General features: G+C 58.1%; 61 protein-coding genes (1 of these 61 cut by a window edge). 23 read left to right on the forward strand and 38 right to left on the reverse strand.

The window, feature by feature from the left end; translation table 11 throughout:
- A protein-coding gene (locus DCS96_RS11525) for an MFS transporter (protein WP_116474400.1) crosses the window boundary here: on the forward strand, positions 1-173 show its end. It extends 1,237 nt beyond the left edge of the window; only the last 173 of its 1,410 coding nucleotides appear in the window; the start codon falls outside the window, past its left edge; the stop codon is at positions 171-173.
- Positions 174-188: 15 nt separating this feature from the next.
- On the opposite strand, the gene DCS96_RS11530 is transcribed toward DCS96_RS11525, so the two are convergent.
- The 13 genes from DCS96_RS11530 to zapE all read right to left on the reverse strand — a co-directional run bounded on the left by DCS96_RS11530 (position 189) and on the right by zapE (position 9,116).
- Entirely contained in the window at positions 189-803 is a 615-nt protein-coding gene (locus DCS96_RS11530) for a TetR/AcrR family transcriptional regulator (RefSeq protein ID WP_116474401.1), read from the reverse strand.
- A 159-nt stretch (positions 804-962) separates the two neighbouring features.
- Positions 963-1,421 (reverse strand): methylglyoxal synthase, encoded by a 459-nt coding sequence (locus DCS96_RS11535; protein WP_116474402.1) that lies wholly within the window; start codon positions 1,419-1,421, stop codon positions 963-965.
- Between the two features lie 115 nt (positions 1,422-1,536).
- On the reverse strand, positions 1,537-2,013 hold the full coding sequence (gene bfr, locus DCS96_RS11540; RefSeq protein ID WP_116474403.1) for a bacterioferritin: 477 nt from the start codon (positions 2,011-2,013) through the stop codon (positions 1,537-1,539).
- A 67-nt stretch (positions 2,014-2,080) separates the two neighbouring features.
- On the reverse strand, positions 2,081-2,272 hold the full coding sequence (locus tag DCS96_RS11545; protein ID WP_116474404.1) for a bacterioferritin-associated ferredoxin: 192 nt from the start codon (positions 2,270-2,272) through the stop codon (positions 2,081-2,083).
- 68 nt (positions 2,273-2,340) lie between these two features.
- Positions 2,341-2,781 carry a TIGR01244 family sulfur transferase gene (locus tag DCS96_RS11550; RefSeq protein ID WP_116474405.1) on the reverse strand — a complete coding sequence of 147 codons (441 nt, stop codon included), beginning with the start codon at positions 2,779-2,781 and terminating at the stop codon, positions 2,341-2,343.
- Positions 2,782-2,953: 172 nt separating this feature from the next.
- Positions 2,954-3,388 (reverse strand): ClpXP protease specificity-enhancing factor, encoded by a 435-nt coding sequence (locus DCS96_RS11555; protein ID WP_116474406.1) that lies wholly within the window; start codon positions 3,386-3,388, stop codon positions 2,954-2,956.
- A 3-nt stretch (positions 3,389-3,391) separates the two neighbouring features.
- A complete protein-coding gene (gene sspA, locus DCS96_RS11560; protein WP_116474407.1) occupies positions 3,392-4,021 on the reverse strand; it encodes a stringent starvation protein SspA in 630 nt (209 codons plus the stop codon).
- Positions 4,022-4,109: 88 nt separating this feature from the next.
- On the reverse strand, positions 4,110-4,844 hold the full coding sequence (locus DCS96_RS11565; protein ID WP_116474408.1) for a cytochrome c1: 735 nt from the start codon (positions 4,842-4,844) through the stop codon (positions 4,110-4,112).
- Positions 4,841-6,058, reverse strand: a complete 1,218-nt coding sequence (locus DCS96_RS11570) for a cytochrome b (RefSeq protein ID WP_116474409.1) — start codon at positions 6,056-6,058, stop codon at positions 4,841-4,843. The genes DCS96_RS11565 and DCS96_RS11570 overlap by 4 nt, the downstream gene beginning before the upstream one ends.
- 2 nt (positions 6,059-6,060) lie before the next feature.
- On the reverse strand, positions 6,061-6,651 hold the full coding sequence (petA, locus tag DCS96_RS11575) for a ubiquinol-cytochrome c reductase iron-sulfur subunit (RefSeq protein ID WP_116474410.1): 591 nt from the start codon (positions 6,649-6,651) through the stop codon (positions 6,061-6,063).
- Between the two features lie 281 nt (positions 6,652-6,932).
- Positions 6,933-7,325, reverse strand: a complete 393-nt coding sequence (rpsI, locus tag DCS96_RS11580) for a 30S ribosomal protein S9 (RefSeq protein WP_116474411.1) — start codon at positions 7,323-7,325, stop codon at positions 6,933-6,935.
- A 16-nt stretch (positions 7,326-7,341) separates the two neighbouring features.
- Positions 7,342-7,770, reverse strand: coding sequence for a 50S ribosomal protein L13 (rplM, locus tag DCS96_RS11585; protein WP_116474412.1), 429 nt, complete (start codon positions 7,768-7,770; stop codon positions 7,342-7,344).
- A gap of 251 nt (positions 7,771-8,021) precedes the next feature.
- Positions 8,022-9,116: a cell division protein ZapE gene (zapE, locus tag DCS96_RS11590; protein ID WP_116474413.1), complete on the reverse strand. Its 1,095-nt coding sequence runs from the start codon at positions 9,114-9,116 to the stop codon at positions 8,022-8,024.
- A 212-nt stretch (positions 9,117-9,328) separates the two neighbouring features.
- Between zapE and DCS96_RS11595 the strand changes: the two genes are divergently transcribed.
- Both DCS96_RS11595 and degS read left to right on the forward strand, forming a co-directional pair.
- A complete protein-coding gene (locus DCS96_RS11595; RefSeq protein WP_116474414.1) occupies positions 9,329-10,690 on the forward strand; it encodes a Do family serine endopeptidase in 1,362 nt (453 codons plus the stop codon).
- Between the two features lie 99 nt (positions 10,691-10,789).
- Positions 10,790-11,893 carry an outer membrane-stress sensor serine endopeptidase DegS gene (gene degS / locus DCS96_RS11600; RefSeq protein WP_116474415.1) on the forward strand — a complete coding sequence of 368 codons (1,104 nt, stop codon included), beginning with the start codon at positions 10,790-10,792 and terminating at the stop codon, positions 11,891-11,893.
- 70 nt (positions 11,894-11,963) lie between these two features.
- Here degS and murA read toward each other — a convergent pair whose 3' ends face one another.
- The 7 genes from murA to mlaF are packed head-to-tail and all read right to left on the reverse strand — an operon-like array spanning position 11,964 to position 16,467.
- Entirely contained in the window at positions 11,964-13,220 is a 1,257-nt protein-coding gene (gene murA / locus DCS96_RS11605; protein ID WP_116474416.1) for a UDP-N-acetylglucosamine 1-carboxyvinyltransferase, read from the reverse strand.
- Positions 13,221-13,231: 11 nt separating this feature from the next.
- Positions 13,232-13,492: a BolA family protein gene (locus tag DCS96_RS11610; RefSeq protein ID WP_116474417.1), complete on the reverse strand. Its 261-nt coding sequence runs from the start codon at positions 13,490-13,492 to the stop codon at positions 13,232-13,234.
- Positions 13,479-13,763, reverse strand: a complete 285-nt coding sequence (locus DCS96_RS11615; protein ID WP_116474418.1) for an STAS domain-containing protein — start codon at positions 13,761-13,763, stop codon at positions 13,479-13,481. The genes DCS96_RS11610 and DCS96_RS11615 overlap by 14 nt, the downstream gene beginning before the upstream one ends.
- On the reverse strand, positions 13,760-14,392 hold the full coding sequence (mlaC, locus tag DCS96_RS11620) for a phospholipid-binding protein MlaC (protein WP_116474419.1): 633 nt from the start codon (positions 14,390-14,392) through the stop codon (positions 13,760-13,762). The genes DCS96_RS11615 and mlaC overlap by 4 nt, the downstream gene beginning before the upstream one ends.
- Positions 14,393-14,417: 25 nt before the next feature.
- Positions 14,418-14,891 carry an outer membrane lipid asymmetry maintenance protein MlaD gene (mlaD, locus tag DCS96_RS11625; RefSeq protein WP_116474420.1) on the reverse strand — a complete coding sequence of 158 codons (474 nt, stop codon included), beginning with the start codon at positions 14,889-14,891 and terminating at the stop codon, positions 14,418-14,420.
- A gap of 6 nt (positions 14,892-14,897) precedes the next feature.
- Entirely contained in the window at positions 14,898-15,677 is a 780-nt protein-coding gene (gene mlaE, locus DCS96_RS11630) for a lipid asymmetry maintenance ABC transporter permease subunit MlaE (protein ID WP_116474421.1), read from the reverse strand.
- A complete protein-coding gene (gene mlaF / locus DCS96_RS11635; protein ID WP_116474422.1) occupies positions 15,667-16,467 on the reverse strand; it encodes a phospholipid ABC transporter ATP-binding protein MlaF in 801 nt (266 codons plus the stop codon). Before mlaF ends, mlaE begins: the two co-directional genes overlap by 11 nt.
- Before the next feature lie 204 nt (positions 16,468-16,671).
- Between mlaF and DCS96_RS11640 the strand changes: the two genes are divergently transcribed.
- From DCS96_RS11640 to mgtE, 11 genes are read left to right on the forward strand one after another with little or no spacing between them, the layout of a single operon-like run.
- Positions 16,672-17,646, forward strand: coding sequence for a KpsF/GutQ family sugar-phosphate isomerase (locus DCS96_RS11640; protein ID WP_116474423.1), 975 nt, complete (start codon positions 16,672-16,674; stop codon positions 17,644-17,646).
- Positions 17,646-18,197, forward strand: coding sequence for a 3-deoxy-manno-octulosonate-8-phosphatase KdsC (kdsC, locus tag DCS96_RS11645; RefSeq protein ID WP_116474424.1), 552 nt, complete (start codon positions 17,646-17,648; stop codon positions 18,195-18,197). The genes DCS96_RS11640 and kdsC overlap by 1 nt, the downstream gene beginning before the upstream one ends.
- Positions 18,194-18,739 carry an LPS export ABC transporter periplasmic protein LptC gene (lptC, locus tag DCS96_RS11650; RefSeq protein ID WP_116474425.1) on the forward strand — a complete coding sequence of 182 codons (546 nt, stop codon included), beginning with the start codon at positions 18,194-18,196 and terminating at the stop codon, positions 18,737-18,739. The genes kdsC and lptC overlap by 4 nt, the downstream gene beginning before the upstream one ends.
- A complete protein-coding gene (lptA, locus tag DCS96_RS11655) occupies positions 18,711-19,238 on the forward strand; it encodes a lipopolysaccharide transport periplasmic protein LptA (protein WP_116474426.1) in 528 nt (175 codons plus the stop codon). The genes lptC and lptA overlap by 29 nt, the downstream gene beginning before the upstream one ends.
- 3 nt (positions 19,239-19,241) lie before the next feature.
- On the forward strand, positions 19,242-19,967 hold the full coding sequence (gene lptB, locus DCS96_RS11660; protein WP_116474427.1) for an LPS export ABC transporter ATP-binding protein: 726 nt from the start codon (positions 19,242-19,244) through the stop codon (positions 19,965-19,967).
- Positions 19,968-20,020: 53 nt separating this feature from the next.
- A complete protein-coding gene (locus DCS96_RS11665; protein ID WP_116474428.1) occupies positions 20,021-21,454 on the forward strand; it encodes an RNA polymerase factor sigma-54 in 1,434 nt (477 codons plus the stop codon).
- 23 nt (positions 21,455-21,477) lie between these two features.
- Positions 21,478-21,765, forward strand: a complete 288-nt coding sequence (gene hpf / locus DCS96_RS11670) for a ribosome hibernation promoting factor (RefSeq protein WP_116474429.1) — start codon at positions 21,478-21,480, stop codon at positions 21,763-21,765.
- Between the two features lie 2 nt (positions 21,766-21,767).
- Complete coding sequence (gene ptsN / locus DCS96_RS11675; RefSeq protein WP_116474430.1) at positions 21,768-22,214, forward strand: PTS IIA-like nitrogen regulatory protein PtsN; 447 nt, start codon at positions 21,768-21,770, stop codon at positions 22,212-22,214.
- A gap of 10 nt (positions 22,215-22,224) precedes the next feature.
- Positions 22,225-23,091: an RNase adapter RapZ gene (gene rapZ / locus DCS96_RS11680; protein WP_116474431.1), complete on the forward strand. Its 867-nt coding sequence runs from the start codon at positions 22,225-22,227 to the stop codon at positions 23,089-23,091.
- Positions 23,078-23,353: an HPr family phosphocarrier protein gene (locus DCS96_RS11685; protein ID WP_116474432.1), complete on the forward strand. Its 276-nt coding sequence runs from the start codon at positions 23,078-23,080 to the stop codon at positions 23,351-23,353. Before rapZ ends, DCS96_RS11685 begins: the two co-directional genes overlap by 14 nt.
- Positions 23,354-23,401: 48 nt before the next feature.
- Positions 23,402-24,763 (forward strand): magnesium transporter, encoded by a 1,362-nt coding sequence (mgtE, locus tag DCS96_RS11690; protein ID WP_116474433.1) that lies wholly within the window; start codon positions 23,402-23,404, stop codon positions 24,761-24,763.
- 143 nt (positions 24,764-24,906) lie between these two features.
- Here the strand turns inward: mgtE and pmbA are convergent, their stop codons facing one another.
- Positions 24,907-26,247, reverse strand: coding sequence for a metalloprotease PmbA (gene pmbA / locus DCS96_RS11695; protein WP_116474434.1), 1,341 nt, complete (start codon positions 26,245-26,247; stop codon positions 24,907-24,909).
- 104 nt (positions 26,248-26,351) lie between these two features.
- Here pmbA and yjgA point away from each other — a divergent pair, with 104 nt between their 5' ends.
- Positions 26,352-26,879: a ribosome biogenesis factor YjgA gene (yjgA, locus tag DCS96_RS11700; protein ID WP_116474435.1), complete on the forward strand. Its 528-nt coding sequence runs from the start codon at positions 26,352-26,354 to the stop codon at positions 26,877-26,879.
- A gap of 79 nt (positions 26,880-26,958) precedes the next feature.
- Here yjgA and DCS96_RS11705 read toward each other — a convergent pair whose 3' ends face one another.
- The 9 genes from DCS96_RS11705 to DCS96_RS11745 all read right to left on the reverse strand — a co-directional run bounded on the left by DCS96_RS11705 (position 26,959) and on the right by DCS96_RS11745 (position 37,895).
- Positions 26,959-27,153, reverse strand: coding sequence for a hypothetical protein (locus DCS96_RS11705; RefSeq protein ID WP_116474436.1), 195 nt, complete (start codon positions 27,151-27,153; stop codon positions 26,959-26,961).
- A 109-nt stretch (positions 27,154-27,262) separates the two neighbouring features.
- A complete protein-coding gene (gene tldD / locus DCS96_RS11710; RefSeq protein ID WP_116474437.1) occupies positions 27,263-28,708 on the reverse strand; it encodes a metalloprotease TldD in 1,446 nt (481 codons plus the stop codon).
- Positions 28,705-29,532, reverse strand: coding sequence for a carbon-nitrogen hydrolase family protein (locus DCS96_RS11715; RefSeq protein WP_116474438.1), 828 nt, complete (start codon positions 29,530-29,532; stop codon positions 28,705-28,707). Before DCS96_RS11715 ends, tldD begins: the two co-directional genes overlap by 4 nt.
- 10 nt (positions 29,533-29,542) lie before the next feature.
- Positions 29,543-33,295, reverse strand: a complete 3,753-nt coding sequence (locus tag DCS96_RS11720) for a YhdP family protein (RefSeq protein ID WP_116474439.1) — start codon at positions 33,293-33,295, stop codon at positions 29,543-29,545.
- Positions 33,295-34,764, reverse strand: a complete 1,470-nt coding sequence (gene rng, locus DCS96_RS11725; RefSeq protein ID WP_116474440.1) for a ribonuclease G — start codon at positions 34,762-34,764, stop codon at positions 33,295-33,297. Before rng ends, DCS96_RS11720 begins: the two co-directional genes overlap by 1 nt.
- Positions 34,765-34,869: 105 nt before the next feature.
- The gene (locus tag DCS96_RS11730) at positions 34,870-35,448 is read right to left on the reverse strand and encodes a Maf family protein (protein WP_116474441.1); all 579 of its coding nucleotides are present in this window, start codon (positions 35,446-35,448) and stop codon (positions 34,870-34,872) included.
- A 3-nt stretch (positions 35,449-35,451) separates the two neighbouring features.
- Positions 35,452-35,940, reverse strand: coding sequence for a rod shape-determining protein MreD (mreD, locus tag DCS96_RS11735; RefSeq protein ID WP_116474442.1), 489 nt, complete (start codon positions 35,938-35,940; stop codon positions 35,452-35,454).
- Positions 35,937-36,815, reverse strand: coding sequence for a rod shape-determining protein MreC (gene mreC, locus DCS96_RS11740; protein ID WP_116474443.1), 879 nt, complete (start codon positions 36,813-36,815; stop codon positions 35,937-35,939). Before mreC ends, mreD begins: the two co-directional genes overlap by 4 nt.
- Positions 36,816-36,851: 36 nt before the next feature.
- On the reverse strand, positions 36,852-37,895 hold the full coding sequence (locus DCS96_RS11745) for a rod shape-determining protein (protein ID WP_116474623.1): 1,044 nt from the start codon (positions 37,893-37,895) through the stop codon (positions 36,852-36,854).
- Between the two features lie 172 nt (positions 37,896-38,067).
- On the opposite strand from DCS96_RS11745, the gene DCS96_RS11750 reads away from it, so the two are divergent.
- Complete coding sequence (locus DCS96_RS11750; protein ID WP_408646001.1) at positions 38,068-39,006, forward strand: 1-aminocyclopropane-1-carboxylate deaminase/D-cysteine desulfhydrase; 939 nt, start codon at positions 38,068-38,070, stop codon at positions 39,004-39,006.
- On the opposite strand, the gene DCS96_RS11755 is transcribed toward DCS96_RS11750, so the two are convergent.
- From DCS96_RS11755 to DCS96_RS11765, 3 genes are all read right to left on the reverse strand, one after another.
- On the reverse strand, positions 38,970-40,883 hold the full coding sequence (locus tag DCS96_RS11755) for an EAL domain-containing protein (RefSeq protein WP_116474444.1): 1,914 nt from the start codon (positions 40,881-40,883) through the stop codon (positions 38,970-38,972). The genes DCS96_RS11750 and DCS96_RS11755 overlap by 37 nt on opposite strands.
- A 215-nt stretch (positions 40,884-41,098) precedes the next feature.
- The gene (locus DCS96_RS11760) at positions 41,099-41,665 is read right to left on the reverse strand and encodes a single-stranded DNA-binding protein (RefSeq protein ID WP_116474445.1); all 567 of its coding nucleotides are present in this window, start codon (positions 41,663-41,665) and stop codon (positions 41,099-41,101) included.
- Between the two features lie 14 nt (positions 41,666-41,679).
- Positions 41,680-43,053 (reverse strand): MFS transporter, encoded by a 1,374-nt coding sequence (locus DCS96_RS11765; RefSeq protein ID WP_116474446.1) that lies wholly within the window; start codon positions 43,051-43,053, stop codon positions 41,680-41,682.
- A 146-nt stretch (positions 43,054-43,199) separates the two neighbouring features.
- Between DCS96_RS11765 and uvrA the strand changes: the two genes are divergently transcribed.
- Positions 43,200-46,031, forward strand: coding sequence for an excinuclease ABC subunit UvrA (gene uvrA / locus DCS96_RS11770; RefSeq protein ID WP_116474447.1), 2,832 nt, complete (start codon positions 43,200-43,202; stop codon positions 46,029-46,031).
- Between the two features lie 71 nt (positions 46,032-46,102).
- On the forward strand, positions 46,103-47,857 hold the full coding sequence (locus DCS96_RS11775; RefSeq protein ID WP_116474448.1) for a PglL family O-oligosaccharyltransferase: 1,755 nt from the start codon (positions 46,103-46,105) through the stop codon (positions 47,855-47,857).
- 34 nt (positions 47,858-47,891) lie between these two features.
- On the opposite strand, the gene DCS96_RS11780 is transcribed toward DCS96_RS11775, so the two are convergent.
- From DCS96_RS11780 to DCS96_RS11790, 3 genes are all read right to left on the reverse strand, one after another.
- Positions 47,892-48,677 (reverse strand): glutaminyl-peptide cyclotransferase, encoded by a 786-nt coding sequence (locus DCS96_RS11780; RefSeq protein ID WP_232818233.1) that lies wholly within the window; start codon positions 48,675-48,677, stop codon positions 47,892-47,894.
- A 109-nt stretch (positions 48,678-48,786) separates the two neighbouring features.
- Positions 48,787-49,584 (reverse strand): ABC transporter permease, encoded by a 798-nt coding sequence (locus tag DCS96_RS11785; protein ID WP_116474449.1) that lies wholly within the window; start codon positions 49,582-49,584, stop codon positions 48,787-48,789.
- Complete coding sequence (locus DCS96_RS11790) at positions 49,584-50,249, reverse strand: ABC transporter ATP-binding protein (RefSeq protein ID WP_232818234.1); 666 nt, start codon at positions 50,247-50,249, stop codon at positions 49,584-49,586. Before DCS96_RS11790 ends, DCS96_RS11785 begins: the two co-directional genes overlap by 1 nt.
- Positions 50,250-50,567: 318 nt before the next feature.
- Here DCS96_RS11790 and DCS96_RS11795 point away from each other — a divergent pair, with 318 nt between their 5' ends.
- A complete protein-coding gene (locus tag DCS96_RS11795) occupies positions 50,568-50,963 on the forward strand; it encodes a PA2779 family protein (protein ID WP_198650011.1) in 396 nt (131 codons plus the stop codon).
- Positions 50,964-50,980: 17 nt separating this feature from the next.
- Positions 50,981-51,910: a PA2778 family cysteine peptidase gene (locus DCS96_RS11800; protein WP_198650012.1), complete on the forward strand. Its 930-nt coding sequence runs from the start codon at positions 50,981-50,983 to the stop codon at positions 51,908-51,910.
- Positions 51,911-52,160: 250 nt separating this feature from the next.
- Here the strand turns inward: DCS96_RS11800 and DCS96_RS11805 are convergent, their stop codons facing one another.
- Positions 52,161-53,870, reverse strand: a complete 1,710-nt coding sequence (locus DCS96_RS11805; protein ID WP_116474451.1) for a chloride channel protein — start codon at positions 53,868-53,870, stop codon at positions 52,161-52,163.
- A 145-nt stretch (positions 53,871-54,015) separates the two neighbouring features.
- Here DCS96_RS11805 and DCS96_RS18605 point away from each other — a divergent pair, with 145 nt between their 5' ends.
- On the forward strand, positions 54,016-54,174 hold the full coding sequence (locus DCS96_RS18605) for a hypothetical protein (protein WP_157953630.1): 159 nt from the start codon (positions 54,016-54,018) through the stop codon (positions 54,172-54,174).
- Between the two features lie 27 nt (positions 54,175-54,201).
- Positions 54,202-54,513: a Nif3-like dinuclear metal center hexameric protein gene (locus DCS96_RS11810; RefSeq protein ID WP_116474452.1), complete on the forward strand. Its 312-nt coding sequence runs from the start codon at positions 54,202-54,204 to the stop codon at positions 54,511-54,513.
- Between the two features lie 36 nt (positions 54,514-54,549).
- Here the strand turns inward: DCS96_RS11810 and DCS96_RS11815 are convergent, their stop codons facing one another.
- The gene (locus DCS96_RS11815; protein ID WP_116474453.1) at positions 54,550-54,843 is read right to left on the reverse strand and encodes a hypothetical protein; all 294 of its coding nucleotides are present in this window, start codon (positions 54,841-54,843) and stop codon (positions 54,550-54,552) included.
- Between the two features lie 129 nt (positions 54,844-54,972).
- On the opposite strand from DCS96_RS11815, the gene DCS96_RS11820 reads away from it, so the two are divergent.
- Positions 54,973-55,458 carry a methylated-DNA--[protein]-cysteine S-methyltransferase gene (locus DCS96_RS11820; RefSeq protein WP_116474454.1) on the forward strand — a complete coding sequence of 162 codons (486 nt, stop codon included), beginning with the start codon at positions 54,973-54,975 and terminating at the stop codon, positions 55,456-55,458.
- The last annotated feature ends 123 nt before the right edge of the window (positions 55,459-55,581 follow it).

The raw sequence follows: 55,581 nt of genomic DNA on the forward strand, positions 1-55,581 counted from the left end.
GGGTGGCCCTGCTGGGCTGGCAATATCAGCAGCAGGACAGCCCGGGTACCGACTGGATGCTGCCGGTGTTTATTATGGTGGCCAGTTATGGACTCTTTAGCCTGCTGTTCGGCCTGGTGATGCCGGACGCCCCGCTGGCCACCACCGCCAAGCATGATAACGCACAGCAATAGCCTACGGGGTTTCGATTATTCTGCGGTTTTCACGGCACATCCCTGGATCACCAGCCGGGTGATCAGGGCTGCGGCCTGCTCAAAATCCTGCTCATCAAGCTCTTCCTTGCCCAGGGTCATGGTTATCTGCCAGTTAAAGTCCGCATAGGTCTGGGTAGAGGCCCAGATGGAAAACAACAAATGCTTGGGATCAACCCTGTCCATCAGCCCCTGTTCCATCCACTCGGATAAGCGGGAGGTCAATATGCGGGTTTGTGCCGTCAGTCGCGCGACTATGTCCTGGGGAAGGTGGGGAGCGCCATGCATGATTTCATTGGCAAAAACCTTTGATGCATAAGGATACTCTTTTGAAATCAATAACTTGGTTCTGATATAGGCAGTCAGTGCCCGTACCGGATCCGAATATTCCACCAAGGGCTCGGAAGCGGCCAGCAGGGGCTCGACCATGCTCTCCAATACCGCCCGATAGAGCTTTTCCTTGCTGCCGAAATAATAATAGATATTGGGTTTGGGCAGTTCGGCCAAATCGGCAATCGCTGCTGTTTTGGTCGCCGCATAGCCGTGCTCGGCAAAGATGCGGCTGGCGGCGCGGATGATCTTTTCTTCATTCTTGGCTCGGATTCGGGACATACTGGGGCAGGACTCCAAAGGACTCAACGTGAATCAGCCGAGTATAACAATAACGGGATCCCCCACAGTAGGTATAACGACAACCTTATACCCCATGGCCTCGATGTACAGCCTGCCGCCTGTAGCCGCCGCCAATGCAATGGGCGGCAGGCTGTGGCACTATTTCGTCCTTTCCTTGATATAGCCCTCATAATCAGGGATCTTGATGCCGAAACTGCGGGTCATTTGCACACTGTCCATCAACATATCTGCGGTAGAGACATTGGTCGCTACCGGGATGTTCCAGACAGTCGCCAACCGCAGCAGGGCCTTCACATCCGGATCATGGGGGACCGCGTTCAGCGGATCCCAGAAAAAGATCAGCACGTCGATCTTGCTCTCTGCAATCATGGCCCCCAACTGCTGATCCCCCCCCATGGGACCCGACATCAGGCAGCGCACCGGCAACCCGACTTTACGACTTAACATGGTTCCGGTGGTGCCGGTGGCATAAAGATGATGCAGCTTCAGCTGTTCGCAACGGCTCGATACCCATTCAAGCAGCTGCTCTTTTTTATGATCATGAGCAACCAGGGCTACGTGTTTATGAGGAGGCAGGACGCGCTCTATCTCTTTCATCTATTTTCTTCCTTTGTATGAACTGTCCCCATGTTACCCAAAGCCATGCTCAATACGCAGCCCAAAAACAGAAAAAGCCCCTGATGGGGCTAATGACTCGATGAAACCGGCAGCGTCAATCTTCGTCTACAAACTGAGCCTGCTGATAGCTCTGGATACCGACTCGGTCGATCAGGCCCAGCTGGGTTTCCAGCCAATCGACATGCTCTTCCTCTTCATCCAGTATCTCGTTAAGCAGATCACGGCTGACATAATCACGGATTGTTTCGGCATAGGCGATGGCTTCTTTCAGATCGGGAATACCGTCCATCTCGAGGGACAGGTCTGCCTTGAGCATCTCGAGGGTATCTTCGCCAATGCGCAGCCGGCCAAGATCTTGCAGGTTGGGTATCCCCTCGAGGAAGAGGATACGTTCGATAATCTTGTCGGCATGGTTCATCTCATCGATGGACTCGTGATACTCCTTATCTGCCAAATGCTTGAGTCCCCAGTCCTTGTACATCCTGGCATGCAGGAAATACTGGTTGATAGCCACCAGCTCATTGCCCAACACCTTGTTCAGGTGGGTAATAATCTTGGGATCCCCTTTCATACAAGACGACTCCTATCTTTATCAGGTGTTGTAAAGATAGTTCAGGGATCTAAATTGTAAAGCTGGCTCAGGCGACTTCGTAATACTCGCAAACCTTGGCATTTTCCTCGGCCAGGATCGCCATCGCCACCGGCACGCACTTGCCGCACTGGGAGCTCACCCCCAGTTCACGCTTCAGCTCTTTGAATTCCGTCTTGCCTTCGGCAATCGCGGCCCTCAGCTGTCGCTCGGTAATTCCCTTGCAAAGACACACATACATCAACGCATCCTCCAAATTCAATGCGTTAAATCTAAATGATAGTGGTTATCAATGCAAGTTCTCTTTGGCTACATTTTACCCTCTTTGTGATCTTGGTAAATGCCCTGCAGCCGGGCCTCGCTTCCCTGCAGATCATAGCCGGCCTGCCGGCCCAGCCGAAGCAAGTCGGCGGGCGGCGTATGCAGGGCCTGCGACAGGGACCAGAGGGTAATGGAGCGGGTACCGGTACGACAGAAGGCCAGGGTATGGCCCGCCCTCGCCAATGCCTGCCGAAATTGAACGATGGCCTCTTCGGTAAAGTTACCGGAGCTTATCGGGATCCAATACCAGTCAAGATCCATGGACCTAGCGGCCTCGGCCAGCTGTGATGCCGTGGGCTGTTCCACCACCTCATGATCGGGGCGATTACAAATCAGGGTAGTGAAGCCCCTGCTCTTCAACTCGGCCAGATCGGCCGGGGTTATTTGATCTGCGACGGAAAAGTCCGCCGTAACCTGTCGGATTTCCATAGGCCACCTTGATGCGAAATGTGAGCGGCGAATGAGCACAGCCCGTGCTGGCCCCGGATCACATAGTGGACCGCCCTCACTATAAGATCAATGACTGTTCCGGTTAGCGCGTATCCGTCCGTGAAAATCAAAAATCCCATCAAATAAAAACGCAGCCAGCCGGCTGCGTTTGTTATTTTACGACCTTCAGGGAGGGCCTGCCTTTCCTGGGTGGCGGGGATGGCTCTTCCATGTCTGGAGCCGGGGTTGTCTCTTCGTTTTCCATTTCCGCCAGCCAGGCTTCATAAGCCGGCTCGGGAGGAAAGAAGGTACCGGCACCATTTTCCCGGGCCTGAACGGCAATCACCGCCGCCATCGGCACATAAACCTGAAACGGCGATCCGCCGAAGCGGGCGTTAAAACTGACCGCCTCATTATCCATATGCAGGCCGACCACGGCTGAGGGTGAAATGCTCAGCACTATCTGGCCGTCCTGTACGAACTGCCGGGGTACCTGGGTATGAGGTACATCGGCATTAACCAGCAGGTGGGGGGTCAGCTCATTATCCAGCAGCCAGTCATAGAAGGCGCGCAGCAGATAGGGACGACTGGGAGTCAGGTTGTCCATCACTTACACCTTGCCGCCGATATCGCGCTCGGCTTCGGTCAGGGCCGCCTGGAAAGAATCGCGCTCAAACAGCCGGATCATATAGGCTTTCAGCTCTTTTGCCCCCCGACCGGACAGCTCGATTCCCAAGGACGGCAAGCGCCACAGCAGGGGCGCCATATAGCAATCCACCAAACTGAACTCTTCGCTCATGAAGTAGGGGTATTCGGCAAACACAGGAGCGATGGCCAGCAGGGCCTCGCGCAGTTCCTTGCGGGCCTCGTCCGCCTTGTCATTGCGCTGAATACGGCTGACCAGGGAATACCAATCCTGCTCGATACGGTGCATCATCAGCCGGCTTGAGCCCCGTGCCACCGGATAGACCGGCATCAGTGGCGGATGAGGAAAGCGCTCATCCAGATATTCCATAATAATACGAGACTCGTAAAGCACCAGCTCTCTGTCTACCAGGGTCGGAACCGTGCCATAGGGATTCAGCTCCAGCATATCTTCAGGCAGGTTATCGAGTTCCACCTGGCTGATTTCCACACTGACCCCTTTTTCCGCCAGAACGATACGCGCCTGATGGCTGTATATATCGTCAGCACCCGAAAACAGCGTCATTACCGAACGCTTATTGGCCGCAACTGCCATTGAATCCTCCGCAAATCATAAATAGGAACGGCAATGGAAGCCTATTACCCCCATTGCCGCTCCCCTGTTTAGCTTAGACGATGTCTAATCAGTGTATGTCACGCCAGTATTCTTTCTTCAGCAAATAGGCAAAGACAAAGAAGATGGCCAGGAAACCCAGCACCCAATAGCCCAGGCGCTGACGCTCCAGCTTCATCGGCTCGCCGGAATAGACCAGGAAGTTGACGATATCCAACACGGCGCCATCGAACTCCTCGGCGGTCATTTCGCCATTGCCGTCGGCAGTGATGCCGACCGGGGTCTGCACCTCATGACCATCTACTGTACGGGTGACGGTTTCCAGACGCGGCGTACCCTGCAGTGGCTCCAGCACATGGGGCATACCCACAGACGGGAACACCAGGTTGTTGACGCCGAAGGGCCGGCTGTCGTCCGCATAGAAGGAACGCAGATAGGTATAAAGCCAATCGGCACCACGAACCCGGGCAACCAAGGTCAGATCGGGCGGCGGCGCACCAAACCAGTTAGCGGCGCCCTTCTCAGGAATGGAGTTCTCCATCAGCGAGCCCACGGGCACCCCGGTGAAGTTCAGGTTGGCCTGCATGATGTCCTCGGGGATGCCCAGATCCTGGGCTACCCGGTTATAACGCTGGTACTGGGTGCTGTGACAGCCCGAGCAGTAGTTCATAAACAGCTTGGCACCGTTCTGCAGCGACGCCTTGTCACTCAGGTCGTAATCGGCCTCGTCCAGATGGACATTACCGCCCGCGGCCATTGCCAGCGCCGGTAAAAAGGCAAATACAGCGATGATTAACTTCTTCATTTGAATGTAACCCTCTCTGGCAGCGGCTTGGTTTTCTCGTTTTTGCTGTAGAAGAACAGCAGCACGAAGAAGGCGAAATAGCCGAATGAAGTAACCTGGGCCAGCAGCGTCAACACAGGTGTGGACGGCAGGGCACCGAGTACACCCAGAATGATGAAACAGATGACAAACTGCACTATGTTCAGCAGGTGCAGCTTGCTGCGGTAGCGGAACGAACGTACCTTGCAGCGATCCAGCCAGGGCAGCACGAACAGCACAGCAATCGACAGCCCCATCAGGATAACCCCCATCAGCTTGTCGGGTACCGCACGCAGGATGGCGTAGAAGGGGGTGAAATACCACACGGGAGCGATATGTTCAGGCGTCTTCAGGCCATTTGCCGCTTCGAAGTTTGGCGCTTCCAGGAAGTAACCGCCGCCTTCCGGCATAAAGAAGATTACGAAAGCGAAGAAAAACAGGAAACCGGCAACACCGACGAGATCCTTCACGCTGTAATAGGGGTGGAAGGGAATGGCATCTTTCGGCCAGCCGTTCTCGTCCTTGTTTTTCTTGATGTCGATGCCGTCGGGGTTGTTGGAGCCGACTTCATGCAGTGCCACAATGTGCAGGAACACCAGGATCACCAGCACCAGCGGCAAGGCAATCACATGCAGGGCGAAGAAGCGGGTCAGAGTGGCACCGGAAATGACGTAGTCACCGCGGATCCACAGGGTCAGATCATCGCCGATCACCGGAATGGCGCCGAATAACGAGATGATAACCTGGGCCCCCCAGAACGACATTTGTCCCCAGGGCAGCAGATAACCCATGAAGGCTTCGGCCATCAGCACCAGGAAGATCAGCATGCCGAACAGCCATAGCAGTTCACGGGGCTTTTGGTAAGAACCGTAAATCAGGCCGCGGAACATGTGCAGATAGACCACCACGAAGAAGGCGGATGCGCCTGTACTGTGCATATAACGCAGCAGCCAGCCGTATTCGACATCGCGCATAATGTATTCGATGGAGGCAAAGGCACCCTCTCCTGAGGGGTTGTAGTTCATGGTCAGCCAGATACCGGTCAGGATCTGGTTAACCAGCACCAGCATGGCAAGCGAGCCAAAGAAGTACCAGAAATTGAAGTTTTTCGGCGCGGGATACTGACCTACATGCTTGTTGTAGGTCGCCGTCATTGGAATGCGCTCGTCAATCCAGTTTACGAGTTTACCTAACATGATTAGGCTCCTTCCTTGTCGGCACCGACCAGAACAGTGGTGTCATTGACATAGTAATAAGGGGGGATGACCAGGTTCAGCGGTGCAGGTACACCCTGGAATACCCGTCCGGCCATGTCAAACTTGGAACCATGGCAGGGGCAGAAGAACCCGGAGCTGACGCCCTGCACCTGCTCACCGAAGCTGTTCGGTAAATAGGTGGGAGAACAACCCAGGTGGGTACACAGACCGACGGCTACGAAAATCTCCGGCTTAACGGAGCGATAGGCGTTTTGTGCATATTCAGGCTGCTGTGGCTCATCGGAATTCGGGTCACGCAGCTGGTTATCGTGCTGAGGCAGGGCATCCAGCAGTTCCTGGGTACGGCGTACGACCCATACTGGTTTACCTCGCCATTCAACCCGGATCAACTGACCGGGTTCCATCTTGCTGATGTCTACCTCTACCGGGGCCCCGGCCGCTTTCGCCTTGGCACTGGGATTCCAGGACTTGATAAAAGGCACTGCGGCAAAAGCAGCTCCGACCCCACCCACGACTGTGGTTGACCAGGTCAGAAATCTGCGGCGACCGGTATCAACTGGCGCATTGCTCATCCAAAAACTCTCCCATTTGGTCTCCGCACGTTTATTTTACGTTCCATGCATTAATACAGCTTGTGACAACCGCGGCGGATATTATGGTTTCAACTGCCACAAAAAAACCCCGGAATTCTAAAGAAAAGCGCGGTCTTTTACAAGGATACGAAAAGTCTTAAAAATTATCGCTTATCAAATAAAGCACATATAAAACAACAACTTGATAAAATATCCGGATATTCATCCGGATACAAAAAAGCCCGGAAACCCGGGCTTTGAATACAAGTTTGCAATCCCAATTAACGCTTGGAGAACTGGGGACGCTTACGCGCCTTGTGCAGACCGACTTTCTTACGTTCAACGCGACGAGCGTCACGAGTCACGAAGCCAGCCTTACGCAGCGAACCACGCAGAGTTTCATCGTATTGCATCAGGGCACGGGTAATGCCGTGACGGATAGCGCCGGCCTGACCGGAAATGCCACCACCAGCGACGGTGATGTACAAGTCCAGCTTCTCGGTCATCTCGACCAGCTCCAGCGGCTGACGCACGACCATGCGTGCAGTTTCGCGGCCGAAGTACTGGTCCAGAGAACGCTTGTTGATAACGATGTTACCGCTGCCCGGCTTTACGAATACGCGCGCAGTAGAGCTTTTGCGACGACCGGTACCGTAGTATTGAGTTTCTGCCATTTGCCTGAATCCCGTATTAGATGTCTAGTACTTGTGGTTGTTGTGCCGCATGGTTGTGCTGGCTGCCCGCGAAAACTTTCATTTTACGGAACATGGCACGACCCAAAGGACCACGGGGAAGCATGCCGCGAACGGCAGACTCGATAACCATCTCGGGCTTGCGTACGATCAGCTTCTCGAAGCTGATGGACTTGATGCCACCGGGGAAACCGGAGTGAGAATAGTAAATCTTGCCTTCGGCTTTATTGCCGGTTACCTGAATTTTCTCGGCATTGATCACAACGATATAATCGCCGCAGTCAACATGCGGAGTGAATTCCGGCTTGTGCTTACCGCGCAGACGGCGAGCAATCTCGGTGGCCAGACGACCCAGAGTTTTGCCCTCTGCATCAACAACATACCAGTCACGCTTTACGGTTTCTGGCTTAGCAACAAAAGTTTTCATGGATGAACCCAAATTACTGAAAATGAATCCTACACTTGCGCACCATGCGCAAAACACGACCAGACCTGAACCCCTTCGAGTACCTGTCTGCTTACTGTGATGTCATCTTATCGATGACTGTGTAACGTGGGCCGAGCGATTATAGGTAAAGTTGCCTTAAAAATCACCTGCTAATTTCAGTGCCCTTAAAATTAGTCGGCTCGCCCGCCCCTCCCCGTGACCATGCCCTGATCACGGGCGGCATATTGTGACTAAGGAAGGTGCTCTCTGGCAAGATATTCGTGGGATTGCATTTCAGTCAGTCGCGACAGACAGCGTTTAAACTCAAAATTCAGCCGCCCCAGATCGTAAAGTTGCTCCATCGGCACGGCGGCGGAGATGATCAACTTGACGTGCCGTTCATAAAACTCGTCGATCATGGCGATAAAGCGACGGGCAGCGTCATCCGAATCTCTCCCCATGGGCGTAACATTAGCCAGCAGCACCGTATGGTAGCAACGGGCCAACTCGATATAATCCAGCTGGGAACGCGGCGTGCAGCACAGCTGCTGAAAATCGATATAGAGGACACCGTCTCCTTCTGCCAGCGTCTTCAACTGCCGATGATTGATTTCGATCTCGCTCCCCCAGCGTCCCGGCTCATTGGTCAGGCGGGCGAAATACTGCTCCAGGTTCACCCTGGCCTGGACATCCAGGGGATGATGATAGATCTCGGCCTGCTCCAGGGTCCGCAATCGGTAGTCCACGCCGGAATCGACATTGACTACCTGACAGTTTTCCTTGATAAGCGCGATCGCCGGCAGGAAACGGGCCCGCTGCAGGCCATTGCGGTAGAGCTCGTCGGGCGGAATATTGGAGGTCGCCACCAGAATGACCCCGTGCCCGAACAAATACTGGAACAGGGTACCCAGCATCATGGCATCGGTAATGTCGGAGACAAAAAACTCGTCGAAGCAGATCACTCGGGCATCCCGTGCCAGCCGCTCGGCCACCACCTTAAGCGGGTCAGGCTGGCCCTTCAGGGTTTTCAGTTCATCATGGACCCGCACCATAAAGCGGTGAAAATGCACCCTGAGTTTGTTGTCGAAGGGCAGACAATCGTAAAAAGTATCGACCAGATAGGTTTTGCCCCGGCCGACCCCGCCCCAAAAATACAGCCCCTGAATCCTGGGAGCCTGGGGCTGCTTGCCGGTCAGGCGCTGCCACAAGCTCGGCCTGGGTTCTTCCCGGGGCGCCATCAGCTCGTCGAACAGCCGCTGTAGATGCCCAACGGCACTGGCCTGAGCCGGATCACTGACAAAATCGGTACGCTGTAAGTCGGCCTGGTATTTTTTACTTGGGTTCATTACGTTAAGTTAAAGAGGCACGGAATGTTCAGTGTAAATGCCCCTTCCCTGCCGTCGCAAGCCCCTTGGCACACAACAGCTTGATATTGGGCATAAATACCGCAATTAATGTGATACCCAAGTTAATGACCGATGCGCGGGAACTCTTGCCGCTGCGTTCGGGTCACATTGAACGATTCCGGCATGTCCGACAATTTAGGTAGGAGTATTAGATGAATCGTCGTCTCCCTCTGTTTTCAGCCCTGGCATTGAGCCTGGGACTGGTTGTGAACCTTCCTGCGGCACAGGCCGCCCTGCCCTTTGGACTGGGCTCCGAGATGACCAGCCTGGCCCCCATGATTGAACAGGTCAGTCCGGGCGTGGTCAATATTTCCGTCTCCGGCAGCAAGGTCAGCCGCCAGAGCCTGCCCGAACCTTTTCGCTTTTTCTTCGGCCCCAACGGCCCCGATACCCAGCTGCAGGAGCGTCCCTTCCAGGCGCTGGGATCCGGCGTCATCATCGATGCCAGGAAAGGCCATGTGATCACCAACTACCATGTGGTGGATGACGCCGACAAGATTCTAATCACCCTGATCAACGGCCAGGAATACGAAGCCAAGCTGATTGGCTCCGACAAACAGTCGGACATTGCCCTGCTGCAGGTAGATGCAAAGAACCTGGTGGAGGTCCAGTTCGCCGACTCCGACGCCCTGCGGGTCGGTGATTTTGCCGTTGCCATCGGTAATCCTTTCGGCCTGGGACAAACCGTCACCTCCGGTATCGTCAGTGCCCTCGGCCGCTCGGGGCTGAACGTCGAAAACCTGGAGAACTTTATTCAGACCGACGCCGCCATCAACTCGGGTAATTCGGGCGGGGCCCTGCTCAATCTTGAAGGCAAGCTCATCGGCATGAATACCGCCATCCTCGGACCGGGCGGGGGCAATATCGGCATCGGCTTCGCGATTCCATCCAATATGGTCAAGAACCTGGTCGAACAGATACTGGAATTCGGTGAAGTGCGCCGGGGGGTACTTGGGGTTATGGGCGGCGAGCTGACCACCGAGCTGGCCCGGACCTTCGGTTATCGCAGCCAGCATGGCGCCTTCGTCAGCCAGGTCCTGGAGAACTCGGCAGCGGCCCAGGCCGGACTCAAGGCGGGAGACATCATCATCAGCCTGGATGGCAAGCCGATCCGCTCCTTCGGTGAGCTGCGCGCCAAGGTTGCGACCATGGGAGCCGGAAAAGACGTCATCCTGGGGGTATTCAGGGACGGCAAAGAAACCAAGGTCGAAGTCACCCTGACCAAGGCAGATGATGAACAGGTACTGGCCGGTAGCCTGCACGAGTCCCTTAACGGTGCCAGCCTCGCCAACACCAGCCAGGACGATCCGGTAGCCGGGGTCAAGATCAACGAGGTCACTGCCCGCTCCGCCGCCGCTGCCGCTGGACTGGAAAAAGGCGACATCATCATCGGGGTCAACCGTAAACGGGTGCGCTCGCTGCATGATCTGCGCCAGATTATCCAGAGCAAACCGGAAGTCATCGCCCTCAATATCCAGCGCGGCAGCTCTTCCATCTACCTGGTCCTGAGGTAACTAAGTAGTTGATGTCATTGGGAGTCTGTTCTGTTTCAGGCTCCCAATCAAATACCTTTGTGTTATGCTCTTTGGATACTCCGGTCATGATAGCTCCAAATGCGCCTTCCACAATCCCTTATCTACCTGTTCCAGGCGGTCGCCATCGGCTTAGTAACGGCGGCGGTCCTGTTAGTACTGTTTCCCCAGCTCCGCACCCAGTCCTTCGAACACTGGTGGCGTACCGAACAGGTGGGAGTGGCGAGCTTTTCCTATGCCGCCAAGCGGGCCGGACCCGCCGTCGTCAATATCTATACTCGCAGCTTCCAGCCGGCATCCTCCGACGCCCAGACCGAGATCAGGTCCACCGGGCTCGGTTCAGGGGTTATCATGGCAGAAGAAGGCTATATACTGACCAATTACCATGTTATCGCCACCGCCGATCAGGTCATAGTGGCGCTGCAGGATGGCCGTATCATAGCCGCCGACATCATTGGCTTTGACGTCCCGACCGATCTGGCGGTGCTACATATCGAAGCCAAACAGCTGCCGGTTATCCCCCTGGATCCCGGACTTGACCCCAAGGTAGGCGATATTGTGCTGGCCATCGGCAATCCCTATAACGTAGGCCAGACCATTACCCAGGGTATAATCAGCGCCACCGGCCGCAGCGGCCTGTCCAGCATGGGGCCGGACAGTAACGGTCGCCAGGATCTGCTGCAAACCGATGCGGCAATCAACGAAGGGAATTCGGGCGGCGCCCTGGTCAATGTCTATGGTGAACTGGTCGGCATCAATACTGCCTCTTTCCATAGCGTCGCCCACCAGGAAAGCTACGGTATCAATTTCGCCATTCCCTATCGGCTGGCCCACCGGATCATGCACCAGCTGATCGCCAATGGCCGGGTGATCCGGGGATATCTCGGCATAGGGGGCACAGACATAGTGCCGGTGATGGCGCAATTGCTCAACCTGGGGAGTCGTTCGGGCATCTACGTCGAAGGCATCACCCCGGCAGGCCCGGCCGAGAAGGCCGGGATATTGGCCGGCGATGTCTTGCTGGAAATCAATGGACAGCCGATCACCAATGTCCGCCATGCCATGGACATGATCGCCGAGGTACGACCGGGAACAGAAATAAAAATCAGTCTGCTGAGGGCAGGAGAAGTACTGGAATTGCCGGTAATGATCGAGGAAGACAAGCGCTTCCAGCCTGTTCGCTGAGCAATGGCAGAAATAAGGGATTAGGGGGTTGCCAGTTCCTGGTCTTCTCTCCCTAACCCCCCGGCGATACCTATGCCTTGATACGCTCTATCTTTCCGCCCAGGCCGGACAGCTTGGCTTCGATCTCTTCGTACCCCCGATCGATATGATAGATGCGATCGACGGTGGTCACACCCTCGGCCACGAAGCCTGCGATCACCAGGCTGGCGGAGGCACGCAGATCCGTGGCCATCACGGTAGCACCGGTCAACTGCTCGGTATCGCCACAAATCGCCATGTTGCCGCTCAGCTCGATATTGGCCCCCATCCGGTTCAGCTCGGGCACATGCATAAAGCGGTTTTCAAAGATGGTCTCGGTGATATGGCCCACGCCCTTGGCAACCGCATTAAGCACGGTAAACTGGGCCTGCATATCGGTCGGGAAGGCGGGGTAAGGCGCCGTCTTGATATCCACCGGCTTCAGCACCCTATTGGTCATATCCAGACGAATCCAATCCTTGCCGGTTTCAATCATGGCTCCGGCATCCTTCAGCTTGACCAGAACCGCTTCCAGCAGGCGGGGATCCGTGTTGCGGCAGGTGATATCCCCGCCGGTTATCGCCGCTCCCACCAGGAAGGTTCCGGTTTCGATCCGATCCGGTTGAATGCTGTAGTCACCGCCGTGCAGCCGTTCAACCCCATCGATGATCAGGGTGTCCTGCCCTATTCCCTGGATTTGGGCACCCAGGGCGTTGAGGAAGTTGGCCAGATCCACCACTTCCGGTTCCCGGGCCGCGTTCTCGATGATGGTTCGCCCTTCCGCCAGCACGGCGGCCATCATCAGGTTTTCGGTACCGGTCACACTGACCATATCCATCAGGATATGGGCGCCCTGCAGACGACCATCGACCCGTGCCTTGATATAGCCGTCTTCGACCCGGATCTGGGCGCCCATCTGTTCCAGGCCATGAATATGCAGGTTCACCGGCCGGGCGCCGATGGCACAGCCACCGGGCAAGGACACATCCGCCTCGCCAAAACGGGCAACCAGGGGTCCCAGTGCCAGGATCGAGGCGCGCATGGTGCGCACCAGCTCATAGGGGGCAATATGGCTGTTGACCGGCCCCGACAGCACAGTAACATCACCCTTGACCGCAACATTCACGCCCATAGTGGCCAGCAGTTGCAGGGTGGTATCCACATCCTTCAGCTTGGGCATATTGGACAGCTGCACCACCTCGTCGCACAGCAGGGTACCGAACAGGATAGGCAGGGCCGCATTCTTGGCACCGGATATTCTGACCTCGCCGCTCAGCCGGCAGGGCCCCTGGATCTTGAACTTATCCATTTCGGCTCCTATCAGGACGGCATAATAAATTTACGCTCCCGAGCCCACTGCTCGGGGGTAAAGGTTTTCACACTCAGTGCATGAATGGCATTCTGGGCGATCAGCTCGGCCAGCGGGCCGTTAATCGCCTGTTGCCGCTTGACCCGGCTCATATCGGCAAACTCGGCCGATACCGCAATCACTTCGAAATGACTGCCTTCACTCTTGATAAAGAGCTCATCCAGGGGCAGGGCCTGCCGCAGTAACCGTTCGACTTCGTTATTCAGATCCATGTTGGCTCCCAGGATTGTTGGGTGTCAGCGTGAATAATTGGCCGACACCATATAATTGAGCTAGTGAATGAAAGGCCGCCGGCGGCGACCTGAGTTCCAGTGTTTTACCCGTATTCGCCAGAGCCTGGCTCCACTGCACCAGGAAAGCCAACCCTACCGAATCCATCTGTGTCACCTGACTTAAGTCGGCATCAGCCGCCTCGAAGTACCGGGCCCTTTCGGACCAGTACTTGGCCAGCTCAGCCTTGGTCAAAGGACGCGTCAGTTTCATTGGGTATAGTCCACGGGGGATACCGGCTTTTGGGTGTGTTCGTTCAACTGCCGGATGACGGCATCAATACCCTTTTGGCGGATCAGTCCGCTGAGCTCGGATTGCTTGGCCGACAACAGGCTGACCCCTTCGGCTATCATGTCGAATACCTTCCATTCGCCGGTACGGCTGTTTTTGCGCAGTTTGAACTCCAGCAGGATCGCCGGCTTGCTCGGTTCAAGCACCGACACCGGCACGGATACCAGCTTCTCCTGCCCGGTCACCCGGCCCTTGCCGATGTCCAGGGTCTGCTGGCCATAACTGGCCAGGGCATCCGCATAGGTAACCACCAGATAATCACTGAAGGCCGCGACAAATCGTTCCCGTTGCTCGGGAGTGGTACTGTTCAGCTGCTTGCCCATCACCCGGAAGGCAGAGAAACGCACATCAACCCATGGCAGCATTTCCTCCCGGACTATGGTACGCAAATAGGCGGGGTTACGCTTGATCTCGGTTTGCTGCTGGTTCAACCGATCAAAGGTGCTTTGTGCCACCTGGTCCACCAGCATATAGGGGTCGGTCGCCGCCAGGGTGACAGGGCCCCAGCCCAGCCCCAGCAATAACAGACAGGACATCAATAATTTTTTCATGGTCACCTCAATCGTTATCCATGGCTTAGTTATCGCCGATGGAATAGATAAACTTTCCGATAAGTTCTTCCAGGATCAGTGCAGACTGGGTGTCGGCTATGGTATCGCCATCGGCCAGCACACCGATACCCATTTCCTCATCGGCAAAACCGGGGTTCAGTCCCAGATATTGCTCTCCCAACAGGCCGGAGGTCAAAATCGTGGCGGTACTGCTTTCGGCAAACTCCCCCGCTTCTTTATTGAGCGTCAGGGTAACCAGGGGCACCTGATCCCGCGGATCCAGGCTGATGTTGCTCACCCGTCCGACAACTACACCGCCGACCTTGACCGGAGAGCGCACCTTCAGACCGCCAATATTGTCAAACTTGGCATACAGGGTATAGGTTTCCCCCTGACCATTGGTGGTCAGCCCCGCTACCTTGAAAGCCAGCAGCAGCAGGGCGCCGATACCTGCCAACATAAAGCAGCCGACACTGAATTCCAGTTTGCTGTATTTCATTATTGATTACCCAAACATGACGGCAGTGAGGATAAAATCGGATCCCAACACGGCCAAAGATGAATGAACCACTGTCCTGGTGGTGCCCTGACTGATACCCGCCGCCGTCGGCGCGGCATCAATCCCGTTAAAGAGTGCAATCCAGGTCACCAGCAGGGCAAACACCAGACTCTTGATAAAACCCTGTACCACATCTTCCTGCCAGTCGACCGCCGCCTGCATGCTGGACCAGAACTCGCCCTGATCGACCCCCAGCCAGTCTACCCCGACCAACTTGGCGCCCCAGATCCCCACCAGGCTGAACATCAGGGCCAGTAGCGGCATGCTTATCAGGCCGGCCCAGAATCGGGGGGCTACCACCCGTCGCAGCGGATCAATACCCATCATTTCCAGGCTGGACAGCTGTTCGGTGGCTTTCATCAGCCCCAGCTCGGCGGTCAGCGCGGAACCTGCCCGGCCGGCGAACAACAGCGCGGTTACCACAGGTCCCAGCTCTCGCAACAAAGACAAGGAAACCAGGGGCCCCAGGCTGCCTTCGGCGCCGAAATCCACCAGCACATTGTACCCCTGCAGTGCCAGCACCATACCGATAAACAGGCCGGATACCAGGATAATGGCAACCGACTGCACCCCCACCACATGCAGCTGCTGCACCAACAAGGGAAAATGCTTACCCGGCTGAGGCCGTCCCATCAGGGCGTGCATCAGCATGAAGCCGGCCCGCCCCAGGGCAATGATGACCGCCACGCCCTTCCGCCCCAGACCACCGATCATATCAATCAACATATCGAAATGACTCTCTTAAGTCAGGTGCCGGATAATGGAAAGGAACAGGACCATCTGCCTGCCCCCGCAAAAACTGGATGACCTGAGGATCAGTATGTTCACGCAACTGCGCCGGCGTACCGGCCGCGACTACCTTTTTGTTAGCGATGATGTAGGCATAATCGGCGATACTCATCACCTCCGAAACATCATGGGTCACCACAATCGAGGTCAGTCCCTGGGCCCGGTTCAGCTCGGCGATCAGCTTGACCAGTACGCCCATGCTGATCGGGTCCTGACCGGCAAAAGGCTCATCATACATGATCAGCTCGGGATCCTGGGCGATGGCCCGGGCCAGGGCCGCGCGCCGGGCCATACCGCCGGACAACTCCGCTGGGTACAGATCGGCGGCCCCGCGCAGGCCGACCGCCTCCAGCTTCATCATCACCAGGGTATGGATCAACGCCTCCGGCAAGCCGCTGTGTTCACGCAGGGGAAATGCCACATTATCGAATACCGACATACCGGTGAACAGGGCACCGCTTTGAAACAACATGCCCATGCGTTGTCTTACCTGATACAGGCGATGACGGGACAAAGCCGGTATATCTTCGCCATCAAACAGTATCTTGCCGCTGTCGGGCTTGAGCTGGCCGCCGATCAATCGCAGCAAGGTGGTTTTACCTATGCCGCTGGGGCCCATGATGGCCGTGATCTTGCCTTTGGGAACACGCACACTGATCCGGTCGTACAGTATCCTGTCCCCATGGCTGAAGCAGAGGTCCTGTATCTCGACAAGGCTGTTGTCCAAACTCAATTCCTCATAGAAAAGAAAGAATTGTATGGGGAAGCTCGGTCCTCGGCAACCAAGGCCATGACTTTTCCTGTTATCCTGCGGCAACTCGTGACCCGATAACCCTCAAAATACCGAGAAAACAGGGCTTCCGGCCTCGCCACAGTCGCTTATGAGCAGAAGCTTTTCTATAATGGCGCCGCCAACGGTGTGGAGAAAACTATGTCTTCTGGATTTGATTATCGAACAACGGCCCGACGGGTTCTGGATATTGAAAAGGCCGCCATAGATGGCCTTTATCAATATTTGGATGACGCCTTCGATCGGGCCTGCGCCCTGATGTTTAACTGTAGCGGCAAGGTCATTGTCACCGGCATGGGCAAGTCCGGCCATATTGCCAACAAGATAGCCGCTACCCTGGCCAGCACCGGTACCCCCGCCTTTTTTGTCCATCCCGGTGAAGCCAGCCACGGTGATCTGGGGATGATCGGCGAACAGGATGTGATCATCGCCCTCTCCAACTCGGGGGAAAGCGACGAAATTCTGTCCCTGCTGCCGGTACTCAAGCGCCGCGGCCTGCCGCTTGTCTGTATCACCGGCAATCCTGCATCCACCATGGCCAAGGAAGCCAATATCCACCTCTGTGCACGGGTCGAACAGGAAGCTTGCCCCCTCGGCCTGGCCCCGACCTCCAGTACCACGGCGGCGCTGGTGTTGGGTGACGCCCTGGCGGTCGCCCTGCTGGAAGCCCGTGGTTTTACCGCCGACGATTTTGCCCTGAGCCACCCGGGGGGGGCCCTGGGTAAGCGGCTGTTGCTGCGGGTCAGCGATATCATGCACAAGGGGGACCGGGTTCCCAAGGTCGGACCCCAGACCCTGATTATCGAGGCCCTGCTGGAGATCGGTCGTACCGGACTGGGTTTTACCGCCGTGGTGGACGAGCACCAGCGCCTGATGGGCGTCTATACTGATGGGGATTTACGCCGTACCCTGGATCATTGCATCGATGTCCATCAGACTCCCATCAGCCAGGTGATGACCCGCCACTCCATTACTGCCCATGCCGGCATGCTGGCGGCGGAGGCGGTCAAGCTAATGGAAGAGAAAGGCATCAGCGGACTGCTGGTGGTCGATGAGCACAACCAACCGGTGGGTGCCTTCAATATGCATGACCTGTTACGGGCGGGAGTCATCTAATGAAACAGCATAGCCTCTATGGACCTGTGGCCAATTCTGTATGGAGCCGTTTGTCCGGTATCAAGCTACTGATCTGCGACGTCGACGGGGTACTTTCAGACGGAATGATCTACCTGGGCAATCAAGGGGAAGAATACAAGAGTTTCTGCACCAAGGATGGTTTCGGCATCAAGGCCCTGCTCAACGCCGGTATTCAGGTCGCGGTCATCACCGGCCGGGATTCCCGTATCGTCAGTGAACGCATGGCCTCGCTCGGTGTGCGTCATGTGTACCAGGGCCAGGGCGACAAGTGGCACAGCTATCAGGCACTGCTGGATACCCTGAAACTGATGCCGGAGCAGGTGGCCTATATCGGTGATGATGTGGTCGACCTGCCGGTGATGCGGGATTGCAGCTTAGGGGTGGCGGTCAAGGATGCCCACCCCCTGGTGTTGCAGGACGCGAATTATATTACCCGTACTGCGGGTGGATTCGGTGCCGTGCGCGAGATCTGCGATCTGATCCTGGCGGCACAGGGCCGGCTGGAGCAAGCCCAGGGCATGAGCGTATGAACCGCCAGAACTGGCTGTTTGCCGGCTTGCTGCTGTTCGCCCTGATATGCTGGCAATGGCTCAGGCCCACTCCCCCCAGCAGCGGCCCGGATCAGGATTATCAGCCGGATTTTACCGCCAAGGAATTGAGCAGCCTGCAATACAATAGCCTGGGCCTCCCCTACCGGGGCATGAATGCAGCGCATGCGGAATACTACGGAGGCCTGGCCATGACCCTGCTGGAAAAACCTGTTATCTTGCTCTATTCCCCCGATGGCCGTCCCCAATGGCAGTTGAGTGGTGAGGAAGGCATTATCAATACCGACGATAACGCCATCCTGCGGAAGTCGGTGCTGGGCCAAAGCCTGCAGAGCGACGCGCTGATTGATTCCATTACGACCGAATACCTGGAAATGGACTTCGTACATAATCAGCTACGCTCAAACCAGGCAGTGATACTGCGCGGTCCCGGATACCATACCCAGGGCCAGGGCTTGCTAGGCAAACTCGATCAACAAACCGTGGAATTATTAAATGGCACCCAGGCAACTTATAACCCTTAGCATCACCGGCCTGCTGGCCCTGTCGATCAACCTGGCTCAGGCCAAGGAATCCGATTTCAACCAGCAGGTCACCATAGACGCCGGCCATCAGCTGGTTGAGCTGTCAGACGACAAGGTCACCTTCAGTGACAAGGTGGTGGTCAAGCAAGGCAGTATCGATGTACGCGCCGACAAGCTGGTGGTGATCCGCAATGACGATGGGCTACAGTCCATGATCGCCTACGGCGCACCCGCTACCTACTCCCAAATCCTGGACAATGGCCAGCCCATGCGTGCCGAGGCGCGGGAGATCCATTACGACATCAAGGCCCGCACCATCACCTTGTTACAGGAGGCCAAGCTGAAGCAGCGAGATAATACCGTCAGCGGCCACCGCATTCGTTATCACATAGACCGCCAGCAGATGGAAGCCGAAGGCCAAGGCCAGCAAGGCAGGGTCACCACTGTCTTCCTGCCGGAACAGGTGGAAGACCTGGAGAATACAGGTAAACAGGACTGAGCCATGGCGATACTGAAAGCACGAGGATTACAAAAAAGTTATAAGGGACGCCAGGTGGTAGCCGATGTCAGCCTGACCGTCAACACCGGCCAGGTTGTCGGCCTGCTGGGCCCTAATGGTGCCGGAAAAACCACCTCCTTCTATATGATAGTGGGCCTGGTACAGCGGGATGCCGGCAGCATTACCATAGATGACCAGGATATCAGCCATCAGCCCATGCATGTCCGGGCCAGGTCCGGAATCGGCTATTTACCCCAGGAGGCATCTATCTTCCGCCGTCTGAGCGTGGCCGATAACCTGATGGCGGTATTGGAAACCCGTCAGGATCTGGATGGTCCGGGCCGTGACGAAAAAATGGAACAATTGCTGGAAGAGTTCAACATCACTCATATCCGGGACAGCCTGGGCATGAGCCTGTCCGGTGGGGAGCGCAGGCGGGTAGAAATTGCCCGGGCCCTGGCGGCCGACCCCCGTTTTATTTTATTGGATGAGCCCTTCGCCGGTGTTGATCCCATTTCGGTTATCGATATCAAAAAAGTCATCTTGCACCTGCGCGATCGGGGCCTGGGCGTACTGATCACCGATCATAATGTCAGGGAAACCCTGGATGTTTGCGAACGCGCCTATATTGTTAGCCATGGACACCGGATTGCCGCCGGCACACCTGCCGAAATTTTGAGTAACGAGCAGGTGAAAAAAGTCTATCTGGGCGATCAGTTCAGCCTCTGAGCCGGCTCGTCAGGGCACAATCGCGGCATAATTTACAAGGACTTATCGAACAGATGAAGCCAACACTCCAGTTACGTCTGGGTCAGCAGCTGACCATGACGCCCCAATTGCAACAAGCCATCCGGCTGTTGCAACTCTCCAGCCTGGAGCTGCAACAGGAGATCCAGCAGGCTCTGGAATCGAACCCCCTGCTGGAGCAGGAAGAGCCGGAAACCATTGAGGTCGCGGAGCCCCGCCAGGATGAACAAATGGCCACGGACACCGCCATGGAGCAGAGTAAGCTGTCCGATGAGCTGCCCACGGATAGCCAGTGGGACGATGTCTACAGTGCCTCCTCCAGCGGCCCGGGTCCGGCTCCGGAAGGCGCCGAAGACATGGTCTACCAGGGGGAAACCACCGAAACCCTGCAGGATTACCTGCTCTGGCAGATGCAGCTGACTCCTTTCAGCGATACCGACCAGGCCATTGCCACCACCATTATCGATGCCATCGACGAGGCCGGATACCTGACCATAGATATTCAGGATATCTGTGATGCGGTTGGCGGCGATGAGCTGGACATTGAGCCGGAAGAGGTCGAAGCTGTACTAAAACGAATTCAGCATTTTGACCCGGTCGGTGTTGCCGCCCGTTCGGTACAGGAGTGTTTGTTGATCCAACTTGAACGCTTCCCTGACGACACGCCCTGGCTACCCCAGGCCCGGGACGTCATCACACAGCATATGGATTTGCTCGGAAACCGGGATTATCGAACCCTGCAGCGTAAGGCCAGGCTGAAGGAGGACGAGCTGCGCGCCGTGCTGGCCCTGATCCAACAGCTCGAACCCAGGCCCGGCAACAGCGTTATCCAGAGCAGCTCGGAATATGTGATCCCGGATCTGGTGGTAAGCAAGCGTCAGGGGATCTGGGCAGCCGAGTTGAATGCCGATGCCATGCCCAAGGTCAAATTGAACCAAACTTATGCTGCCATGGCCAAACACACTAAGGACAGTCGGGATAGCCAGTTTATCCGCAGTCATTTACAAGACGCCAAATGGTTTATCAAGAGTCTGGAAAGCAGAAATGAGACCCTGCTCAAGGTTGCCAATTGTATTGTGGAACAACAACAGGCATTCTTTGAACTGGGAGAGGAAGCCATGAAGCCCATGGTGCTGAACCATGTGGCCGAAGCCGTGGAAATGCATGAATCTACCATCTCCCGGGTGACGACTCAGAAATTCCTGCATACCCCCAGGGGCGTGTTTGAACTGAAGTATTTTTTCTCCAGTCATGTGGGAACCGACGATGGGGGTGAATGTTCTTCCACCGCAATTCGTGCCCTGATCAAGAAGCTGGTCAGTGCAGAAAATCCGGCCAAGCCGTTAAGCGACAGCAAAATCGCTCAATTGCTGGCCGAACAGGGGATACAAGTGGCCCGCCGAACCATCGCAAAATACCGCGAGTCTCTGGCCATCGCCCCTTCCAATCAGCGTAAACGCCTGGTTTAAGGCAAACCGAGAAGGAAGACGTTATGCAAATAAACCTGACTGGACACCATGTAGAAATCACCGATGCACTCCGTGACTATGTGAATAGCAAATTTACCAAGCTGGAACGTCACTTCGATCATATTACCAATGCCCATGTCATCCTTAACGTGGAAAAGCTACAACAGATTGCCGAGGCCAAGCTGAATGTCAGCGGCGGAGAAGTATTCGCCAATGCCCAGCATGAAAACATGTATGCGGCCATCGACGGCTTGATTGACAAGCTGGATCGCCAGATCATCAAACACAAAGAGAAACTCAAACAAATCTAATCATGGAAGTCGCCGACATATTAAGCAGGGACTGCACACGCAGTGCAGTCCCTTGTACAAGCAAGAAACGCGCCCTGGAAATCATCAGCGAGCTGGCCGCTCAACACCTAAATATCAACAGCCAACAGCTTTTTGACTGCCTGCTAGCCCGGGAAAAGATGGGCACAACCGGCATAGGTAACGGTATCGCTATCCCCCATGGCCGTATCGGCAATGAAAACAAGGCGACGGCGGTACTGCTGACCTTTGCCGAATCGGTGGAATTCGATGCTATCGACAACCAACCGGTGGGCTTGGTTTTTGCGCTGCTGGTACCGGAAAAAGAATGTAAACAACACCTGAAAACCTTGTCGCTGATCGCCGAAAAGCTCAGTAATAAGCAAGTTTGCAAACAACTACGCCAGGCCACCAGCGACGATGAATTGTACCAAATCATGATTTCTGCCTGAGGAGCTGGCTATGCAACTGGTTATCGTGAGTGGCCGTTCGGGCTCGGGCAAGACAGTCGCCCTGCGGGTACTGGAAGACCTCGGCTACTATTGCGTCGATAACCTGCCGGTCGAACTGCTGCCCGACCTGATTAATATGCGTCTGACTCGTCCTGGGGAAGTGGCGGTCAGCATAGACGTACGTAACCTGCCCGACAGTACCGAAAAACTGGAAGCCTGTCTGGCGGAAATCAAATCGATGGCAGAGGTCAACCTCTCCAGTATTTTTATCGATGCGGAAAACAGCATTCTGATCCGCCGGTTTGGCGACACCCGGCGCCTGCACCCCCTATCCAGGGAAAGTCTGACCCTGGATGAAGCGATCCGGGAAGAAACCCAGCTGCTTGCTCCCCTCTCTTCCGATGCGGATTTGCGCATCGATACCTCCAGTCTGAGCATTCACGATCTGAGCGAGATAATCCGTGAACGCGTACTCGGCAAGAAGGAACGTGAGCTGAATTGGGTATTCGAGTCATTCGGTTATAAACACGGTGTCTCCAAGGATGCCGACTTTGTTTTTGATGCCCGTTTTTTACCCAACCCCCACTGGATCGCCGAACTCAGGCCTTTTACCGGCAAAGATGAACCGGTGGCCCTTTATCTGGCCAGCCAACCCGAGGTGATGAAATACCTGTGGCAGATAGAAAACCTGCTACTGACCTGGATGCCCCACCTAGAGCGCAATAACCGCAGCTATGTAACCGTCGCCATCGGTTGCACCGGTGGCCAGCACAGATCCGTCTACCTCGCTGAGCAATTAACGCAGGCTTTCAAAAGCTTGGGAAAAAACGTGCAAGTTCGCCACCGTACACTGGAAAAACGCAATGCCGAAAATTGAACGGGATCTGGAAATTGTCAATAAACTGGGACTCCATGCCCGCGCCGCTGTTCAGCTGGTGCAATTAACACAACAATTCGATGCCATCATCACCGTTTGCAATCAGGAAAAACAAGCACCCGCCAACAGTGTGATGGGGCTGCTGATGCTGGAAACCGCTCAGGGCCATGCCATCCGGGTGGTCGTAGAAGGTCCCGAGGCTGAGGCGGCAATGGACGCTGTCGCCCGCCTGGTCGCGGATCGTTTTAACGAATCGGAATAAATAGGGTAAAATTCATATCCAATTGAATTCCCCCATTAGGAGTCCCGGATGACTGAGCCCCTTGACCAGGAAAGGACAACGGATCAGCTGGAAACCATCAGCCGGGCCCTGGACAGCGGCATGTTCATCCATGTTCGGCGCATGCTGCAACAGATGCGCCCCGGCGACGTCGCCTGGCTGCTGGAATCCTCGCCCGCCCCCAGCCGTAAGGTTCTGTGGCAGCTGGTCGACCCGGATGATTACGGCGAAATTCTGGAAGAACTGTCAGAAGAAGTCCGGGACGGTATCATCCGGCTGATGGACCCGGAAAAACTGGCCAACGCCCTGGAAGACATGGAGTCGGACGATCTGGCCTATGTACTGCGGGATCTGCCGGAGCGTCTGTACCGCCAGGTACTGACCCAGATGGATGAGCAGGACAGGCTCAGGGCCGAGCAGGCACTGTCCTATCCGGAAGACACCGCCGGCTCGATCATGAATACCGAGTTCATCACCCTGCGCTCGGATGTGACCATCGACGTGGTGCTGCGTTATCTGCGCCTGCGCAGCGAGCTGCCGGAAGGCACGGATACCCTCTATGTGGTGGACAAGGACAACCGTCTGCTGGGAGACATATCCCTGGCCAGCCTGGTGGTGCAGGCTCCCGCCACCACGGTCGCCGAAGCCATGGATACCCAGGTCGAGGCCATTCCCCTGACCATGTCCGATGTCGAAGCCGCCAACCTGTTTGAGCGCCATGACTGGTTGTCGGCCCCTGTGGTCGATGAAAACGGCATCCTGCTGGGGCGGATAACCATAGATGATGTGGTGGATATCATCCGCGAAGAAGGGGAGCATTCGATGATGGGCATGGCCAAGATGGATGTCGATGAAGACACCTTCGCACCTGTATTGCCCAGCGCCAAGCGCCGCACCATCTGGCTGACGGTGAACCTCTGCACCGCGCTGATCGCCGCCAGCGTCTCCAACATGTTTGAAGCCACGCTCTCGCAACTGGCGACCCTGGCCATCCTGATGACCATAGTCCCTTCCATGGGCGGTATTGCCGGCAACCAGACCCTGGCCCTGATGATCCGCGGCATGGCGGTCGGTCATATCAGTGACAGCAACGCCCGCTGGCTGCTGACCAAGGAGGCCCTGGTTGGCCTGATCAACGGCCTGATCTGGGCGCTGGCCATCGCCGTGGTCGTCAGTTTCTGGAAAGAGAGTATCGCCATCGGCCTGGTCATCGCGGCGGCCATGTTTATCAACCTGGCGGTAGCCGGCCTGGCCGGCGCCCTGATCCCGCTGGTGATGCGCCGCTTCAACATAGATCCCGCGCTGGCCGGCTCCATGGCACTGACCACCATTACCGATACCGTCGGTCTCTTGTCTTTCCTGGGGCTGGCGACCCTGCTGCTGCTGAACTGACAGCAGCTGTAAGCAATCGGCTTTTAGCTGGAAGCCGCCCGGCGCTAACGGAAATCACAACGCCATTCTGGCAAACACGGTGCCGGTTTCCAAAACACAAAGGGCCGCGTATGCGGCCCCCTGACAGCTTATGGCTTCCAGCTTTATTGCCCGGCTATCTTCATCTGCTCGATCAATACCGAGCCGGTCTGCAGGCTGGAGCGGGTCTCCACATCGGTGCCGATGGCCTGGATGCCGGCGAACATCTCCTTCAGGTTGCCGGCAATGGTGATCTCTTCCACCGGATAGGCGATTTCACCCTTTTCCACCCAGAAGCCGGCGGCGCCACGGGAATAGTCACCGTTCACTATGTTCACCCCCTGGCCCATCATCTCGGTCACCAGCAACCCGGTATCCATCAGCTTCAACAGCTGATCCAGGCTCTGGCCACTGCTGCCCACCTGCCAGTTGTGGATGCCACCGGCGTGGCCGGTTACTTCCATGCCCAACTTGCGGGCCGAATAACTGGTCAGCAGATAACTCTGCAGCACCCCCTGCTCGATAATATTGCGGGCATGGGTGCGCACCCCTTCGTTATCGAAGGGTGAGCTGGCCAGGCCCTTGTCGAGGTGGGGCTGTTCATTGATGGTCAGCCACTCGGGGAAAATACGGCTGCCCAGGGCATCGAGCAGGAAAGAGGATTTACGGTACAGGCTGCCGCCGCTGATGGCCATAACCAGGTGGCCAAACAGGCCGGACGCCACATCCGGGTGAAACAGCACAGGAACCCGGGTGGTACCTATCTTGCGAGCGCCCAGGCGACCCAGGGTACGGGTGACAGCTTCATCGGCCACCTGTTCCGGGGTCCACAGATCGGTCAGGCTACGGGCCGAGGTATAACCGTATTCCCGCTGCATATCCCCGTCCTGTTCACCGATCAACACGCAACTCATGCCGAAACGGGTACCGCTGTAACCCTTGATAAATCCATGGCTGTTACCATAGACCCGGGTCCCCAGTGTACTGGAAAAACTGGCACCATCGGATTGCTTGATACGCCCGTCCCGGCCCAGGGCATGGCGCTCGCAGCGCAGTGCCAGATCGATACCGAATTCCGGCTCCAGCTCGGCGGGAAAACACATGGCTACCTCGGGGGCATCCCAGGCCAGATCACCGGACTCGGCAATGCCGGCGAAGGGATCGGGCGAGGTATAGCGGGAAATATCCAGGGCGGCGGCGACCGTCTTGGCAATCGCCTCGGGGCGCAAATCAGAGGTGGAAGCCGAGCCTTTACAGCCGTCCCGATAGACGGCAATCCCCAGGGCGCCATCCTTGTTGAACTCGATATTCTCCAGTTCGCCATTGCGGGTATTGACAGACAACCCTGTCTGTTTGCTGATCGACACCTCAGCGCTGTCAGCCCCCAGGCGCCTGGCCGAGTCCAGCGCCTGCTCTACCGCCAGTTCCAGCTGGCGTTGCTCTGTTTGAATGTCTGCTGGGTTCATGATGATGTTTGGTCGCTCCGTTATGGGGTTAGCATAACAGACCCCTGCGCCCCTTGGGAGAAGCTGGTAATATATATGTCATTGTCTGTTGTTACGGAAAGCCTATGCGCCACCATGATGAAAGCCCCGACCAGGACGACGAGATCGAATGGGTCAGTAAAAGCCAGATGAAGCGGGAAATGCATGCCCTGAAAGAACTGGGGCTGGCCTTGGTCAGGCTCAAGCCGAACGAGCTGGCCAAGGTGCCGCTGGATGATGAACTGAAAGAAGCCATCGATCTGGCGCACAAACTTAGCAGCAAAAAGGAAAGGGAAGGACTGCGCCGCCACCTGCAGTATGTGGGCAAGTTGATGCGCAGCCGGGACGTGACCGCCATTGAGCAGTCCCTGGCGGCGTTCGATCATAAGAGCGCCGTTGCCAACGCCCATTTTCACCGGCTTGAGCAATGGCGTGACCGCCTGGTCAGGGAAGGTGACAAGGGCGTCGATGCACTGCTGGCCGAATATCAGCGGCTGGACCGGCAGAAGCTGCGCCAGCTGGCACGTCAGGCCCGCAAGGAACTGGCTGCTGACCTGCCCCCCAAGGCCTACCGGGAGCTGTTTCAGTACCTGAAACAAAACCTGGAGCCCTGAGCCTCCGGGTTACCACAACATAAAACAACAACGGGAGCCTGGCTCCCGTTGTTAGTCTGGGTATATACGGAAACCCATGTTAGAAGCACATGTCCGCAGGTTTTTTACCCATTTTTTTCAACTTGGCACAATGACGGCTATCGATACCATCACCCTCGCTCTGCACAACCATATCTTTAACAATCGGATTCTGGTTGGCAACCGTACCTGCCTGAACTGGCATCAAAATCAAACCCAGTACAGAGGCAAATGCAATAGAAAGTAGCGTTTTCATAATAAGCCTCCTCACACCGTTGCATAGAAAGCAACTGTATTAGTATGACCCATATATGCTCTCACTAATTACAAAAAAAGCCTTTTTCACCTTGGTTGATAATCAACCACTACTGGGTGCCGCCGACCGTCAGCTGATCCAGCTTCAAGGTCGGCTGTCCAACCCCGACCGGGACACTCTGGCCATCCTTGCCGCACACGCCAACCCCGGCATCCAGCGCCAGATCATTGCCTACCATGGATACCTGACTCATGGCCTCGGGGCCATTGCCGATCAGGGTCGCCCCCTTGATCGGCGCGGTCAGCTTGCCATCTTCTATCAAATAGGCCTCGGACGCCGAGAACACGAATCGGCCTGAGGTAATGTCGACCTGGCCACCACCGAAGTTGGGCGCATAGATACCCCGCTTGACACTCCTGATAATTTCCTCGGGGGGCGTCTCTCCCGGCAGCATATAGGTATTGGTCATGCGCGGCATCGGCAGGTGCGCATAGGACTCCCGCCGGCCATTGCCGGTGGGTGCCGTCTTCATCAGCCGGGCATTGAGCTTGTCCTGCATATAGCCCTTGAGGATGCCGTTTTCAATTAACACATTATATCCGGAGGCGGTCCCTTCATCGTCGATTGTCAGCGAACCTCGGCGATTGGGCAGGGTTCCGTCGTCCACTATGGTACACAGGCCGGAGGCCACCTTTTCGCCGATGCGACCGGAATAAGCGGAAGAGCCCTTGCGATTGAAATCCCCCTCCAGGCCATGCCCCACCGCCTCATGCAGCAGGACCCCGGGCCAGCCGGCTCCCAACACCACCGGCATGGTGCCGGCCGGTGCGTCCACTGCCTCCAGGTTGACCAGAGCTTGGCGAATCGCCTCCTTGACATATCCCATGGCCCTGGGCTGCCCGTCCACCTCTTCCAGGAAGAAATCATAGCCCACACGACCGCCCCCACCGCTGCCGCCCCGTTCACGGCGGCCATTACGCTCGGCCAATACCGAGCAGTTCAACCGCACCAGGGGGCGTAGATCCGTTGCCAGAGTGCCATCTGTCGCCAACACCAGCACTTCTTCATAGACCCCGGATATCGAGGCGATGACCTGGGTCACCGCCGGCTCCAGGCTGCGGGCATAGGCGTCCATCTGTTGCAGCAGGGCAATCTTCTGCTCCCGAGTCAGGCTGTCCAGGGGGTTGATCCCCAGGTAACGGGGTTCAACTGCGACCTGGCTACCCAGTTTCAAGTGCCGGTTACCGCCCCGCTCGGCAATGCTCCTGGCAGCTCCCACCGCCTGGCTCAGGGCCGAAGCGGTCAGCTCGTCGGAGTAGGCAAAGCCGGTCTTTTCACCGCTGACGGCGCGTACCCCGACTCCCTGCTCTATGTTGTAGCTGCCGTCTTTGACAATGCCGTCTTCCAGTACCCAGGACTCATGGACACTGTTCTGAAAATACAGATCGGCAAAATCGATATCGTGACGACACAACCGTGCCAGCTGGGCATCCAGCAAGGCCATATCAAGGTCATTCGGCGCCAGCAGGCTGAGGTCAATCTGTTCAATACTCATTCGTTCTCTCTCCAAACCGCTTTCATACGCGCATGTTGGGCCACCGGCATCTGCCGACGGATCGCCGCCAGACGGGTCGAATTCACGTCGGCGGCAACCAGCCCTTCGCCCTTGGGTAAACAGGCCTGTATTTCACCCCAGGGAGTGATAATCACCGAGTGCCCCCAGGTCTCCCGGCCATTGCCGTGATCGCCGACCTGGGCGGCCGCCAGTACATAACATTGATTCTCTATCGCCCTGGCCTGCAACAGCGGCATCCAGTGGGCCTGACCCGTTACCCGGGTAAAGGCCGAAGGCACCAGCAGGATATCGGCCCCCTGATCCCGCAATGCCCGATACAGCTCGGGAAAACGTAAATCATAGCAAATCGACAGCCCCAGCCGGCCGAAGGGGCTGTCGATCACCGTCAGACCATCGCCGGCCTGGTAGGTACTGGACTCCTGATAACGGCCATGACCGTCGGCCACCTCCACATCAAACAGGTGAAGCTTGTGATAATGGCCGACCAGCTCACCCTTGTCGTTATAGACCAGGCAGCTGGAGTGCAGTTTTTCGCTGTTGATAATCCGGGTCGGCATGGCACCCACCACCAGCCAGATCCCCAGACGACTGGCCCACGCGGCCATCTGTGCCTGGATCGGACCGTCACCCAGGGGCTCGGCACAACTCAGGGCGGACGCTTTACTGCCGAATACCACGGCATTTTCCGGCAATTGCACCAGCAAGGGACGCTCCGGTGGTAACTGCCCTAGCAACCGTTCCAGGGTCGCTTGATTGCCGGGCCAGTCGGCACCGGCATTGGTTTGTATCGCCACCAGTTTCATGCTCTCTCCTTCATTGCTCCGAGGGCAAGGACAACTGGCCTCGCTCCCGGTCGATCTCATGGATCTCCGGCTGCCTCAGGGGACCCGTGACCCGATAACGAATACGGGTAAATACATCGACCACAGGCCCCAGGATCTTGGACAAGGCCAACACATAGAGGCCGGTAACCGGGGTGACCGCAAAGGCCGCGATCACCGGCAGATTTCCGGTGAGATGCGGGGTAAAGGTGAAATTGAAATCAATTTTTTCCGCCCCCAAATCGACCAGGCCTGCCCCTTTCAGATCTCCGGAAGCACCGGCCAGGGCAAAGTTATCGCTGCGCATGATCCCATCCTGGATCTTGCTGCTGACGGCGATCCGTTCAAAGTAAAAACCCTTGTCGAACACGTCCCTGAAGTCCAGTCGCAACCGACGCAATACCGATTCTATGCTGAGTACGGACAAGAAGTTCGCCCCCTTGTCACTTAATTCGGTCAGTACGCCGGCTTCCGCCCCGAACTCAAACTCGCCATCCAGGCTGCCCCAATCCGGTTGCCAGGGCGCACCCAGCCAGAGCAGCCTGCCATTCAGGCGGGCCTGGGTACCATTGAACGGGGATGCCTGCCCCATGGCTTCAAACAAGGCCTGTAATGAGGCGGTGCTGCCTTGCCACTCGAAGCGGGTCAAGGCTCCCTGCCGATGCTGCAGCCACTGACCATGGCCGGAAAGCTCCAGCAGGGGGCCGTCCAGCAGCAACCTGGACATGTCCACCCCCTTGCCCTTGGGTTCCAGTTCCACTTCAAGGCGACCCAACGGCATCTCGTTTAGCCAGCAGGCGGCACAGTTGAAGGTAATGGCCGGCAGTTGTTCGGCCCGGAATTCGGTAGCTTCCAACTCATTTGAGCCATCTTCATCGGACAGAGCCAGGGTAAGCCGGTCCAGATCAATGTGCAAGGCGCCGGCCTTTGACAGCCGAACTTCCCCTTCCGCCTGGTCGGCGCGGGCCTTGAAGCGGTGCTGGCCGTCAGCGCTCGGCGCTATCAGCAAGGATAAATTATCGAGCGGCTGCCGCCATAGGCTGGCCTCGGCTGCCTGCACCCTGACACGGTAGGGGCTGGGCCAGCCTATGGCGGTCTCTGCCTGCGCCGGCTCCTTGCCGACCAGCAGGGGATGCAACAAGCCTATCCAGTCGTCGATGGCCAGCTGCGACACCCGGGCATCCACATCCAGAGGCGCGCGCGGACCTGTGACCACATCGACACCGGACTGAAGCCAGAGCCGGCTGACCTCAGTCCCCCGGGGGGAAAAATGCAGTAGAGACTGTCCCCGCAGCCGCGGACCCAACTGCAGCTCCAGTTCAGCCTGCCGTTGATCACCGCTGACCAGCAGGCGGCTCGGCCAGCGAGTATCGATTGCCTTGTCAAGAGGGGGGGGCAAGCGGCTGCCGAGCCCTGTCAGCTGGCTGTTGGCCTCGAAATGATAGTTCAGCCCTCCATCCTTGGGTAGCTCGAGAGCCAGCTGTCCCTGCCAGGGGGCACCGCCCGCCAGGCTGGCCAGTTCCGGTCGCACGGTCTGCAACCGGTCGGCTACCAACTGGCCGGACATGCCGATATCGACCCGGTAGCCCTTATCCGCCAGGGTCTTGCCTTCATAGTCCAACACCAGCGGTTGGCCGGCCAGGGTCGCCTGCAACTGATGGAAACGGGTCTGACTGTCGTCGAACTGCAGCCGGCCGTGAACGTTGTCAAGGGGCAGGTTCAGGGCGCGAATGCTGACCTTGTTATCATCAAAATCAACCTGACCGCTAACCCTGGGCCGGTCCCCGGACAGCGGAATGGCCAGCGCCAGGCTGCCGGTCAGCGGGCCCTCGACCCGAACCTCCGCCAGGGTCTTGCCGACCGAGCCGGCCAGTGGCGAGGCCTGCAGATAGCGGGTGACCGCCTCTCCGTTACCGGCAATATCGGCATTGATGGTCAACTCCGCCGCCGCCTTCAGGGGCACGATGCGGGCATCTATCTGGGTGGCCGTCACCTTGCCCAGGCGGCCCCGATGACTGCTCATATACAGGCCATCATTTTCAAACAGCAGATCCAGATCAAGATCGGTCAGCGGCTGCCATTGGGGTCCGAACTGAAACTCAGCCTGACTCAGGGGCACCCGAGCCTGGAATATGCCCGACTGATCCGCATAAGGGAAACCGGACAAAGGGCCATACCAGAGCACTTGGGCATTGTCGGCCCGACCCGCCTTGATGGCCCCCTGCAGGTAATCGACCAACTTCTTGCCCATCAGGGGTTCGGGGAAATAGGCAAAGGCACGGCCGGCATCATACAGATCTACATTCGCCGAGGCGCTGAGCCAGGCATCCCCCTGCTCAGGCAACCCCAGGTTGAACCAGCCCTGCAGGGCGAAATCCCGGGTTTCAATCGCCAGCCGATCGCTGCTTACCTGCCAACCATCCAGCTGTCGTTGCCAGTGGATCTCGGTAGCCAACTGCTGCATCGGCCAGGGCGCCCTGAACGCCTCCTTATACACCCAGCTGGCTTCTTGCTGCTGCAGCTGCAGACTGCCACTGCCCGGTGCCAGCTCAAACCGGCCGTTGAGTCGCTCGGTGGCCGGTATCCAACCGTAGGCACGGGTGCTCACATTCACCAAATCCCCTTGCAGCCGCCAGCTGTTGTCCTCAAGGCTGGCCGCCAACCGCAGGTTATTCAGCTTGCCGGCCGGACGAACATGATTCAGCTGTTCCACCAGACCGGGCCGGCTGGCCTGCCCCCATTCCGCCAGCAGGGCAAGATCTGCAAAGGTTATGCTATCCAAATAGCCGTTGAGCTCATCGCCCTGCCGATCCAGTTGCAGGCGCCATTCAGGCCAGGATTCACCATCGACGGCAATAGCCACCTCCCTGCTGGCCAGCTGCCAACCATCTTCCGTCGGCTGCCACTGAACGCGACCGGCTCCCAGTTGAACCCGATGGGCAGTGCCATCCTGTTGCCAGGTCAGCTGATTGTCGCCCAGGGTCAGCAGGCCACCACTGAGTCGACCCGCCTGCCATTCCAGCCAAAGCTCGAAGGACAGCTTGACCCGTGCGGACTGGTCGTCCGGCCTGACCTGGGTAACCAGTACGGAAGCATCCAGTTGATCGGCCTGCAGATACAGGCTGCCGTCGAGGGCATCCGGCTCACCGTGGAAACGAGCCTTAATATCCATCAGCTGTGCCTGCTCCCCTCCCAGTCCCAGCCGGCCCTGGCCTTGATGAAGGCCCGCTTGGTTTTGCCAGCTCAGGGTAGGAACATGCAGCACCAGGGGATTATCCTGTCCACCCAGTGCCAGTCGGACGTCGCGCAGGGTAAAGCGCTTCACGCCCTGCAACGCCAGCCATTGCAGGGTTTCCAGCGGCGCGCTGGTGGCTGAGCCCCCCCCCAGCCCTGCAGTCAGCTGCAGTCCTTCCAGGGTCAGTTCGTTCAACACCGGTTTCAGCTGACGCAGACTCTGCCAGAAATGCAGATCGATATAGGCCCTTTCCAACTGCATCGGTGGCGCCGAGGGCCGGCTCAGGCCGACCCGGTTCAGCACCAGCACCGGGCCCGAGCCCTGCCAGGTCAGCCCCATTTTCTCCACCCGCAGGCTGAGTTCACTGTCGGTCAGCAGCTTGGCCAACAGCCGGTCCTGGTATTGATCCAGCACGGGCCCCCCGAAGCGGATCAGGCTGATCACCAGTGCCAGCAGCACTGACACTCCCGCCAGGGCAAACCATGCCCAGCTTAACCCCCGTTTCAGCACTACATCATCACCACATCAAATTGTTCCTGGCTATACAGGGGTTCGCTGCTGACCCTGACCTGCTTGCCGATAAAGACTTCCAGCTCCGCCAGGGCATGGGATTCATCTTCCTGCAAGGCACTGGCGACAGCCGTCGAGGCATAGACCACAAATTTGTCTGCATCGTAGGCCTTGTTGACCCGGGTGATCTCACGCAAAATCTCGTAACTGACCGTTTCCACCGTTTTTACCCGTCCCCGGCCGTGGCACTCGGGACATTCGCCACAGAGCACATGTTCCAGGCTTTCCCGGGTCCGTTTGCGGGTCATCTCCACCAGCCCCAGCTGGGAGAAGCCGTTGACATTGGTCTTGGCCCTGTCCTTGGCCAGCGCAAGTTCCAGGCTGTGCAGGACCCGTCGCCGATGATCTTCGTCATACATATCGATAAAATCGATGATGATGATGCCGCCCAGGTTGCGCAGCCGCAGCTGACGGGCGATAGCCTGGGTCGCTTCGATATTGGTGTTGAAGATGGTTTCTTCCAGGTTGCGATGCCCGACAAAGGCACCGGTATTGATATCAACCGTGGTCATGGCCTCGGTCTGGTCGATGATCAGGTAACCACCGGACTTGAGCTCCACCTTGCGATCCAGGGCTCGCTGTATCTCGTTTTCCACATCATAGAGATCGAAGATCGGCGATTCGCCGCTGTAATATTCGATCTTGCCCGACAACTCGGGCACATACTCATCAACGAACAGCTTGAGCAATTCGCAGGTATTGCGAGAGTCCACCCGGATGCGATCCAGCTCGGCACCGACAAAATCCCTTACGATACGAAAGGCCAGTCCCAGATCCTCATACAGCATGGAGCAGGCCTTGTATTTGCCCCGTCGCTCCAGCACCTTGCGCCACAGCCGCTTGAGGAAGGCCGCGTCCTGGGCCAGCTCCGACTCACCAATACCCTCGGCGGCAGTGCGAATGATAAAACCGCCCAGCTCGTCCACATAACCGCCGGCGATCTGCTTGAGCCGTTCTCGCTCCTCTTCGGAGTCGATACGCTGGGAAACACCCACATAGGAACTGCCGGGCATAAATACCAGGTAACGGGACGGCAGGGTAATATCCGTGGTCAACCTGGCACCTTTGGTTCCGAGTGGATCCTTTACCACCTGCACCATGATATCCTGGCCCTGACGCACCAGCTCGCCGATATTACCGGCCTGAAAATGCTCCTTCTCCTTGGTATCCACGCATTCGGTATGGGGAACTATGTCTGAGGCATGGAGGAACGCCGCCCGTTCGCCACCAATATCGACAAACGCCGCCTGCATACCCGGCAACACCCGGCTAACCTTGCCCTTGTAGATATTGCCGACAATACCGCGCTTGGCCTGACGCTCAACATGAACTTCCTGCAATATGCCGTTTTCCACCAGCGCCACCCGGGTTTCTGCGGGGGTCATATTGATTATTAATTCTGCAGACATGGTTGCTCCGGCAATAAATTTGTAACGGTTCAGTTAACCTAACATAGAAAAGCGCCGGATTATGCAGGGTTAGCATGTGCTACTACGCAGCAGCGTTGCGGCATGCTAGTCAGGCAAGATTCCCGCCTGCCGCAGCAGGGCTTCGGTTTCCACCAGGGGCAGCCCCACCACGGCACTGTAACTGCCGTTGATACGGGAGACAAAGCGCCCTCCCAAACCCTGGATACCGTAGCCGCCGGCCTTGTCGACCGGCTCGCCGGTGGCCCAGTAGGCCTCGATATCCGCTTCACTCAGGACGCGAAAGGTCACTGCCGTTTCCACCCGCAGGCTCAGGCACTGGTTGTCACGGGACAGGGCCATGGCAGTCATCACCCGGTGAGTGCGTCCGGACAGTCGATGCAACATGGCCAGGCCATGGTCGCGATCCTGCGGCTTTTCCAGCACTTCGCCATCAAGCACCACTATGGTATCGCCGGCCAGTACCGGCAGGGGCAATGGAGCCATGTCAGCCCCGGCCCTGGCCTTGTCTCGGGCCAGGCGTACCACATAGTCTGCCGGAAGCTCACCGGCCTGCCGGCGCTCCTCGACCCGGGGTAGCACCAGTTCGAAGGGCAGGCCCAGTTGGCCCAGCAGTTCCCGACGGCGAGGCGAGGCAGAAGCGAGATATAGCAGCGGTTTGGTCATATTTTACACCAGGGCAAATTGCCGACGACACTTGCGTAACAGCAGGAACACCCAGGGCCAGATCACCATACTACTGATAATGGACCAGAAGTAATGGTAGTCCAGCTGGATATCCCGGTCGATATAGGACGCCCAGAAGATGATCAGTTTATTGAGCAGGGCCAGAGCGCCGATAATAAAGGCCTGTTGCCAGACGGAATAGTTGCGCAACCGTTGAAATTGAGCGGCCGCCAGATAGACGGGGATCACCAGGGCCAGGGCATGCACCCCCAGGGTCGAGCCAAGCAACAGATCCAGCAACAGCCCAACCACCCAGGCAGTGCCTACATTGGCCCGGTGCGGCAATGCCAGTACCCAGTACAGCATGATCACCAGCAGCCAGTCGGGTCGGAAGGGCGCCACCAGTCCGGGCAGGGGCAGGATGGACAGGATCAGGGCCAACAGCAGGCTGGAGATCACCACCAACCTGCCCTTTAGGGAAAACGCGGTCATGGTGTCACCTCATTATCCGGCTCGGTCATGGTCGTATCCCTGTCATCCACCAACCGGGGCTGGGGCCAGAGCAACAGCACATAGCGTACCCGATCCAGGGCGGCAAACGGGCGTACCCGGATATCGGCAAAGGGCAGGCCTTCCTCGTAGCCCACATGGCTGACCACGCCGACCGGATAACCTTCTGAGAAACGCCCGGCCAGGCCGGAGCTCAACAGCACATCGCCTTCCTTAATATCGGTATTGCGGGTGATATTGTGCAGCACCAGGGTATCGAGCTGACCGCTACCGCTGGCGATGGCCCGCAGGCCGTTGCGCTCGACCCGGACCGGTATACCATGGCTGCTGTCCGTCAGCAGCAGCACCCGACTGGTGGTCTTGCCCACGGCGATAATCTGACCGATCACCCCTTGTTCATTGAGCACCGGCTGGCCTTCGAACACCCCATGAATGCTGCCCTTGTCGATCACTACCTGGTGAGAGAAAGGATCCGTATCCACCGCCATGATCTCCGCCACCATACGGCGGGCATCATAACGCAGCGGGGAGCCCAGCAAATGGCGCAGCCGCTCGTTTTCCTGTTCAAGGTGGCGCAGCCGCAGCAGGTCATCCTGGAGCAGGAACAGCTCCCGCTCCAGGCGGGAGGCCTTGGCCTGCAGGGCATGGCGGGTCATCAGCCGATCGGAGGCCGAGTCCAGCAGCAGGCGGGGACTATCGGCCAGATACTGGAGCGGGCTGACCAGGGAATAGAGGTACAGCTTGGCCTCGGAAAAGGCATGATATCGGCTGTCGCCGATAATCAAGGCCACGGAGGCGATGACCGCCAACACCAGACGGATCTGCAGGGAAGGCCCACGGCCAAAAATGGGTTTCATAGGTGAGTGAAGAGGCCGAGCAGGTCGGCCACCTTATCAGTCGTAATGGAAAAGATCCCCACCGTGCATGTCGATCATCTCCAGGGCCTGGCCACCACCACGGGCAACACAGGTCATGGGATCATCGGCCACCACCACGGGGATGCCGGTTTCTTCCATCAGCAGGCGATCGATATCGCGCAGCAGGGCTCCGCCGCCGGTCAGCACCATGCCCCGCTCGGAAATATCCGATGCCAGTTCGGGGGGAGACTGCTCCAGCGCCACCATAACGGCACTAACGATGCCGCTCAGGGGTTCCTGCAGGGCTTCCAGTATCTCGTTGGAATTAAGGGTAAAACTGCGCGGTACCCCTTCAGCCAGGTTGCGGCCGCGCACTTCGATTTCCAGCACTTCATCGCCCGGATAGGCCGAACCTACCGCATGCTTGATACGCTCGGCAGTGGCTTCCCCGATCAGGGAGCCATAGTTGCGCCGCACATAGTTGATGATCGACTCATCGAAGCGATCGCCGCCGATGCGCACCGATTGCGAATACACCACGCCATTCAGGGAGATGATGGCCACCTCCGTGGTACCACCACCGATATCCACTACCATGGAACCGGTGGCTTCCGAGACCGGCAGGCCGGCACCGATAGCGGCGGCCATGGGTTCGTCGATCAGATAAACTTCCCGAGCGCCGGCGCCCAGCGCCGATTCCTTGATGGCCCGGCGCTCTACCTGGGTAGAACCACAGGGTACACACACCAGGACCCGGGGGCTGGGGCGGAAAAAGTTATTGTCATGCACCTGCTTGATAAAATGCTGCAGCATTTTTTCGGTCACATAAAAATCGGCGATGACACCGTCTTTCATTGGACGAATGGCGGCGATATTGCCGGGGGTTCGTCCCAGCATCTGTTTGGCGGCATGGCCGACGGCGGCAACACTCTGCGCCGAGCCGGATCTTTCCTGGCGAATGGCCACGACCGAAGGCTCGTTCAGAACTATGCCCTGATCTTTGACGTAGATAAGGGTGTTGGCCGTCCCCAGATCGATCGAAAGATCGTTGGAAAACAAGCCTCTGAGCTTTTTAAACATATGCTGAAGGGGATCCTGGATTGAGAAACCGGAAAATTCGGCTAACTTTACCAATGCAGCCGGTTCGTAGCAAGGTACCAACACGCAGCCGGCCTCCTGCCGGTAGAGAAGAGTTCACATAAATCAACAAGTTCCGTAAACTGGTGGTTTCCATCTTTTTTTATTTTTTTCCGTGACCCGACTCACCTCCTGGCATCGGCTGAATCGCCGCATTTGTCCTTCGCCTCTGGACCCAATCCGCCACCCCCTGCTGACACAACAGGGGATCCAGTTGTGGATAAAACGAGACGATCTGCTGCACCCCCAGATCTCCGGCAATAAATGGCGAAAACTGAAATATGTATTGCGTCATGCCCTGTCGGAGGACGCCCGGGGACTGCTCACTTTCGGGGGGGCCTATTCCAACCACCTCCATGCCCTGGCGGCCGCCGGCCGGCAGCTCCCCCTGGCGACCGTCGGGTTGGTCAGGGGAGAAGCCGGCAGCATCAACAATCCCACCCTGAGCGATGCCAGGGCCTGGGGCATGGCGCTGGAATTCGTCGATCGCCAGCAATACCGGTTGCGCCATACGCAGGCATACCTGGAACAGCTGGCATACCGCTATCCCGGCTACCGTATCATACCGGAAGGCGGCAGCTGCTCCCTGGCCCTACCCGGGGTTGCCGAACTCTGGCAAGAACTGCCACCGATCGATGAGCTGATCCTGCCGGTCGCCAGCGGAGGCACCCTCGCTGGCTTGTTGTCGGCCCGGCCAGCCGGCACCCGACTGCGTGGCTATGCAGTACTGAAGGGCAAGGACTGGCTTGCCGAAACGGTGCACCGGCTGTTTCCGGATGCCTTACAGGATCCCGGCTGGCAACTGCAGCTGGAGCACCACGGCGGCGGTTATGCCAAGTGTTCGGCGGCAGACCGGATCGCCATCGCGCAACTAGCCGACGAACTGTGTGTTCCCCTAGAGCCGGTATACAGCGGCAAGGCACTGCTGGGCTTGTTCAGGGATATCGCCGCCAACCACTATGCACCCGGCAGCCGCCTGGTTTTCCTGCATACCGGCGGTCTGCAGGGAGCCAGGAGTCAGCACAACTCAAAGCGCTCGGGGCGGGCAAAGTAATACCCCTGTCCCGCATAGACCCCCAGCTGGTGCAGGCACTCCCATTCGCTTTCCGCCTCCACTCCCACTGCAATCACCCGGGTGGTGCCACCGGCACAATTGCCGATCAGGCTGCGTACCGCCATCTGGTTGACGGGTTTCTTATCTATATCCCGGATCAGGCTGGGGTGCAGCTTCAGGTAATCCAGCTCATAGTCCTTGATATACTGGGTGCTGACCACATCCTGGCCGGCATGATCCACCGCCAACTGACAGCCCATCGCCTTGAGGGCACGTACCGGCTTGACCAGTTCCTGAAAATGGCGGCTGGCCTGGGCCTCGGAAAACTCGATAACCAACTCGGCCAGCAGGGATTTGGGAAGCTGGATAAGCTCGAAGATTAACCAGCGGTGAAAACCGGGATGAAGCAGGCTGCTGGCGGAGAGGTTCACGGTCAGCGGACAAGGTCGACTCCCTTCTCGCAGCAGGGTCAGGGTGCGCAACAGGATTAATCGATCCAGACCCTGCAGCAGGCCGCATTTCTCGGCCATGGGAATAAAGTGGCCCGCAGACAGTATCCGTCCCTGCTCATCAGGGATACGCACCAGCAGCTCATTGAGCACGGGGGCCTGTTCCTTGTCACTATAGATGCCCTGCCTGTCCAGCAACACGCTATCCTGCTCAATATGCCGGCCCAGCAGGGTACGCCAGCGTACCGTGCCCTTACCGCTGTTTTCCTCGGTCAGCCCCTTGTAATACATAAAATAGCCATCCCCCCCCTGCAGGGCGGCGCTGCGCAAGGCCAGTTCAGCTTCTTCTTCCACCTGATTGAGCTGTTCACCAAAACGGAAACAGACCCCACCAATATAGAACGCTGGCTCCCGGATCTGATCCGGCCAATGCAGGCGATGGAGCAGCTTCATTATCTGCCGCGCCGCCTCCTGGGCCTCACTTTCCACCAGGTTGGGGAACAAAAGCGCAAAGGTATTACCCGTGTACCTGGCCTGCAGGGAACCGGGATAACGGCGGATAAGATGGCCAAGATAACGCGATGCCGACGACAGCAGCTCATCACCCCTGTCATAGCCCAGGCTGTAGTTGATCGACTCCAGATCCTGCAGTTCCACCAACAGCAGGGCACTGGAATGACTGGCTGGGTCATTGAGCGCGGCCTCCAGTCGATTATCGAAGAAGATTCGGTTGCCGATACCGATATTCTTGTCCACAAACACATTGGCCCGGATAAAGGTATCGAACCGGCTGCGCTCCTTGCGGGCATCCTTCAACTCGAGCAACAGCTTATCCAGTGCCTGGCTGGCATGGTTAGGCCATTCTTCCCGGGGATTATGCTGTAACATCTTCAGTTTACCGTCCAGGATCAGCTGACCACGCAAGTCCAGCAGTTCCGCCCCTCTCAACTGCTGCCTGAACCAACGGATGCTGTACAGCAGGCCAAAAAAAACCAGCAACATGGCCGCCGTCAGGCCCGATATCGCCGCCAGCGAATGATCGACATCGTAGAAGGGCGGCCGCAGGATCAGCTCCACCTTTAATTCGGGATGGTTCGGCAGAGAACGCTGGTATGTGAGCGATAACTCACTGGCCGAAAGCCGCTGGTTGGCGTTGTGTTGATACAGCACCCGGTTATCATCCCGCACCGTCAGCTCGATAATGTCGTTGACGTTCAGCAGGGCCGGCAGCCAGCGGGTAATCGTCGTCTGTTCGACGATGTCCCGTTGCCAGCTTTCATCCACCAGCTCGACCAGCGCCGTGATCTGGCGCTGCTGGTAGGCCATGCCCATCTGGTAGAAGCTGACCCCGGCGCCAGCCAACACCATCAATACCGCCGCCAGCACGCTGAGGGTAATGGTGGCAATAAACTGGTTGGTAAATCTCATCACTAGTCCCTAATAGAATTTCAGGCCGACATCCCATTTGTCTGCCTGACTACCTTTATCACAGACCTGAATGGCTTTACACAAGGATTCATTTTCAGGATCGCTGCCAATATAGAAAAATTACCTCTCCTGTGACCGTTAATGTCGCAAAAACAAGGCCCGATATACGGGCCTTGTTATTCTCAATTCTTTACGAAATTAGTCTCAGGTTATTCTCAGAACGGAATATCGTCATCGAAGTCCATCGGCGGCTCGTTGTAGACAGGGGGCTGGGCCTGGGGTTTACCGGCCGGTGACGGCTTTTGTTGACCGTACTGAGGCTGCCCCTGATTCTGCTGATTATACTGGGGCTTCTGGGGAGCCGCCTGCTGCTGGCCTCCCTGCTGCCCCCAGGAGGACTGCCCCTGGCCGGCACTGGCCTGACCACCCTGGGGACGACCGCCCAGCATCTGCATGGTGCCGCCCATATCGACCACCACTTCCGTGGTGTATCTGTCCTGACCGCTCTGATCCTGCCACTTGCGGGTTTGCAGGCGCCCTTCGACATACACTTGTGAGCCTTTGCGCAGGTATTCACCGGCAATTTCGGCCAGCTTGCCGAAAAACACCACCCGGTGCCACTCGGTACGTTCTTTCTGTTCGCCGGTCTGCTTGTCGCGCCAGCTTTCGGAGGTTGCCAGGGTAATGTTGGCAATGGCGCCGCCGCTCGGCATGTAACGCACCTCAGGATCCTGGCCCAGGTGGCCGATCAGGATGACTTTATTGATGCCTCTATTGGCCATAGTTCGCTCCGTACTCACAAATTGACCAGGCGCCGGGCCTGATCCAGTTCAAAAAGATTGGCGTCTACCTTGAGGTAAGCGGCTTTTTCTTCCGGGATAACCAGGGCTTCCTGCACCCCGGGCAAGGCCATCAGCCGCTGTAACAGCTGCTCGGTAACCACACTGTCCTCCATATTACCACTAATGGGCAATATATGTGACCTCACCTGGCTGACGTTTGCCATCCCCGCCGCCACCCAGAACCAGACCGCCATGGTCATGGCGACCAGCAAGAACACACCGGTACCGCCCAGCTGCTGATACAGAACACCGCCACAGATGCCCCCCAGGAAGGCGCCCAGAAACTGGCTGGTCGAATAGATACCCATGGCCGTCCCCTTGGCGCCGGCGGGAGCCAGCATGGACAAAAAGGCGGGCAGCGACGCCTCCATAAAATTAAAGGCGGTAAAATACAGCACCATGGCCAACGCCAGCAGCCAGAGCTGCCCCTGACCCACCGCCATCAGCACCAGCGCCGTCATCATCACCAGGATCGAGCCCTGAAACAGCACCTTGTTCATATTGCGGCGGGCCCCCAGGATTAGGAAGGGGATAATCAACACAAACGACAACAGCAGGGCCGGCAGATACAGCCACCAATGATGCCCGGCCGCCAGCCCCGCATCCAGCAGGCTGAGCGGGAAGGCCACAAACACCGCGGTCAGGGTCATATGCAACAGCAATATGCCGAAGTCCAGGCGCAGCAACTGGCGGTCCTTCAGCAACCGGCCGAACAGCTCGGGGGCGGCGGTGACATCGCGAATTTGGCCGCGAATATTCCCCCCCGGCAGGCCAAAGTACACCAGCAGCATCGCCAGCAGGGCCAGCAGCGCCGTCACCCAGAACACCCCGGACAGACCCGCCACCGAAGCCAGCAAGGGACCGGCAACCATGGCCACGGCAAAGGAAATGCCGATACAAACACCAATGATCGCCATGGCCTTGGTGCGGTGCTCTTCCCGGGTAACGTCGGCCGCCAGCGCCAGTATGGCGGCGGCGATGGCACCGCAGCCCTGCAGGGCCCGGCCGGCCGCCACGCCGTAGACTGACTCAGACAGGGCCGCCACCCCCGACCCCAGGGCAAACAGCACCAGGCCACCATAGATCACCGGTTTGCGACCGATACGATCCGACAGCCAACCGGCGGGGATCTGCAACAGCGACTGGGTCAGGCCGTAGGCACCGATACAGATACCGACCCAAAGTGGAGAAAAACCGATGAGATCCGTGCCATAGAGCGCAAATACCGGCATGATCATAAATAATCCCAGCATCCGCATGCCGAAAATGCTGGCCAGTGTCAACGCGGCCCGCTGCTCCCGGACACTGAAGCCCTGTTCGTCGCTCATGGATATCCTTCCGCCCACCATCAAGATGCAAAGGCGGGTAGTTTAGCACGGGGAGACAGTCGAGATTAATCCCCCCTTGCCCCTTGGCCGGCTATTCATCCGGTGCCATACTGGCAGGTCGAATTTAACCCAAGGTTATGTTGCAGATGGATAAAATCGAAGTTCGCGGTGCCCGGACCCACAACCTGAAGAATATCAGCCTGACGCTGCCCAGAGACAAGCTGATCGTGATCACCGGTCTGTCCGGCTCGGGTAAGTCCTCACTGGCCTTCGATACCCTGTATGCCGAGGGTCAGCGCCGTTACGTGGAGTCGCTGTCGGCCTATGCCCGGCAGTTCTTGTCGCTGATGGAAAAGCCCGATGTGGACCACATCGAAGGGCTGTCGCCGGCCATCTCCATTGAGCAGAAATCCACCTCCCACAATCCCAGATCCACCGTCGGCACCATCACTGAAATCCACGACTACCTGCGCCTGCTCTATGCCCGGGTCGGTGAGCCTCGCTGCCCGACCCACGCGCTGCCACTGACGGCACAGACCATCAGCCAGATGGTGGACAAGGTTCTTGAACAACCGGAAGGCAAGAAGCTGATGCTGCTGGCGCCCGTGGTGCGCAATCGCAAGGGAGAACACAGCAAGCTGCTGGATAACCTGGCGACCCAGGGCTTTATCCGCGCCCGGATCGACGGTGAAGTCTGTGATCTGTCCGACCCGCCGGCGCTGGAGCTGCAAAAGAAGCACACCATAGAAGTGGTGGTCGACCGGTTCAAGGTGCGCGACGACCTGCAGCTGCGACTGGCGGAATCATTCGAAACCGCTCTGGAACTGTCCGGCGGCATAGCGTCGGTGGTGGCGATGGATGACCCCGAGGAAGCTCCCTTGGTATTTTCCGCCAATTTCGCCTGCCCCGAGTGCGGCTACGCCATCGCCGAACTGGAGCCTCGCATCTTTTCTTTCAACAACCCGGCCGGTGCCTGCGAAAGCTGCGACGGCCTGGGTGCGCAGCAGATCTTCGATCCGGACAAGGTGATCAGCAACCCCGAACTGAGCCTGTCCGGCGGCGCCATCCGTGGCTGGGACAAACGCAGCTTTTACTATTATCAGATGCTCAAGTCACTTGCAGAGCATTACCAGTTCGATCTGGATGCCCCCTGGGAGAGCCTGTCCAGGGAGATAACCCAAGCCGTACTCTACGGCTCGGGCCGTACCAGCATCGAATTCAAATACATGAATGACAGGGGTGATGTGCTGGTGCGCAAGCATCCGTTCGAGGGCATCATCAACAACATGGAGCGGCGCTACCGGGAAACCGAATCCAACTCGGTGCGCGAGGAGCTGGCCAAATACCAGGCCAACCGGGCCTGCCCCAGTTGCCATGGGACCCGCCTGAAGGAAGGTGCGCGACATGTCTATGTGGCCGACCACAACCTGCCCCAGGTGGCGGACATGGCCATCGGCGAAGCCCATGACTTTTTCAGCCGTATGGAACTCTCCGGCCAGAAGGCCCAGATAGCCGACAAGATCTTCAAGGAAATCATTGCCCGGCTGGGCTTCCTGGTGAATGTGGGCCTTAACTACCTGACCCTGTCACGCAGTGCCGAAACCCTGTCCGGCGGCGAAGCACAGCGCATCCGCCTGGCCAGCCAGATCGGCGCCGGCCTGGTCGGGGTCATGTATGTGCTGGATGAGCCCAGCATAGGCCTGCACCAGCGGGACAACGAACGCCTGCTGGGCACCCTCAATCACCTGCGGGATCTGGGCAATACGGTGATCGTGGTGGAGCATGACGAAGATGCCATCCGCAGCGCCGACTATGTGCTGGACATCGGTCCGGGCGCCGGCGTACATGGCGGCAACATCGTCGCGCAGGGCACGCCCGCCGAAGTGATGGCTCACCCGGACTCGCTCACCGGCGCCTATCTGGCGGGACGGGAGCGGATCCCGGTGCCGGCCACCCGTACACCGGTGGGTGAGCACTGGCTGGAGCTGAAAGGCGCCCGCGGCAACAACCTGAAAGATGCGGATCTGGCCCTTCCCCTGGGACTGATGACCTGCGTCACCGGGGTATCAGGCTCAGGCAAGTCGACCCTGATCAACGACACCCTGTTTCCCATCGCCCATCGGGAGCTGAACAAGGCCACCGTCAGCCAACCGGCACCCTACCGGGAAATTCACGGCCTGGACCGGCTGGACAAGGTGGTGGATATCGATCAGAGCCCGATCGGCCGAACCCCCAGATCCAACCCGGCCACCTACACCGGCATTTTTACCCCGATCCGCGAACTGTTTTCCGGCACCCAGGAAGCTCGCTCCCGGGGTTACAAGCCGGGCCGCTTCTCATTCAACGTCAAGGGTGGCCGCTGCGAGGCCTGCCAGGGCGATGGGGTGATCAAGGTGGAAATGCATTTCCTGCCCGATGTCTATGTACCCTGCGATGTGTGCCAGGGACAGCGCTACAATCGGGAAACCCTGGAGATCCGGTACAAGGGCAAGAGTATCCACGAGGTACTGGACATGACGGTGGAAGACGCCCATGACTTCTTCGCACCGGTGCCGGCCATCGCCCGCAAGCTGCAGACCCTGATGGACGTGGGCCTGTCCTATATCCGTCTCGGCCAGTCGGCCACCACACTATCGGGCGGCGAGGCGCAGCGCGTCAAGCTGGCCCGGGAGCTGTCGAAGCGGGATACCGGCCAGACCCTGTATATCCTGGACGAGCCCACCACCGGCCTGCACTTCCATGATATTCAACAACTGCTCAATGTGCTGCACCGATTGCGGGATCACGGCAATACCATCGTCATCATAGAGCACAACCTGGATGTGATTAAGACCGCCGACTGGATAGTGGATCTGGGCCCGGAAGGCGGCGGCGGCGGCGGCCGGATCCTGGTGACCGGCACCCCGGAGCAGGTCGCCGAACATCAAGAATCCCATACCGCCCGCTTTTTACGGCCTATGCTGAATACGGGAAGCTAGGTCCATGATGGACATGGTTGCGCCATAGCCAACATGCCCTGACCTGAACAGATAACAACAAGGAGTCAAGGATGACCCGTACCGCACTCCCCCAGGCCTGGTTCTGGCTGTTTACCGCCTACCTGCTGTTCGGTATGCATTTCTTTATGCATAATCCCGGCGGCTCGGGCTTCTATCTGCCCTTCAACATGGTGGGCTGGATTTTCGTCTCTCTGCTGATCGCCGTCGGCCTGTGGCAGATGACCCTCAACCGGGCGGTAAGGTTCAGCCGCTTCCATGCCCTGTGCTGGCTGGTACTGGGGCTGTTGTTTGTCCCCCTGCTGTATCCCAACAATGAATTCGCCGACCATGCCCTGCCTCGCCTGGCTGGCGCCGCCGGCGGCCTGCTGCTGTATTTTTCGTTGCTGCAGTGCCGCTTCGACCTGGTCCAGCGCCGCCGCCTGCTGTACCTGCTGCTGGCCGGTGTCAGCCTGGAGATACTGCTCGGTCTGGTGCAGTTCTACCTGTTGGAACCGGGCAACCGCATGGGCTACAACACCCAGGTCAACCGCCCCTACGGTATCTTCCAGCAGCCCAATGTCATGGCCAGCTTTGTGGCCACCGGCCTGATGCTGGCCTGTTACCTTGGGGTGGACGATAAACAGCATCACCGGAACCGGGCCTGCTGGTTGTGGCTGGCCGCCGTGCTGTTCACCGCCCCCCTGCTGTTGATGCTGCTGCAATCTCGCACCGGGCAGCTGGCCGCGGTACTCGGCCTGCTGTTGTTGCTGCCCCTGGCCTGGCAGACCGACAAGAAACGCCTGTTTATTGGACTGGGGCTGGTACTGGCCGGCATAGTGGCGGCCCTGTACTCCCAGTCCTTGAACGAAGGCCTACAGCGAGGTGTCGAGTCCCTGGCCAATCCCGGTTATCGCAAAGGCTACTGGCAGCAGGGCCTGGCCATGATCCAGGCATCCCCCCTGTTCGGCTACGGCTATGGCGACTTCGAGCGTCAGTTTATGGAGTTTTACAACGCCAGTCGGGTGGCAGAGGGCCGGTTGCCGCCGATGGAACCTAACCTGAATCATCCCCACAACGAATTGCTGTTCTGGGGAATAGAGGGTGGCCTGCTGCCGGTCTTGGGGATCCTGCTGGCCAGCATCGGGGCGATAGGCATGCTGTGCAACACCCACTGGCGCCATTCCCTGGCCCTCGCAGCCCTGGTCTGGCCCATCGCCCTGCACAGCCAGACCGAATATCCCTTCTATCATTCCCTGATCCACTGGGTCACCCTGCTGGTCCTGCTGTACTGGATTGACAGCCGGCTGAGCTCCCCCCTTGAGCGGCCTTTCCACCCCTGGCTGCTGGCCCGTTTTACCGCCGTGCTGCTGCCGGCACTGGTGATCCCTTTTATGCTCAGCGGCCTGCAAACCGCCCATGTAGTGACCCGGTATGAACGGGGGGGCTACCAGGAGCCCGAACTGTTGTTGTCGGCCAGCAACCCCATGGCCTGGCTGACCCGGCTGGAGTTCAACGCCATGTCGCTACAGCTGGCCGTTGGCCAGGCACAACAGGATGTGGAGGCACTCAAGGCGTATGTGTCCTGGGGCGAACAGTTTGTGCGCCATACGCCCAGGGCCAATATCTACTACAACCTGGTGCTGGCACTTAACCAGCTGAACGAGCCGGCCCGAGCCAAACGGTTACTGGCCGAGGCGCGCCACTTCTATCCAGACGAGCCCTTGCTGAAGCAGGACAACATCAGCAAGGCCCTTCGCTCTCTGGATAAAGGGCAATCCGGCCAGGACGCCGACACGACGGCCATGACATCGCTCCCGCAGCCTTAGGGGGATGTCACCGCCAGTGGGAATGTCAGTGGGCTTACAACGTAGCAGGCACAAAGCGCACCTGAAACAGGTACGGCCACAGCTTGCCGGTCAGGTAGAAGGTATCGGTCTCGGCCTCGTAGGCGATGCCATTCAATACAGCCTCCCCATCCCAGGAGCGCTCGCTTAACAGCAGCAGGGGGGTTGCATCGATTTCGGCCAGTATTCTGCCGCTGGTTTTATCGATCTTTACGATGCGGCTGTCACGAAAGATATTGGCATACACGGCATCACCCACACATTCCAACTCATTGAGCGGTCCCGGTGTCCGGCCACCAAAAGACACCAGCTGTTCTCCCAATAACTCGAAACTCTGAGCATGGCGGCGATACAGAGTCTGGCTGCCATCCGTCATCCACAGGAACTCACCGTCGAAACACAGGCCCCAGCCCTCGCCACTATACTGATGGGCCCGCTGCAGAGAAAAATCATCCAGGTTATAGACCAGAGCCAGTCCCTCCTTCCAGGTCAGTTGAATAAGCTGATCCCCGATACGGGTCAGCCCCTCGCCGAAATAGGCCGGATCCAGCGCCAGCCGGTGCAGCACCCGACCTGTTTCGGGATCCACCTTGCGCAAGCTGGCTCGGCCATAGAGACCGGTACTCTCGTAAAAATGCCCTTCATGCAACAACAGCCCCTGGGTGAAGGCGTCCGGATCATGAGGCAGGGTGCGCACCACTTCAACCCGTAGCCGCTCGGCCAGCGGTTCGGCCACTACCGACAGACAACAAACCCAGCAGGACAACAGGACACAGCCCCATTTAAACAAGAAAATAATCACAGCCTCCTTAGGATACAATGCTGGTTACTTAAGCATGTTCGGGATTGATTAGCTTCCCGCCAACACCTCGTAAAACCAACCCATACCGTAAACTGAGCGACCTTATTCCTTAAGGGGCGGTTAATCTGTCTAGCCGTAATCGCTCCCGCTCATCAAACAGCCGCCGGCTGGCCACCGATACCGCAGCCAGGGTACCGAAACCGGTGCCGACGGTAATGGTAAACATCACCAGCACCTGGTATTTCACCGCCAGCGCCGGCGGACTGCCCGCCAATATCTGTCCTGTCATCATGCCCGGCAGGCTGACGACCCCGGCCGCCGCCATGGCATTGATGGTGGGGATCATACCTGCACGCATCGCCTCTCGCCGCTGCTCACCGATCGCCTGACTCCAGCCCTGGCCGAGCATCAGCCGCCCTTCGATCAGTGCCCGCTGCCGCCAGACCGAATCGGTCAGCCGATCCAGGCACAAGGCCACCCCGGTCATGGTATTGCCCAGCATCATGCCCAACAGGGGGATGGCATATTGGGGGGTGTACCAGGGGTCCGGACCTATGATTAGGCTCAGGGTCAGCAGGGTAACGGAAAAAGACGAAACAAACATGGAAAGGGTGCCGATGCCAAAGGTCCAGCCACCGGCCAACCGCCGCTGCTGCCGAGCCACCACCTCCCGGCCGGCGATCAGCAGCATCACCAGGGCCATCAGTACCACCCAATACCAGGACGCAGCCGAGAACAGGGCTTCCAGTACCAGACCGATCAGCGCCAGTTGCAACAGGGTCCGGAGCGCAGCAATCATCAGGCCTCGGGCAATACCCAAACGCGCCAGGTGAGTGCAACCCGCCAGTGCCATCACCATCAGCGCCGCCAGCCCCAGCTGCCACCAGCTTAACTCGATGACCGCCATTACTGATGTTCCAGCCGGGAGCCCTGAACATGGTAGTGACGATCCGCCACCCGCCCTATCTGGGCTTTGTCATGGCTGACCCACAGTACCGGTAACTGCTGAGTGCGTGCCCAGCGGGCAAGCCAGTCCTCGGCATTCAGGGTCAGCTCCGGATCCAGGTTGGCCGTCGGCTCATCCAGCAACAGAGCCCTGGGACCATAGGAGCAGGCCCGCAACAGGGCCAGGCGTTGCTTTTCGCCGGAAGACAGACGACCGACCTGCCACCCCAACACCCCGGGTTCCAGACCCAGTCCAGCCAGCTCCCGGTCGAGATCCTGATGCTCGGCAAAATGATCCGCTACCCGCTCCGCCCACCAGGGGCTTTCGGATGGCACCAGCATCACCCAGCCTCGCCAGCGATGGGCCTTGACGGCGGCCTGGGCCATATTGCCCAGCCAAACCTCTCCACCGTGGACATCCAGATCGGCAATGGCACGCAATAACCGGCTTTTGCCTGATCCCGAAGAGCCGGACAGGCAAACAATCTCTCCCGGTGCAATAGTCAGGGAAATCCCTGTCAACGCGCCCACGGATACCTGCTCCAGCTTAAGTACCCGATTATCATGAGGCCCGCTGCCGGGCTCGAGACATTGATCTTTGCTTTCCTGCGGATTTCGGACCCACACAAAGCTGCTCCTTCTGCCACCCCGGCCCATGCTCATTATTATACAGAGAATAGGCCGGATCGGCTCCCATGTCTGTTGTCGTCGCAGTACGCACATCCTTAAAATCAGGCCTAAGCCCCAGAGGATGCCGAGCAGGCGGGAAAACGGCTGGCAAAGCCATCCCACCCGGCGGACACAGTCCTTGATTTTGCTGTGATTTAAATGAAAATCCGGCCTTGCTATCAAGTCTATACTAATGGCGGGACGTGGCACGAAACAGGCATGAGGTCCATGTCAGGGCGCCCCATCCCCTTGATCACCACTTCCAGGAGAATAATAATGATGCAGCGAATCTGCCGGATAATTAACCCCCTACTGATCGTTTCCTTGCTCATGGGCACAGTGCCGCTGACAGCACAGGCCCAGCCGAGCCAACTGATCTCCACCCAAACAGCGCTGAGCACCGAACAGGCCAGCATGGACCGTGAACGCATCGATGCCCTGCTGGCCCGTGCCGACGTGCGTGAGCAACTGGTCGCCTACGGCGTCTCATTACCCGAAGTCGAAGCGCGGGTCGCAGCCCTTTCGGACCAGGAAGTGCGTCAGATGGCCGAGCAGCTGGATAATATGCCGGCCGGGGCCAACTCCGTAGTCGGCGCCCTGCTCACCGTCTTTATTATCCTGCTGGTCACCGACCTGCTGGGACTGACCAACGTGTTCCCCTTCACCCGTTGATGGGCAAGGTGCCTGGTTTGCAAAGCGTCCGTCTGGCGGGTGTTTTGCCATTCTTGCTGATGATATTACTGGCCGGCTGTAGTAGTCCCCGCCCCTCGGCGGAGGTGGCCGGCAGACTACCGGACAACGCCTATATAGCGGGCGTGCCCTTCCATGGGCAGCGGGACTATCAGTGTGGCCCCGCTTCGCTGGCCATGCTGCTCAATGCCAGCGGCGTCCGGGTCGACGTTGAACAGCTAATCTCCCAGGTATTTGTACCCGGTCGCTCCGGCAGCGTGCAGCCGGAAATGCTGGCCACTGCCCGCCGCCATGGGCGGATCAGCTACCCGTTGACCGGCAGCCTGGACACGCTGCTCACCGAAGTCGCCGCCGGTCATCCTGTTCTGGTGCTGCAAAACCTGTCGCTGCCACTCTGGCCGCTGTGGCATTACGCGGTGGTTATAGGTTACGACCAGGAGCGTACTCGACTGCTTCTGCACAGCGGTGAACAATCGCACCAGCCGGTTGCCATGGGCCGCTTTGACGCTACCTGGGCACGCAGTGACCGGTGGGCCATGGTTGCGCTTCCTCCGGGTCAACTCCCGGAATCCATCACACCGCAGCTGGCGACCGAGAGCATAGCCGCGTTTGAAACGGTAGCCGGATCCGAGTCCGCACTACCGGCCTGGCAGTCCCTGGTCACGCGCTGGCCCACGCATGCCATGGGCTGGTTTGCCCTGGGCAATGCCCTCTATGCCACCGACAAGCCGCAGGCGGCAATCGATGCCTTTCACCGGGCCACAGAACAGGCGCCGGCTCTCGCCGTCGCCTGGCTCAACCTGGGTCTGGCGCAAGCGGCCCTGGATCAACGGCAGGCCGCGACCTACAGCCTGGGTCGGGCCGCCGCATTGCCCGGTCAATGGCAAAGCCATGCCAGACAGGCACAGCAACAACTGGAGCAAAACTGAACCTTGTCCCTTTATTCCATTAAGCAACCGCTCAATATCATTGAGTCGCAACTTAAGGTCACCTGTACCGGAAAACGACGGCGAACATTCACTGGATACTCGGTTCGGCAGCAAGCTGCCCCCGAGCTTGACGACGTCACCGGCCACCGGGGATGACGAGAAAAGCGGCATGGCAGACGTATTTCCCGGCCATGATGCAAGGCTCCGCCAAGAGGCTGACAAGGTCCCGTTAAGGCCGATGGGGCACCTGTTAATAGACAGGCCCCTCGGTGGTGAGCATGCCGACCAGCTGGGCACGGGTCACCAGCCCCTGCCCCTGGCGCCCGACGGGCAGCAGGAAGCCGGCGGTTTCTTCCTGCTGCAGTGCCTTGATGGCGGCCAGCAGGGAGGCATCTTCGGTAAGCTCGATCAATCGGTGGCGGCTGGCCTGCAAGGGTTCAAGTAGCTGACTCAGGGGAACGTCATCCGGCTGCTGCCGCCACGCCAGATACATTTCATTGAAACGCTGGCCGTCAACCAGGTAGGGGTGCCCGGCCTGCCGCACCACGATCCATTGCGGCGGCTGCCGCAGTAGTTCGTCGGGCACCTCATCGGTGTCGACGTCAATGGCGGCAAACTGAAATATGGCCAGCTCGGACAGATAACGCTGGGCCAAGGCTGTGCATACCGGATGAGTTTGCAGCACCTGCCCCCGCTCCTTGAGCAGGGTCAGCACCAAGGATGGCAGCCGAAACCCATGCTGGCATACCAGGTTGGCACTGAGCACCACCACCATGGCCGGAAACATCGCCTCGGCGCTGAGCGACAGCTCCAGGACAGTGGCGAGCGCTGCCAGCGGTGCATGGAGTACGGCACTCATCATGGCGGCCATACCCAGCAACGCATAGAGGCCAGGATCGGATCCCCCCGGCACCAGGGCCCCTGCCACCCCGCCGGCACAGACCCCGAGCATCAGGTTCGGCGCTATCTGTCCACCCGGTACCCCCAAACCGATCGCCGCCGCCGTGGCGATCAGCTTGGCCAGCAGTAGCAGCAATAACGGCAGCCAGGGCATCGGCTGGACCAGGGTGGCATTGATGGTATCGTATCCGGAGCCCAGTATCTGTGGAGCGACCAGGGCCAGGACACCGGTAATGACGCCCGCCAGCAGCAGCCTGGGCCCCTTCGATTGGATGGGAAACCGCAGAAACAGCCGGACCAGATGGTGAAACAGCACCGCCACCAGCCCGACCCAGATACCGGTGAACAGCAGGCCGGGAATATCGGAGTAGCCGGCGAGAGCCAACTGCACCGGTTCCAGCACCGGATGCGGCCCCAACAGCACTTCGGTAAAGGCCGAAGCGGTGATGGCAGCGGCAATGATGGGGGCAAATCCCAGCAGGCTGTATTCCATCAGCACCACTTCCATGGCGAACAACACCCCGGCCAGAGGAGTGGTAAAGGCGGCGGAAATGGCCGCCGCCGTACCACAGCCGATCAACAGCCGCAGCTGACTCGGCGGCCGCCCCGCATACTGGCCGAGCAGACTGGCCACCCCCGAGCCCAGGTGCACCGCCGGTCCCTCACGACCAATGCTCTGGCCCGAGCCCAGGGCAATCAAGGCCCCCACAAACTGAAACGCGAGGTTGGCGGCCGGCAGTCGCCCCTGGCCGAACTGCAGGCGCTCCAGAACATGGGGCAACCCGACCGCCTGTGCCGAAGCCGGTGTAACCCGGTACAGGCCGATCAACAGCAAGCTGCCGAACACCGGCAGCCCCAGTCGCCAAAGGGGAGATAGCGACTCGAAATCTTCCAGCGAAGCGCCATTCAGCCAGCCCAACGTCATATTCAGCAGACTCAGGAAACTGGCCATCACCAGACCGGACACTATGCCTATCACGCAGCCGAGCAATACCAAGGGTAACAGGCTGTTCGAGGGCCTGAACAAAAGCCGGTGCCACTTGCTTTTCGACTGAGACATGGGTTCCGCCGTACAATAAGTCTTCTACACAAGCATAAGCAGATACAGGCGGGCTGCCCACCACGCAACCACGGCCATCGACCCGGCCCGAGTATGGTCAGTATGCTATAGTCCTGTCACTTTTATCGTCGAGGTGACCTAGCTGATGAGTATTGAACAGCAACTGATGGACCGCAGTGGTGGCAATCGCGAACTGTGCGGTGCCGACCAGGGGCATCAGCCTGACCAGCAACCCGGAGCATATCGAAGGCAAGGTAAACGGGTACAAATCGTACTGGTGGCCAAATTCCTTAACAAAGCCTGATTCAAAAACAGTCCCTCAGGAGGAGTGATGTACAAGCTGGTATTTTTTGTGCCCGAATCCCATCTCGAACCGGTCAAGACGGCGGTATTCGCCACCGGCGCCGGAAAAATCGGCGACTATGAGCAATGTTGCTTCGAAACCAGAGGCATGGGTCAGTTCCGGCCGTTGACCGGTGCCCGGCCTTTTATTGGCGAGTCCGAGAAACTGGAGCAGGTCGAAGAAGTTCGGGTGGAGCTGGTGTGCGAGGATGCCTTGATCCGCGAGGCCGTCGCCGCCCTGCGCGAGGCCCATCCCTATGAAGAACCCGCCTTCGATGCTTGGCCCCTGAGTGATTTTTAGGGCCGGCCCTGCACCGGTGCTGTACGGCGGCCATCACTAGCGCCCGAGATCCATCCTGGGCGGCATAAAAACCTGCCGGATCCAGGCGCTGTCCAGGAGCCGGAAGATCTCCCGGGCAACACCGTAATCCCGTCGCCGCCCCTTGACCTCAAGCACCATGGCCCCAAAGGTATCGATTTCGATCCGCCCATGGGCATAGTCGATCCAGATCCAGTCATCCCCCTGCCTGCCGAATCGCAGATGCTCGTAACGGCCGCCGAGCCTGGTCACTATCTGCTCGAAGGCATCCGGATCCAGCTCACCGAAGATCACATATTCACTCTGCTCCATCTGGGCTCCCGAGCCGGCGGCAATCTTAACAATGTGGATGGGATCATCGGCTTGATAGCGGATCCCTGTCGGTCAAGACCAAACAATACCCATTGTATATAGTCCAGCTAACGATATAAGAGGCGTTTTATGTATTGCACCCTGTCCGGCCCTTGTGGTCAGTTAAAGATTATCGCCGATCCAAACGCCATCGTTCGGATTGATTTCCTGGATCAGCCGGAACCCGAGCAGCCGGCAACCACTCCTCTGCTAAGCGAGGCCAGTGCCCAACTGAAAGCCTATTTTGCTGGCAGCTTGCACAGCTTCTCCCTGCCTCTGGCTCCGAAAGGAACCCGTTTCCAACAGCAGGTATGGCAAGCCCTGCAACAGCTGGCCTATGGCGAACGCTGCAGCTATAGAGAGATCGCCCTCCGTATCGGTAATCCCCTGGCCGTACGCGCCGTGGGTGCGGCCAATGGCCGTAATCCCATTCCGATTGTCATCCCCTGCCACCGGGTGATCGGTGCCAATGGCAAGCTGACCGGTTATGCCGGCGGCCTGGAACGCAAGGACTGGCTGCTGCGTCATGAAGCCGGCCTGGCAGCCTCCATCGGGGGGCGGGCTCGTAGCAGATAAATACGATCCACTTTGTAAGAGATCTCTCAACGAAGCGACAGATAAAACGTTTTCTGCTTATGGAATAACGGCATGGATTACTACATTTCCATTTAAATACAACAAGTTAAATATTACCCTCTA

Source organism: Zobellella maritima (assembly GCF_003075035.1).
Taxonomy (GTDB): Bacteria; Pseudomonadota; Gammaproteobacteria; order Enterobacterales; family Aeromonadaceae; genus Oceanimonas; species Oceanimonas maritima.

Excerpts from the sequence above, each read along its gene's own strand:
- DCS96_RS11530 (WP_116474401.1), bottom strand. The coding sequence starts at position 803 with ATGTCCCGAATCCGAGCCAAGAATGAAGAAAAGATCATCCGCGCCGCC.
- DCS96_RS11535 (WP_116474402.1), bottom strand. The coding sequence starts at position 1,421 with ATGAAAGAGATAGAGCGCGTCCTGCCTCCTCATAAACACGTAGCCCTG.
- bfr (WP_116474403.1), bottom strand. The coding sequence starts at position 2,013 with ATGAAAGGGGATCCCAAGATTATTACCCACCTGAACAAGGTGTTGGGC.
- DCS96_RS11545 (WP_116474404.1), bottom strand. The coding sequence starts at position 2,272 with ATGTATGTGTGTCTTTGCAAGGGAATTACCGAGCGACAGCTGAGGGCC.
- DCS96_RS11550 (WP_116474405.1), bottom strand. The coding sequence starts at position 2,781 with ATGGAAATCCGACAGGTTACGGCGGACTTTTCCGTCGCAGATCAAATA.
- DCS96_RS11555 (WP_116474406.1), bottom strand. The coding sequence starts at position 3,388 with ATGGACAACCTGACTCCCAGTCGTCCCTATCTGCTGCGCGCCTTCTAT.
- sspA (WP_116474407.1), bottom strand. The coding sequence starts at position 4,021 with ATGGCAGTTGCGGCCAATAAGCGTTCGGTAATGACGCTGTTTTCGGGT.
- DCS96_RS11565 (WP_116474408.1), bottom strand. The coding sequence starts at position 4,844 with ATGAAGAAGTTAATCATCGCTGTATTTGCCTTTTTACCGGCGCTGGCA.
- DCS96_RS11570 (WP_116474409.1), bottom strand. The coding sequence starts at position 6,058 with ATGTTAGGTAAACTCGTAAACTGGATTGACGAGCGCATTCCAATGACG.
- petA (WP_116474410.1), bottom strand. The coding sequence starts at position 6,651 with ATGAGCAATGCGCCAGTTGATACCGGTCGCCGCAGATTTCTGACCTGG.
- rpsI (WP_116474411.1), bottom strand. The coding sequence starts at position 7,325 with ATGGCAGAAACTCAATACTACGGTACCGGTCGTCGCAAAAGCTCTACT.
- rplM (WP_116474412.1), bottom strand. The coding sequence starts at position 7,770 with ATGAAAACTTTTGTTGCTAAGCCAGAAACCGTAAAGCGTGACTGGTAT.
- zapE (WP_116474413.1), bottom strand. The coding sequence starts at position 9,116 with ATGAACCCAAGTAAAAAATACCAGGCCGACTTACAGCGTACCGATTTT.
- DCS96_RS11595 (WP_116474414.1), top strand. The coding sequence starts at position 9,329 with ATGAATCGTCGTCTCCCTCTGTTTTCAGCCCTGGCATTGAGCCTGGGA.
- degS (WP_116474415.1), top strand. The coding sequence starts at position 10,790 with ATGCGCCTTCCACAATCCCTTATCTACCTGTTCCAGGCGGTCGCCATC.
- murA (WP_116474416.1), bottom strand. The coding sequence starts at position 13,220 with ATGGATAAGTTCAAGATCCAGGGGCCCTGCCGGCTGAGCGGCGAGGTC.
- DCS96_RS11610 (WP_116474417.1), bottom strand. The coding sequence starts at position 13,492 with ATGGATCTGAATAACGAAGTCGAACGGTTACTGCGGCAGGCCCTGCCC.
- DCS96_RS11615 (WP_116474418.1), bottom strand. The coding sequence starts at position 13,763 with ATGAAACTGACGCGTCCTTTGACCAAGGCTGAGCTGGCCAAGTACTGG.
- mlaC (WP_116474419.1), bottom strand. The coding sequence starts at position 14,392 with ATGAAAAAATTATTGATGTCCTGTCTGTTATTGCTGGGGCTGGGCTGG.
- mlaD (WP_116474420.1), bottom strand. The coding sequence starts at position 14,891 with ATGAAATACAGCAAACTGGAATTCAGTGTCGGCTGCTTTATGTTGGCA.
- mlaE (WP_116474421.1), bottom strand. The coding sequence starts at position 15,677 with ATGTTGATTGATATGATCGGTGGTCTGGGGCGGAAGGGCGTGGCGGTC.
- DCS96_RS11640 (WP_116474423.1), top strand. The coding sequence starts at position 16,672 with ATGTCTTCTGGATTTGATTATCGAACAACGGCCCGACGGGTTCTGGAT.
- kdsC (WP_116474424.1), top strand. The coding sequence starts at position 17,646 with ATGAAACAGCATAGCCTCTATGGACCTGTGGCCAATTCTGTATGGAGC.
- lptC (WP_116474425.1), top strand. The coding sequence starts at position 18,194 with ATGAACCGCCAGAACTGGCTGTTTGCCGGCTTGCTGCTGTTCGCCCTG.
- lptA (WP_116474426.1), top strand. The coding sequence starts at position 18,711 with ATGGCACCCAGGCAACTTATAACCCTTAGCATCACCGGCCTGCTGGCC.
- lptB (WP_116474427.1), top strand. The coding sequence starts at position 19,242 with ATGGCGATACTGAAAGCACGAGGATTACAAAAAAGTTATAAGGGACGC.
- DCS96_RS11665 (WP_116474428.1), top strand. The coding sequence starts at position 20,021 with ATGAAGCCAACACTCCAGTTACGTCTGGGTCAGCAGCTGACCATGACG.
- hpf (WP_116474429.1), top strand. The coding sequence starts at position 21,478 with ATGCAAATAAACCTGACTGGACACCATGTAGAAATCACCGATGCACTC.
- ptsN (WP_116474430.1), top strand. The coding sequence starts at position 21,768 with ATGGAAGTCGCCGACATATTAAGCAGGGACTGCACACGCAGTGCAGTC.
- rapZ (WP_116474431.1), top strand. The coding sequence starts at position 22,225 with ATGCAACTGGTTATCGTGAGTGGCCGTTCGGGCTCGGGCAAGACAGTC.
- DCS96_RS11685 (WP_116474432.1), top strand. The coding sequence starts at position 23,078 with ATGCCGAAAATTGAACGGGATCTGGAAATTGTCAATAAACTGGGACTC.
- mgtE (WP_116474433.1), top strand. The coding sequence starts at position 23,402 with ATGACTGAGCCCCTTGACCAGGAAAGGACAACGGATCAGCTGGAAACC.
- pmbA (WP_116474434.1), bottom strand. The coding sequence starts at position 26,247 with ATGAACCCAGCAGACATTCAAACAGAGCAACGCCAGCTGGAACTGGCG.
- yjgA (WP_116474435.1), top strand. The coding sequence starts at position 26,352 with ATGCGCCACCATGATGAAAGCCCCGACCAGGACGACGAGATCGAATGG.
- DCS96_RS11705 (WP_116474436.1), bottom strand. The coding sequence starts at position 27,153 with ATGAAAACGCTACTTTCTATTGCATTTGCCTCTGTACTGGGTTTGATT.
- tldD (WP_116474437.1), bottom strand. The coding sequence starts at position 28,708 with ATGAGTATTGAACAGATTGACCTCAGCCTGCTGGCGCCGAATGACCTT.
- DCS96_RS11715 (WP_116474438.1), bottom strand. The coding sequence starts at position 29,532 with ATGAAACTGGTGGCGATACAAACCAATGCCGGTGCCGACTGGCCCGGC.
- rng (WP_116474440.1), bottom strand. The coding sequence starts at position 34,764 with ATGTCTGCAGAATTAATAATCAATATGACCCCCGCAGAAACCCGGGTG.
- DCS96_RS11730 (WP_116474441.1), bottom strand. The coding sequence starts at position 35,448 with ATGACCAAACCGCTGCTATATCTCGCTTCTGCCTCGCCTCGCCGTCGG.
- mreD (WP_116474442.1), bottom strand. The coding sequence starts at position 35,940 with ATGACCGCGTTTTCCCTAAAGGGCAGGTTGGTGGTGATCTCCAGCCTG.
- mreC (WP_116474443.1), bottom strand. The coding sequence starts at position 36,815 with ATGAAACCCATTTTTGGCCGTGGGCCTTCCCTGCAGATCCGTCTGGTG.
- DCS96_RS11745 (WP_116474623.1), bottom strand. The coding sequence starts at position 37,895 with ATGTTTAAAAAGCTCAGAGGCTTGTTTTCCAACGATCTTTCGATCGAT.
- DCS96_RS11755 (WP_116474444.1), bottom strand. The coding sequence starts at position 40,883 with ATGAGATTTACCAACCAGTTTATTGCCACCATTACCCTCAGCGTGCTG.
- DCS96_RS11760 (WP_116474445.1), bottom strand. The coding sequence starts at position 41,665 with ATGGCCAATAGAGGCATCAATAAAGTCATCCTGATCGGCCACCTGGGC.
- DCS96_RS11765 (WP_116474446.1), bottom strand. The coding sequence starts at position 43,053 with ATGAGCGACGAACAGGGCTTCAGTGTCCGGGAGCAGCGGGCCGCGTTG.
- uvrA (WP_116474447.1), top strand. The coding sequence starts at position 43,200 with ATGGATAAAATCGAAGTTCGCGGTGCCCGGACCCACAACCTGAAGAAT.
- DCS96_RS11775 (WP_116474448.1), top strand. The coding sequence starts at position 46,103 with ATGACCCGTACCGCACTCCCCCAGGCCTGGTTCTGGCTGTTTACCGCC.
- DCS96_RS11785 (WP_116474449.1), bottom strand. The coding sequence starts at position 49,584 with ATGGCGGTCATCGAGTTAAGCTGGTGGCAGCTGGGGCTGGCGGCGCTG.
- DCS96_RS11795 (WP_198650011.1), top strand. The coding sequence starts at position 50,568 with ATGATGCAGCGAATCTGCCGGATAATTAACCCCCTACTGATCGTTTCC.
- DCS96_RS11805 (WP_116474451.1), bottom strand. The coding sequence starts at position 53,870 with ATGTCTCAGTCGAAAAGCAAGTGGCACCGGCTTTTGTTCAGGCCCTCG.
- DCS96_RS18605 (WP_157953630.1), top strand. The coding sequence starts at position 54,016 with ATGAGTATTGAACAGCAACTGATGGACCGCAGTGGTGGCAATCGCGAA.
- DCS96_RS11810 (WP_116474452.1), top strand. The coding sequence starts at position 54,202 with ATGTACAAGCTGGTATTTTTTGTGCCCGAATCCCATCTCGAACCGGTC.
- DCS96_RS11815 (WP_116474453.1), bottom strand. The coding sequence starts at position 54,843 with ATGGAGCAGAGTGAATATGTGATCTTCGGTGAGCTGGATCCGGATGCC.
- DCS96_RS11820 (WP_116474454.1), top strand. The coding sequence starts at position 54,973 with ATGTATTGCACCCTGTCCGGCCCTTGTGGTCAGTTAAAGATTATCGCC.